Consider the following 57671-nt stretch of genomic DNA (forward strand, 5'->3'; position numbering starts at 1 on the left):
TTGGTCGACAAAGGTTTTACGATGATCAAAAGCTTCCAGTACGTACTGATCATGACGTTGGCCCAACTGCCAGGCTATTTCGCGGCAGCCTATCTCGTGGAAAAATGGGGACGGAAATGGACGCTGGCTACCTTCTTGTTCATGACCGGAGTCATGGCCTTTGCTTTTGGACAAAGCAGTGGCACGACAGAGCTGTTGGTGACGGGAGCTTTCTTGTCCTTCTTCAATCTGGGGGCCTGGGGTGCTTTGTACGCGTACACGCCGGAAAATTATCCGACACCGCTGCGCGCTACCGGTTCTGGGATGGCATCCGGTGTCGGAAGAATTGGCAGTATTATCGCACCGTATCTCGTCGGTTACTACTCGTCGCATCATTACAGCTACACGTTCATTTTTAGTGTTTTTACCGCGGTGCTGATCGTGGGAACAATCGTCCTGCTCATGTGCGGACGAGAAACGAAAGTCCTTGCTAATTCTGGACCTCGTACTGGCCAAGTATAGCACGCGCCTGCTCTATGACCTCCCGTTTCAGTTCTTGTGGCTCCAACACTTGGATGTGTGAGCCGAAGCTGAGCACTAGCGAGCATGCTGATGCAAGTGTATGAAATTCAACCTCTGCTTCCATCCAGTCGTCTGTTGCGGCTTGGGTGGAGGCTATTTTTATATAACGCTCCTGTTTTACAGCAGGCAACGTCTCTTTTTTGACTAGCAACCGCGCAGGATAACGTGGGAGGCTGGATTTGAAGTCTAAGGTGGATTGTTCCCAATAGGAAGCGAGATCGAAATCGCTTGGGCGGATGAAGCTATCATCTAGCGGCTGCGCATCCAATAGTCGTGAAATCCGGTACGTCCGCATGTCCTCGTCCACTTTGGCGACCAAATACCAGATGCTGCGCTTGGCGACGAGTCCGAGCGGGCAGACAATGCGCTCTACGGCCACATCCTCGCGCATGTAACGAATGAACAGCTTGCGGGAAAGCCATACGGCATCTTGAATCATCGATAAGAAAGGAAACGTCTCCGTTGATTCATGCCAGCCAGCCCCATCGATATGAAGGAGCTGGCGTACGTGGATGGCATCCTGCTGAACGGTTTTTGGCAGGGCAGACAACAGCTTGAGAAAAGCAGCTTCATAGTTTTCATGTAGTCCGAGATCATTCAACAAGGCAGCAGGGGAGGCTACGAGCAGGGATTGCAGCTCATCTATTTTCATTCCGGTCAAATTACTGCGATACCCTTCTGCCAACGTCCAGCCGCCATCTGCACCGCGCAGCGCATAGACGGGAACGCCTGACGCACTCAAAGCTTCCATATCACGATGAACGGTTCGCTCGGACACCTCCAGCCTTTCTGCTAATTGCTTGGAAGTCATGCGACCGTGGTTTTGCAAGAGCAACAAAATCGTAAGGAGTCGATCTGCCCGCATAAAAAGCCCTCCTAGAAGTAAAAACAACATTACTTTGATTGTATCGTAACGAATATGACAGCAGTTGTCATATTTCCTTCGTTATTCTTGATGTATGAATCGATAAAGGAGGCATTACGAATGAAACCATTACAAGTCAAAGTAGCGGTGGTAGCAGGCGGCACAAGAGGAGCAGGACGGGGGATTGCAGTCAGTCTGGGAGAAGCAGGGGCAACGGTATATGTGACGGGACGCACGGTACGTGGTCAGCACTCTGATATGGCACGACAGGAGACGATTGAAGAGACAGCAGAGCTCGTGACGGCAAGCGGCGGAATCGGGATCGCTGTGCGCGTCGATCATACGCAGGAAGAAGAAGTAAAAGCGTTCTTTGAGCGAGTAAAAGCGGAGCAAAATGGACAGCTCGATCTATTGGTCAATGACATCTGGGGTGGAGATCCATTGACTCACTGGGGGACGCCGTTCTGGGAGCAGCCATTGGCAGACGGTCTATTGATGCAAGAGCGCGCCATTCGTACGCATATGATCACCAGTCACTATGCGGTTCCGCTCATGGTGGCACAGAAAAAAGGGTTGATCATCGAAATTACGGACGGAGTCGACTATCGGTACCGCGGCAATCTGTACTACAGCTTGGCAAAAATCTCGACGATTCATCTAGCTGCTTCGATGGCAGAGGACTTGCGCCCACACGGGGTTACCGCGTTGGCTTTAACGCCGGGCTTCCTACGCTCGGAAGCGATGCTCGATCATTTTGGCGTGACAGAAGAGACGTGGAGAGAGGCAGTGAAGCAAGAAAAGCACTTTATCATGTCGGAAACGCCAGCGTACATCGGTCGAGCAGTAGTTGCGCTGGCTACAGACCCGGCTGTTGCAGAAAAAACGGGGAAAACGGTCAGTACATGGGGCTTATCGGACGAGTATCCTTTTACGGATAAAGACGGTAGCCGCCCGCATTGGGGAAATTACGCCGAGGAACAAGGGCTTTACCGCTAGTTGCAAGGAACATACAAAACGGCTCTCCGGATTCGTTCGAAGGAGCCGTTTTTTCTCTTTATACGCCTTTGGAATAGAGCCATTCTAAACAACCTTGGCTACGCCAACGGCTGCGTATTCTTCTTTTTCACAAACCAGCTTTTCACGTTGCCATTCAAAATCAGATGGGTGACCACTCCCGCAATCAAGCCCCAGAAAGCAGCGCCGATCCCGCCAATGGAAATACCGGAAATCGTGACGAGAAACGTAACCAAGGCGCATTCCCGTTCCTTTGCTTCGCTCATCGCCTGTGCGAGGCTGGAACTGAGCGAGGCAAACAGAGCCAAGCCCGCAATGACGGCAATCAATTCTTTGGGCAAGGCAGCGAATACCGAAGCCATCGTAGCGCCAAACATCCCGAAGATTAAGTAGAAGCCCCCACAGGCAATCCCGGCAATGTAGCGCTTAGTATGATCCTGATGTGCTTCTTTTCCCGTGCAAATCGCAGCTGTAATCGCCGCCAGATTGATTCCCGGTGAACCAAAAGGAGCGAGCAATAGCGAAGCGATGCCAGTAGTCGTTACGAGAGGTCCAGCAGGTGTATCGTACCCGTCTGCTTTTAAGACGCTAATTCCCGGGGCGTTCTGCGAGGCAAGTGCGACGATGCACAATGGAATCCCCAAGCCGATGATCGCATCGAGAGAAAACGTCGGCATCGTAAAGATGGGCTGGACGAGGGACATCTGGACATTGTCCATTTGCAAACGCCCCAAAAGAAAGGCGACAACCAAGCCAACCAAAAGCGTAAGCACGACAGCATACCGTGGAGACCAGCGTTTGGCGAACAGGTAGCAAAAGATCATCGGAAGAGCCAATGCAGGCAGGTGCTGCATGGAAACAAAGACGTCTACGCCAAAAGACAGGAGAATCCCCGCAAGCATGGCGGTCGTAATCGACTGCGGCACGTATTTCATCAAGACGGAAAACAAACCGGAAACACCGACGAGCGTAATGACCACGGCCGAAAAAATATACGCGCCAATCGCGTCGGGAAAGGAGTATACCGTCAAGCTGGTGACTAACAGAACTGCCCCTGGCGTCGACCATGCTGTAATGATCGGGGTGCGAAACCAGATGCTGAGCACAATGCACGTCAAGCCGCTCCCAATCGAGATGGCCCAAATCCAAGAGGCGAGGACAGCATCGCTGAGTCCTGCACCTTTGGCAGCTTGAAAGACGATCAGCAATGGTCCTGCATAGGAGACCATCGTGGCGATGAGTCCAACAATAACGGCAGATAGAGAGAAGTCAGCAGGGATTTCTTTTAGGTTCGAAAAAGGTTTTTCAGGTACCACGACGTGAATGCCTCCTAGATGCGCCAATGCAGACGTTATGCTTTTTCGTTCAAAATGTAGCGAATCGTCCGTTTGGTGATGTTTAATTTTTTGCTTAAAAGCTGTCTGTTTCCATTCGTTTCGGTCAAGCCCTTTTCGATAATCGTTCGCCCGATCTCGCCTTCGAGCTGTTTAATCCGCTTGATCAAATAATCGAAGTCGATCCCGTCTACAGAGGTGACAAGGCGGCTAATTGTATCGACAAAGCGCTCGCATTCGTGATCGATAACTTGTTCTATCCGTTTGGGGACAGTGGGCGGATGCACCTGTACCGTGCGGCTCCGCAAATTCGCTGGCAAATGCTCGGCACGCAGTCGTTCGCATTCGTGCAACGCGATGGTTTGATTCAGTACGTTGATCAGTTGGCGGACATTGCCCGGCCAATCATAGCGCTGCAAGAACTCGATGGCATCCTGATCGATTTGGCACGGGCCTCCACTGCGCTTTTGCAAGTAGTAGTGCGCGATTGTCGGGATATCCTGAATCCGTTCTCGGAGAGGAGGAATCGACAGCTTGATCCCTTCCAGACGATACAACAGGTCACTGCGGAAACGATTCATCCCGACTTCATGTTCCAGATCGCGGTTGGTAGCAGAAATAAAGCGAATATTGCTCTGACCGATCTGCTCGCCACCGACGCGCATGAACTCTCCCGTCTCTAGCGTACGCAAGAGCTTCACTTGGATGGAAGGAGGAGCCTCCCCGATCTCGTCAAGAAACAGCGTTCCGTTATGTGCCAGCTCGAACAAGCCTTTGCGGGATTTGAGCGCTCCAGTAAAAGCGCCCTTCTCATAGCCGAACAGTTCACTTTCCAGCAAGGATTCCGGCACTGCCCCGCAGTTAAAAGCGACAAAAGGCTGCTGGGCGCGATTGCTTGCTCCGTGGAGAAAACGGGCCATCAGCTCCTTGCCGGTACCCGTTTCGCCTTCAATAAGCACATGGATCGCCTTTTTTGCTAATTTTTTGGCAATTGCGATTACATTGGCCATCGGACTGTCAGATGAATACACGATACCATATTGGGCGGCTTCTTGGGATAGGTGATCGCTGTGTTTGCTGGAAGAAGAGAGGACCGCGTCGATGACCTGCTCCAGACTGTCCAGATCGTCGAACGGCTTCTCCAAGTAATCGCGCGCGCCCCATTGCATCGCTGTCACAGCCGATTTAATCGTACTGAAGCCCGTCATGATCAAGACTTCGCAGGCGGGAAATACTGCCTTGATCTGTTTGAGCAGCGTCAATCCGTCTGCATCGGGCAGCTTCAGGTCCACGAGTGCAGCGTGAAAGCCGGTAGAATCCGAATGAAGCAGTCGTTCCACATCCTTTCCAGAATTGGCGACGACGATATCGCAGTCTTTTTTCTTGAGGAAATAGGTGAAAAAGGTAGTCACCTCTGTTTCATCATCCACGATCAAAATCCGTTTTTTCTCCATCGTTGTCCTCCTCGTCAGCTAACAGTGGCAAAAGCATCGTGAACTTGCTGTACTCTCCCTCCACGCTTTCAGCAAACAGCTTCCCGCCGTGCGCTTCTGCAATTCCAAGACTGACGGAAAGCCCGAGACCAGTCCCTTTTGTCCGTTCCTTCGTCGAGAAGAAAGGCTGAAAAATCTGCGAAAGCTGTTCTGCACAAATGCCTGTGCCGTTATCGTAGACGGATAAGCCTACGTAAGAGCCGTCCTCCTCTTGTACGAGGAAGGAACGGATGACGATGTGTGGAGATTCCCTGCCTGCCACAGCGTCCCGTGCATTTAACAGGAGATTGATCACAATTTGCTCGATCTGATGACGACTTCCATGAAACAGCAGAGGAGGCTCAGACATTTCCCGGGTTATGGTCAAGCCGGAAACAGACAGCTGGTAGCCAATCAGTCCTAGAACGTCCTCTACGACCACGTCAATAGAGGTAGTAGAAAACAAGTACTCTTCCTGCCGCGAGAAGGTGAGCAGGTTTTGAATGATCTTTTTGCAGCGTACCCCGCATTGATAGATGTCTTTCATCAAGGGAGCCTCTGGTGCATCTGTCATCTCGCGCATGAGCAATTGAGAGTTTCCGAGGATGGCCGTGAGCGGACTGTTCAGCTCATGGGCAATGCCGGCAGCCATCTCTCCAATCGCAGCCATTTTTGCAGATTGAATCAGTTGGGCTTCGATTTTGATTTTTTCATTCACGTCTTGAAAAAGCAGGCTGTTTTCTACGACGACACCGACATGGCTGGCGACGAGCTGAATCAATTCGGCTTCGTCCCGATCGACTGGCTGCTTTGTTTGGCGTAAGAGTGTCAGAAAACCAAAAGTCTGATTCAACTGACTGCGCAATGGAACCGAGGTGGCGTGATGCTCAGGCAGTACTTCGGCAAGGGTAAGATGAACCTGCCCGGTGAGCACAGGGGCTTCCACTGGAACGGTCTGTGTCATCGTATGGCATTGCCAATCCCCGTCATTCCACTTGGCGAGATAGGAGGAGAGCGTGCCTCCCTTCACGATGGTTAGGGCGAAATGCTCGAATACGAGAATTTGCGAGAGCTGTGCGGCGATATAACTGGTTGTTTGTTGCCAGGTGGCGTTGATCTGAATTTGTGTCAGCTGGTTAATAACGGCGAGCTGCTTGTTTTTCTTTTTCATCTCCTCGATAAGATAGACGAGTTCACTGTAATAGCTTTTTCGCGAGGATTGAATCCCGGTCAATTTTTCCAAAATCTCTTGTTTGGTATGCATGACGAACCTCCTACAAGGCTTGGCGAAACAACGTCGCGACATCGTGGACGGTCATGTCGCGGGGATTGGTCGTCATACACACGTCCAGTACGGCGAGAGAGCTGAGCAGGTCGATTTGCTCTGGATGCAGGCCGATAGCCGACAACGATTGGGGCACTTCCAGATCGCTTACCAGCTCCTTAACCGCTTTGAGTGTGAGACGAGAGGCAGCATGTGTGCTCAAGCCCGCCGTGTTTTCACCGAGGCATTCTGCGATGTGTCTGTATTTTTCCGGTGCTGCGATGTAGTTGTACTCAAGCACGTGTGGGAGCAGGATGGCATTCACCTCGCCATGCGGAGCGTCGAGGAATCCCCCGAGCTGATGGGACATGGCATGCACAGCACCAAGGATGGCGTTGGAAAAAGCGATTCCGGCTTGAAGACTCGCCATGGCCATCGCTTGCTTGGCCTCTGTATTGTATTGACTGGCGACAGATGGGCGCAAATGCTTGGAGATGAGACGCATGGCTTGTAGCGAATGCACTTCGGTAAGCGGCGTTGCGGCGAGCGAAATATACGATTCAATGGCATGTGTCAGCACATCCATGCCTGTATTGGCTGTGAGCAGCTTGTCCTTGGTCATCAAGGTTTGCGGATCGATGATGGCGATATCGGGTATGAGCGATTTGGAGATGATCGCCATTTTCACCTTGCGGGCGCTATCTACAATAATGGAAAATTGCGAAACCTCCGATCCGGAGCCAGCAGTAGTCGGTACCATCACCATGGGAGGAAGGGGATGCTGGATATTGTCGACGCCTTCGTATTGGACGATGCTGCCCTCGTTGGTAGCCAACAGCGCGATTGCCTTGGCTGCATCGATGGCACTGCCTCCACCGACACCGAGAATGGCATTGCATTCCTTGGCTCGATATTCGGCAATCCCGGCATGAATCTCGTAGTCTTTCGGATTAGCTGTCACGTTGGTCCATAGATGGTAGTCGAGCTTTTGCTGCTGCAAATAAGAGATGATCCGCTCGACCCAGCCTGCGTTTGCGACACCAGGATCACTGACAAGAAAGACACGAGAAGCTCCCAATCGGCGCAAGCTTTCCCCTACCTGGCCGAGGGACTGGTTCCCGAAAATGATTTCCGGCGTCATGAACTTGGATATTTGCATGCGTTCTCCCCCTTTTTCCACTACGTAGTAATACCGCAGGCAAGGATGAATACCCTTTTTCGGCCAAAAGGTTGGCAGGCGGGCCGTTTTTTCGGCTCATGTGCCGTCATATCGGCTGCTTAGAAGAAAGGAAACGGCTAGATCATTGAATGATTAAGCGTTTTCATGTTGGCATACGGCTTGCAATTAGTAGGAGGCGGGAAGAACACCTGCCCTTTACGCACATGCCTGAAGGGGAAAAAAGAGGAGGAAGGTTAAGATGAAAGCAGCAGTAGTCAACGAGTTCCATCAAAAGCTGGAAGTAAAGGAAGTTGCTATTCCAGAAGTCGGACACGGTGAGGTTCTGGTAAAAGTCAAAACGTGTGGTGTCTGCCATACGGACCTGCATGCGGCACACGGGGATTGGCCTGTGAAGCCAAAGCTGCCTTTGATTCCTGGGCATGAGGGCGTAGGTGTTGTCGAAAAGCTGGGGGAAGGCGTTACCTCATTGAAAATTGGTGATCGTGTAGGAATTCCGTGGTTATTCTCCGCTTGCGGCGAATGCGACTACTGCCTGACAGGGTGGGAGACACTGTGCATGCAACAGTTAAACGGGGGCTATTCCGCTGACGGTGCCTATGCTGAATATTGCGTAGCACCTGCTGCTTACGTGGCACGCATTCCTGACGAGCTGGGGGATGTGGAAGCAGCGCCGATCCTGTGCGCAGGGGTAACCACGTATAAAGCATTGAAGGTAGCAAACGTGAAGCCAGGTGAATGGGTGGCGATCTACGGCATCGGCGGTTTGGGGCATGTGGCTCTCCAATATGCCAAGGCGATGGGCTACAACGTCGTAGCGGTCGATATTCACAAGGAAAAGCTGGACTTGGCAAAAGAACTAGGGGCAGATGTGACAGTAAACGGCAGTGAGGTTGATCCGGTCCAAGCCATTCAAGAGCAGGTGGGCGGTGTCCACGGGGCGATCAGCGTGGCAGTCACCAAGAAGGCGTTTGAACAAGCGTACAAATCTGTTCGACGCGGTGGGTCTCTCGTCGTTGTTGGCTTACCGAATGCAGAGTTGCCCATCCCGATTTTTGATACGGTGTTGAATGGGGTGACAGTGAAAGGCTCCATCGTGGGGACGCGTAAGGATATGCAAGAAGCACTTGATTTTGCAGCACGCGGCAAGGTTCGTGCAATCATCGAGACGCAGCCGCTAGATCGGATCAACGATGTATTGGAGCGTTTGGAAAAAGGTCAAATCAATGGTCGGGTTGTTTTGACGATGGAGTAGTTGCAGGATCGTGAAGCTGTTGTCGGGCTATGCTTTTCTTGAGCATGGTCTGGATGACAGCTTTTTATTTGTATGAAGTATAGACAACAATGGGTATTCACTAAAGAAGCAAAAAAATTAATTAATAAATGAATAAGTGAAGTGAAGCAATGTAGTACGGCTATCTCATAAGGCTTATTATGGCCAAGGGATAGCCTTTCATTTTTTCTTAGTACCCTGCAATAATTTGTAAAAAACCAGAAAAAAGACCTATGTAAAAACAAAGATATATAACCTAAAATTTATGTGTTATGTAAAAAACAGGGATAATGGAGGCGTTTTTTTGAAGAAGTACCTAAGAATATTTTTAGCTTTCGTTCTATTATTAACAGTTTCAGTCCCAACAAGCTATCTTCCAAACGCGGTGCAAAGAGTGTCTGCGTCCAGTTTACAAGAGGTGAATCTCCCAAGTTCTGAAGAAGAGAAGGTTGATCAAAAAGTAAAATCATTATTCGCATCTCATGAAAAAGTGGAATTACGAGTCGGGGAATCGACAAACGTTCGTATCTTTAGTGACTCCTATGGCAACAGTGGTGATGTTACTCAAGAGGTCTCTTGGAACCCCAAAAAGAAAGATATTGTATCTATTAAAAACGGAAAGTTTACTGCAACAGCTATTGGTTCAACTTTGGTAACTGTTCAGTATGGAGAACAAGAATTAAAAATTCCAGTTCAAGTATCACCTAACGCAGAGAATATAGAGATTAAGGCAAGTGAAAATGAAGGAAGCGCCATATTAAGTTGGGGAGATATGGATGCTTCTAGTTATACAGTGAAGCGAGGAGAAAATAACAGAAAGTACGAAGTTCTTGCGGCTGATCTGAAGAAGAACACTTTTTCTGATGATACAGTTAAACCTGGTACAACCTATTACTATAGGGTTGAAGCACACTTATCTAATGGAAATGCCGTTGTTTCAAAGCCAGTAAAAATCAAAATGAAAAAAGGACAGAATGACTTTACATTAGAAACTGATTCTACTAGCCTTGACCTTCAAGTCGGTGAATCCAAATCAGTAGAAATAATTGCGAAGTTTACAGATGGTACTACTAGAGATGTAAGCACCAAGATAAAATGGAAAGTCGAAGATGAGAGTATTGTTTCGATAACCAACGAAAAGATAGAAGCAATGAATGCAGGGAAAACGAGGATCATCGGCTTTTACAATCAAAAAGAAATCCAAATGGAAGTATCGGTTGGTACCGATGAATCTATTCACCTTAGTGCGCAACAAGAAAACGAAGAAATCCAGTTGACTTGGAGTGAATGGTCAGAAAACTCAAAGTATATCGTGCAACGTCGAGTTGGTAATGAAGACTTCGAACAAATAACGGATGAATTGTGGGCAACAAATTATAAGGATACCTTATTACAAAAGGGAACCACTTACGAGTATAGAATTATTGGGGTTGGCACCGACGGATCACCAACTTTATCAAATGTAACTGCTGTACAGATACACCAGGATGAACCTACATTAATTCCTTCTCTTCATAGCGTAGCTTTAGATGTAGGTGGTGAAAAACAAGTAACCGTTGAGCTTCAAAATCCAGATGGCACAATGAAAGACGTTACAAACGAGGCTCTTTGGAAGGTAAAAGACGAAGCGATAATTAGTGTTAGTAATGGCAAGATAACTGCACATGCTGAAGGAACAACACTGATCAGTGTTTATTATGAAGATAAGATGGTAGATATTGAAATTGATGTAACTGATCCTCAAGAACGTATTGATCTTGATGTAACTCCAACAATGACCGGGAATGTTCTTCGTTGGAATACGGAAGACAAAATTACGAGTTATAGCGTAAAAATGCGCAGTAGTAATTCTCAAAGTTATGAAGAGTTAATTTCAAAACTAACGGAAACCTCCTACGTAGATCATTCCGTTGATCAAAATTCTGATGAATCTAGATACTATGTAGTAACGGCTATGACTGAAACCGGTGAAATGCTTATCTCGAATGAGGTAGAAATTACCTCACAAAAGAATGCATTGAATTCCGTTCTTCCAGAGGAGATCAAACCATTAATTACACCTGGTCCTATCGAAGATACAATCGGAGCTTCAGGGTATAACTGGTATTCTATTACATTACAAGAGAATCATACGTTAAGCGTATTTACACCTGATCTTCAGGGGAGTGGGACCTCTAAAGACATTTACAGTGATCTAACTCAACCATCATTAGCTTACACTACACAGAATACCTTAACATATACACCCAAAACCCCCGGCACTTACTATATTAAAATAAAGGGAAACAGTGGACAAAAAATTACTATCTCTGCTGGTGACGGATCTAGCTTTGAGCAAGCATATGCAATCGTTTTTGATAAAGACGACAAAAAGAGTATTGGGAAAATCTCAGGTCATGGAAACGACAGTTTATACTTTACTGCGGAGTTGACAGAGGGATATAACTACCACATTTGGGGAGACCCATCAGCTAAAGGCTGGGTCTTGTACGATAGCGCACAAAGAGAGGTTTTATCTGGTACTACTTCACGTACTGATATCAAGGTTGATACAAGTGGAACATACTACATTAAATTGTTAACCGGTGAGAATGCTGGGGAGCACCAATACTATATTCTCAAATCTATCCCTCTATCCGTATCTTCGCCTCAAAGCTATACCATTGGGCCTGAAAAGAAAATATGGTATCAAGTGAAAGCAAAAGCGAATCATACCTTAAGGGTTTATACACCAGGTTTGAGTGGTTTTGGTACCGGTAAGTACTTATACGATGATCCGAACAAAGCTGCTCTAAAAACGGTTTCATTAGACACTCTTACTTTTATCCCTGCGGAAACAAGTACCTATTTTGTAGTAGTTTCGGGGAGTAGCGGAAAGACATTTTCTATCACAGCTGGTGATGGATCAGATCTCAACCAAGCATATTCAGTTTCTTTGGATGGGATAAAAGGTACGATTGCTGCTTTTTCCACTCCGAGTAATGATAGTATCTTCTTTCGGACGGAATTAAAAGCAGGATCCAATTATCATCTTTGGGGGAAAGGTTCCTCTCCGATTGAAGGCTGGGTCTTGTATGATAGTGCAAAAAAAGAAATCCTATCCGATACTACTTCACGTATGGATGTAAGGATCGAGACAAGTGGAACCTACTATATCAAGATGCTAACTGGAGGAAGCGGTGGAGAAAATAAGTATGAATGGCTAGTATCCACACCCGTATCGTTACCAGGCCCTCAGACAGATACTTTTGGCTCATCTAAAGACATTTGGTACATTGTAAAGGCACAAGCAAATCAAACTATCAAAATAGTGCAAAAAGGACTCAGTTGGACAGGATCAATAACTCTTTTAGATGACCCAAATGGTTCGAAAATTATATCTTCTTCGGGTGATACTCTTACTTATACTCCCTTGAGTTCAGGGATATATTTTATTCGGATAACCGATCAAAATAAAGCTTCTGGTGATGTGGTTACGATCAATATAGAAGGGGTAGAACCATGGCAGCCCCCCTCAACATTGCCATATCCTAACCCAGACCCTGAAAATATTGAAATCTTGAAAGAAAATGAGCCTATAGATGTAACAGCAAACTCTGGTAAGAGCTTGTATTACAAATTTACTCCTTCAGTTTCTGGAAACTATCGATTTTTTACCAGCCCATATAAGAATGAAGGACCCGAAAACGATACGTACCTTCAATTATATTCTGATGATACATTCACAACATTATTGGCAGAAAACGATAATGTTCCGGATGGTCCATATGGAAAGCTCTTCTCAAAGCTTGAATATCATCTGAGTGCAGGTACAACTCACTATTTAAAATTAGGTGCTACTAATGGCAGTCTAAATACTCGTATTACAGTTGAAGCTGTGGATGCCGATAGTGCAAGAGAAGGAGCAATTCCATCTGAGTGGGACGAGATATATAGTGATAGATTGTCCTCCAGGTTTGATGTGGATTACTATCGCTTGAATCTAAAAGAAGCCGCACAGATTCATTTGTTCGTCTCAGCAAATGCCATAACATTAGAAGATGAGTCTGGCAAGTCAATTCAAACGTTCTACCCTGATGAACCAGAGACAATCTTCTTTGCAAATCAACCTGGTACTTACTTTGCAAAAGTTCAGTATCATGAAAACGCATCAGAAAATGCTACTAAAGCATTGCTTACATTACCAGATAGCCGCGGCTATCAAACTACTCATAAAGAAATAAAGTTAAGCCCGTCCTATGCTGTTATTGATGCAACACCAGGATTTAAAAAAAGTGCTACATTCAGATGGACATTTAAAAGTCCACATGAAACAACATATATTCAAATATTTAACGATAAAAAAGAAAAAGTATACGAACAAATTAGAAAGAATGTGAAAGCCGAGGAGCAATTTTTCGAATGGGATGGGATTGTTTCTGCACAGTTTGGTAGCTTTGCACAATCAGGTCGTTATAAAGTAAAGATCGTAACAGCTGATTTCCCGCAGTGGCCAATCCATGCAGATGTAGTTGTCAAAAATACAGTCGATCTTGAACAATTTGAATTGGTGCAGTTACTAAATCAATTAAACGCTACAATTCCAAGTGAGAAGATCAGTAGGATGCAAGAATATTTGAGAAAAATCGGTTTTTACGATGGTGAAAATACAGGGGTTTACGACAGTGACTTACTGATGAGTGTAGTCGCATATCAAGTAACTCTTAACAAGTGGAGTACCCATGTTGCAAAAGATGTTTATGAACGAAACATGGGGTACTTACAGGAAGACGGAATAATCACTGATCGCTTGTTAGGGTATGCTTATGCAGATTCATCACTAGGTCATGATAGGTATGGTGAAACAGTCGAAATCTTCCTTATTGGAGATGCAGTTATTGTTGCCGAAGCAGCTGGATGGGTGATAGGTCCAGTAGTTAGTGGCACTATTGTCTATCTCAGAGGTGGTGTGTTTGTTAAGCGTGCATTCACTTACTTAAAAAGTGAACGTGGGAGCATCATTTTTGGTAATGTTGCGAAGTTAGGAACAGGACGTGTTGGAGATTTTGCTGGAATAAGAGGATCTACAGTAGATGATATTATTTCAAGAATTCCTACTTATGCAAAAAGACGTGAATTAACTCCAGTTAAAGGGAAGGTAGAAAAAGGATTTGAATACCACTGGGAAGAAAATGGGGATGGGGTAGGATGGCGAGTGAGAGTTCATGGCCCCGACGCATCAGCTCCAGAAGGAAGTAATGCAAGAAATAATTGGATAGTAAGAGTTGTAAGAGGAAACAAGTACTTGGATTCTAAAGGAAATTGGCATACAAGAGGAATTTACAATAAAAACAGCCCCAATTATAGTGAAGAGTTAGGTAATGATACTCATATACCAATTCAAACACCCATAGGAGGATAATATGATTGACGTCACTTATCTGAAAAGGTTATTCCTAAATAGAAGTGATGATCTATTTACCAGATTAGAAGAAATTGGTGATTTACTCGAGTATGGAACACTCAATCGGGATGACGTTATTAATATCACAGAGTATGCCCTAGACCTTGCGATTGTAGAAGAAAACTTTGCAATAAAAGAGAGTTTGTTTCGAATAATTGCGAATGCAGTAACATTTCAAGAAGTAGCCAAAACCATAGAATGGGATAAATTAGCAAACGTTATACCAACTCTAGACGCCCCTATTCTAGATTATGCATTAACCATAATTGGTTTTTCAAAAAATCAAAAATTTATCAATGTAATTGAACCTTACTTAAATTCTCCGACTGATTATATTAGGGAGACTGCGGCCGAAGCATTGGTGGAAATCAATTACGACCCCGAAAAATCGCAGTAAGGAATCTTGGGTACTTGTGTAAGGAATGGATTCCACAAGCTTATCATTCTCAAAGTAATGATGTCTGATAAGTCATCATTTCGACAGTACAACTTAATAGAATTCATATCACATTCAGTAAACCAATGGCTCGATTCGCATAAAGGCTTCATCCACTCAAATTTGGATTGAAGCCTTTTATGTTGCCAAGTATAGGTATGATCGATCCACTTTTTCTTCCTTCACTCTAGTAAAAAGTGTAATCTATTTAAAAATGATTCAAATCGATTATATCATTCGTGGATGATTGTGCTATCATATCCATAAAAAGGAATCATCAGGAGGGTGTATTTGCTGTGATTTCAGAGGGAAAAACCTTTGGGGGCATATTACGAGTATATCGAAATAGAGCAAACTTAACACTGACTGAGTTATCAGAAAGAACAGGTGTAGCTTCTGGAACCATTAGTAAGATAGAATCCGATGCATTTACTTTACCAAATATGCAACATGTAATGAAACTGGCAAAAGTACTGGATATTCCACTTTATACAGCGATCGTACCCTATTTACATAAAATGAAGCGCGAAGCGACACTGCGGTCTCTATTAGAGGCTGTGATGCAAGAGAAGAATGTGGTTCTTACCAACAAAGTAGCTTTGCAATTGTTAAATTGTCCCAAAAGCAATACATTTCTTTCTTTAGACTATTTGTATCAAACAGCAGGAACGGAAGCGGATGAAGAACTGCGCTTGGCTCTTTATGACGTGATCTGTGACTACTCACGTGAGCATGGAATTCCTTTGTATCTGGCAAGATCGCTTTTCCAACGATATATGATTCGACGTGAAAATCTAAGCCAGTTAGATCAAACCTATGTAGAGGGCAAGGAGCTATTACACTATACATCCTATCTGCATATCAATGAGCGAATTTTGACCTACTATAAATTTTCCTTCCATGCATTGCGTCTTGGATTCTATTCAGATTGTATTCATCTGTGTAAACAAGGTCTTGAAATCGACCATAGTCAGAGTGAGCAAAAAGCAGCAGCGATCCTTGCGATCATCATTTCCTATTTTGAGCTGGAAGACTACACATTGGGACATTTTTATCTGGAGAGATACGAAATGTTCGATTATCCCGAGGTACATAAACATGCCAGACATATTCGGGGGAAACTATACGGAAAGACAGGGAAATTTGATAAGGCCATTCCGGTATTACAAGAATGTCTTGCGCAGCAAGCACAAGATGACAAGATTGTGATCGCGAATGATTTGTTGGAGATTTATATTCAGGTAGGAGAAGAAGAGAAAATCCGTGATCTATTTTTGGCAGAAGCATCGATCTTGCCGAAGAGTCTCACTACTCCGAATCAATACAATCAAATGGGCCTGTATTTCCGAACGAAGGGCACCTTTTACATTCAAAAAAACGAAGTAAACTTAGGAATCGAGAGTCTTGTGGAGAGCGTGAATTACTATCGGGCAATCAATGAGATCAAACAAGCAGATAAGAGTCTTAGCGTTCTTTTTGAATTCTATGTGTCACAGAAAAAAAATCTTCCGTTTGATATACTCCATAAATTGGTAAACGTGTATAATGGAAGTAATCATAGATCCAAACAGGAGGTATAGGTCATGAAGAAATGGATATTGTCTTTGTGTATGTTAACTGCCTTCATTACATTACCAGTTTTAGTAGAACAACCACCAGCCAAGCAATCCAATCCGATTATCCAATATGGCTGGCCGGAGCCTTGGTAATCATCTGAACAATACGATCAATGCCCTCCAATTGGAGGGCATTTGTTATAGTTGCAAAACGGACCACAACAGTCGGAAGACAACATTTTTACTTGAGTAATTCGTTATGATTAATTATAACTAGTTATATATAGTTATAATTGGTGTGGAGGTAGCGGATGCAGATGGTGACGACGACGATGGTCAATTCGCAAAAATTATGGATGTTGGTTAAGCGGATGGAGCCTCATTTGATCCGCAATCAAACCAATATGGAGAAGCTTTTGAAAATGCTGATGATCCACGATGTCTCCTCCGTCTCAGGTTCCTCCTTTCGCGGGCTGCAAATAGACGATGTTTCGGACAGCGATATCAAAGAGCTTTGGAGCGAGTTCGAAAGCAATGAGACGTATGAAGCGAAAGTCGCCCATGCCATTATTCGTCTGATCGACCAAATCGAAATCGAAATCTAACTGACTACCATATGCTGTGTCCCGTGCGGACTGGCTATGGTAGTTTTTTTCTGCTTTCGCACACAATGGGCGCATGAGCCATAGGCTATAGTAGCTTTTTTGCTGAGGTGATACACATGAGACGCCCGGATAATCAGCCGGATTTTATCGCTGCCCTTCTAAGTATGATCCTTGGAGTCTTCATTTCGTTCGAGGCCTATCGTCTGGAGGCATTTTCGACGTCGTTGTACGTAGGGGATCACACGCTGCCAGCGATTCTCGGTTTATTGTTTTTCATGCTGGGAGGTGTGCTGCTTATCCAATCATTCCGTATGACGGAGGAAGCCTCTTCGCCAAATCCCGGACCGCTTCTTCCTGGAAAAAGGCTGCGCCTACTGCTTTGCTTTTTATTCCTGTTGCTGTATGTCTGGCTGCTCGGCGCGATCGGTTACACAATGGCTACGCTCTTTGTCTCTTTTGCATTTTTTATCCTGATCGGCAGTTATCGGTGGCGTACGTCCATCGTGTACTCCGTTCTTTTGACAGGGGGGCTGTATGTGGTGTTCATCTATTCGCTGCATATCACACTGCCTGGAGGAGATTTGTTTTAGAGCAAGTATGAGAAGGAGGTGCTGATCATCGAGACGTTCCAACTATTACTGGCTGGTTTTGCTTCAGCCCTCACCCCGGAGCATTTGCTCATGGCAGCACTCGGCGCTCTTATCGGCACCTTTGTAGGTGTATTGCCCGGTCTCGGTCCCACTTCTGCCATCGCGATTCTGCTTCCGGTGACAGCCGTACTGGAGCCGACACAAGGCATGATCATGTTGGCAGGGATTTATTACGGTGCCATGTACGGTGGCTCGACGACAGCGATTCTGCTGAATATCCCGGGGGAGCTATCATCAGTCCCCACGTGTTTGGATGGCTATCCGCTCGCGAAAAAAGGGAGAGGTGGGCCGGCATTGGGGATATCCGCACTCGCTTCGTTTGGTGCAGGGGTACTCGGGGTAATCGGACTCGTCTTTTTCGCGCCCATTTTGGCAGATCAAGCGTTAAAATTCGGACCGCCTGAATATTTTGCGCTGATGATTTTGGCTCTCACGCTGATGGTCAGTCTATCAGGAGGATCATTGGTCAAATCGTTTTTGATGGGGGCATTCGGTTATTCGCTCGCTCTAGTTGGGCTGGGACCATCCTCTGGCATGCCGCGCTTTGATTACGGCATCCCCGCATTGGTCGGAGGTTTTGACATGATTAGCATCATCATCGGGTTGTTTGCGATTACAGAAGTCCTTAAAGGGATTGATGAAAAACGCACAGCTACCCTCATTGGCAAACCGGGCAGTGTCTACCCGAAAAAGGAAGACTTGAGAGTAAGTGCCGGGCCTATGCTGAGGGGCGGGATTGTCGGCTTTTTTCTTGGATTGCTGCCGGGCTGTTCGGCTGCGATCACGTCGTTTTTGGCGTACGATATGGAGAAAAAGCTATCGAAGCATCCCGAGAAGTTCGGTCTGGGAACGATCGAAGGGGTGGCGGCACCAGAAGCAGCGAATAATGCGACGAGCAGTGCGGGCTTCATCCCGCTGTTTTCGCTCGGGATTCCTTCCTCACCACCACTGGCGATTTTGTTGGCAGGCTTGATGATCTACGGATTGACGCCAGGCCCAGTTTTGTTTGAACAAAATGCGAGCTTTGTCTGGACGGTCATCGCCTCGATGTTCGTGGGGAATGCGATGCTTCTCGTGCTGAACCTCCCGATGGTATGGGTGTGGGTGAAATTGACAAGGGTGCCATATGGCATCATGGCTCCGATCATCCTGATGTTCTGCACGATTGGGGCATACAGTGTGCGGAACAGCATGTTTGATGTGTGGGTCGCGTTTCTGTTTGGCGGACTTGGGTATGTCTTTTCCAAATATAAATGGCCAGTTGTTCCGCTGGTTTTGTGCTTCATTCTGGGACCTCTTCTGGAAGAATCATTCATTCAAACGATGGCGATGGGCTCGGGTGATCTCAGCATTGTTTTGTTCCGGCCTTCATCGTTGACCATCTTGCTGGCAGCAGGAACACTCTTGATCATCTCCATGATGCTGAACCGCCGGACACAGCAACGGTTGAAAGAAGAGAGAGACCGGGGAGTAGATGTCGCGTAGGGAGGAAGAGTCAGTGAGAGGGTATAAACAATGGGCGGCTGTCATCATGTCGTTGCTTTTGGCGGCAGTCGTTAGCGCATGTGGAAATCAAGGTACAGCCGAGTCGGCCTATCCATCGAAGCAGGTGGAGTATATCGTGCCGTATTCTGCTGGGGGCGGAGTCGACCTCGTGGCCAGAGCGGCAGCTGATTATTTGAGCAAGGAATGGGGGCAGCCTATCATCGTCGTCAACAAGGCGGGAGGTGGTGGGGCAGTAGGAGCGGAGTATGCCTTAAAGCAAGCCAAACATGATGGTTATACAGCGCTTGCTGTCAATGTATCTAATACGACGATGCTCGCTGCTGGGATGAAAACACCGCCGATTACAAACGAGGATCAAGTCTATTCGGCCAGGATTGGCAAAGGAACGCTTGCTTTTGCAGTAAAAGCCGACGCGCCTTGGAAAGATTTTGCTGAATTTTCCGAGTGGGTGCGCGCGAATCCGGAGCAGTTAACATGGACTTCTGTAGGGCCAGCAGGCTTTTCCGCATTTGGGGTAGCAGAGTGGTTGGATGTGATCGGAGCAGACTTCTCCAAGACGAGAATGATCGTGACAAAAGGCGCTTCCGATTCTGTCCCGAAAGTCGCTGGAGGGCACGCGATTTTGGCGGTGCATACAGTAGGGGAAATCATGCCGATGCTGCAAGCGGGCAAGGTCAAAATCCTCGCCGTATCCGGTGACACGCGAAGTCCATTCCTGCCTGACGTCCCTACTGCGGAGGAGCAAGGCATTCAAGGCTTGTCGGTTTTCTGGTGGACCGGAGTGTCTTTTGCCAAAGGAACGCCAGAGTCGGTTATTCGCAAATGGGAAGAAGCGATTGCCAAGATGGAAAAGGACCCAGCCTTTTTGCAAAAGCTGAGTGAAATTCAGGTGGAGCCGGCATACGCGGCCAGTGAAGCATTTACGAAGGAAACACAGGCAGAAACAACGTACTACTTGGAATTGGCGACCAAGAAGGGCATTCGAAAATAAGGGTGACGAACGAAAAAAGGGAGAATGGCTAAATAGCTGTTCTCCCTTTCCATCTATTTATTTAGGTATCCGTTTTTCGTACCTGAATTTATAAAAACCATTTGCTGCGTTCGGCGCTGTCTCGCCGACCTTTTTGTAACCGCATTTCTCATAAAAGTACTGGTTGCGTTCGGCTTCATAGCCGGTATCGAGCGTCCACTTCTTGATGTGTGGATACGCGGCCTCCATGAACTGCATGGTTTGGCTTCCGATACGCAAGTTTTGTTTATCAGGATCGACATAGATGATCCCCAACTCCAAATGCTCATGATCGACTGGAAGGAGGCAAAAACCGCCAACGATCTGGTCATCCAGCAAGATCGTATAGTAATGGGCCTTTTGCATGAACAAAACATGCTGGTCAGGCTGGTCATGTCCGACAGGGCCTTCTCCATACTTTTGGACGTCTTCAGCAAAGCAGCGAACAGCAATTTGGGTGAGTTGCTCCGCGTTCGCGGGGACAGCCTTTTTGAAAAAAACCATAGGACTCATGAGATCATCTCCAGTTCGTCTGACTACTTCGAAATTGGTGTATGTATGATTAGCAAAATTCTCCTATATAGCAGACGGATGAACCCACAGAATGGTTACCTACTTATTTTTCTCATGAAGCTCTCCAACGGTCCCCTCTCGAACCAACGTCTCCATACAAGCGTGAGCACAATGGAAAAAAGGAAGAATCCTACGGCGTAGAGCATCGCAAAAGCGAGCGTTTGATTTTCGAGTCTGCCAATCAAGGTGAGGAAACCGAGCCCGACAATGATATGGCTGACGTAGTGTGTCAGTGTCAGCTGTCCGGTTTTTACCCATGTCTGCGTAAACCAGCTGTTCGCGAATTTTTCCGCAAAGCTGACGCACAGAAGGATGATGATGACAGCGGTGCTTGAGCTGGACAGCACATAAAACAGGTTGGGTGGGACTGGTTTCGTTCCCCATAGAAATAGGGCCATCTCGCTTCCGACGACCGGAATAGAGAGCTTGATCAACCCATACGATAAAACCTCCAAGCTGACGAACAGAGCAGTTGCCCAGCCCAACATTTTTTTGCGTACAGATCGATCGAGCAGGTTGAGTCGACCCAGCCACAAGCCGAGAAGGAAAAAGCACATCCAGGGAAATACCGGGTGATAGCCGTTGTACAGCAAGTTGCGCAGGAATCCTTCGACTGTCCAAAAATCAAGATACTCGATAAATGGTTGCTTCGGGTTCCACCCTTGCATGTAGTTGAGCGACAATTGTAGCGTTTGAGCTGTGAGCAGGATACCGCTAAATGCGAGAAGAAGCGTTTTCTCCGATACGACGAGGAGGAAGGAGGCAATGAGCATATAGACACCGTAGTAATGCAGGATGTCGCCGCTCCAACTACCGAGATAGAGCAACATCCCGGTCACGAATAAAAATAAGGAGCGCTTCCAAAGGACGTGGCGGCTAGCCTGCAAGAGGGCCGGGTCACCTGAGGTCCTGACCTTTTTTGTCATATACGCAATGCCGATTCCCGCTAAAACAACGAATACGGTAGATGCTCTACCTTGAAACAAACTGGATAAAGCGATGAGCCAGTCAGGTCCGTTATGCTCTGCGTTCAAGATGACAACGTAGTTGACGATCATCATGCCGAGCATGGCCCACGCGCGCGCAAAATCGAGACCAATGACTCTGGTAGAAGACACTTTCATCCGGGTTCTTTCCTCTCCACTTTTATTTACTTACCGGTAAGTAAAATATAATGGGATTGATTGTAAATAGCAAGCCCTAAAATGGTGGGGATGGATAAGCACAACTGTCCTTTGCCCGGACACAGATGTCTCATACCTGTCTGGATTTGAGAAGGTCGAGACAGCTTGTTGCTTGTAAAAACCACGTGTGGCAAGGGGGGATTCGTTTGGTATCCAACTTGCATAGCTTTTTTCTGAATGCGGATGCAATTGTAGAGGAAGGGAGAGAATGGCTTGGATATGCGGGAAGTGGTTGCCATTGTAACGGGTGGTGCTTCCGGTTTGGGAGAAGCCGCTGTGAGGAATGTAGTTCAACACGGGGGAAGAGTAGCCATTCTTGATTTGACGGTGGAGAAGGGGCAAGCGCTGGCGAATGAGCTGGGGCGCGAAAATGCTTTGTTCGTGCATACGGATGTCGTGAGTGAGGCGAGTGTACGCGATGCAATCGATCAGGCTGCTGGCACATTCGGTACGATTCACGCCGTAGTCAACTGTGCAGGGATCGGTTTGGCACAAAAAACGCTGTCGCGAAGCGGTCCACATCCACTGGAATCCTTCAGCAAAGTTATTTCAGTCAATCTGATCGGTACTTTTAATGTCATTCGGTTGGCAGTGGAGCAAATGGCAGGAAACGAGCCGAACCAACAGGGGGAGCGGGGTGTCATCATCAATACCGCATCGGTGGCAGCTTTTGAAGGGCAGGTGGGGCAGGTTGCCTATAGCGCCTCCAAAGGCGGAATCGTAAGCATGACCCTGCCGCTAGCAAGAGACCTGGCTTCGTATGGCGTACGCGTGATGGCAATTGCTCCGGGTCTATTTGACACGCCGATGTACGACCAACTGCCTCGTTCTGTAAAAGATGCGTTGGGTGCGACTGTTCCTTTTCCCGCACGCATGGGTGATCCGCAAGAATACGCGATGCTCGTGAACAGCATCATCACCAATTCGATGTTGAATGGTGAAACGATCCGGCTGGATGGGGCAATCAGGATGGCACCGAAATAGAGAAGACGTGTTGACAGGAAAATAGTTAGGTGCCATACTATATCCATGACAAACCATTCAAACGGAAGAAAACAAGAAGAAGCGATCCCATCGCTTGTTCAATCGCAGCGCCAGATTGATCAGTATGGACTCGATGTTGATGCGCAAGCTGTACTCGTCGCTGCTAGGCTGATGGAGGCAGGAGCCAAGCTTGGGCATGCGGCCGAAATACATTTTGCCAGATTCGGCTTATCAACAGGACGATATCGCTTATTGGCAGACCTCGAAGATAACGGTGGGGAAGTGCTGCCTTCACAATTGGCAGAGCATCTGGGGGTAACACGGGCTACTGTTACTGGTCTGATCGACATCCTGGAGCGCGATGGCCTTGTTTCCCGACGAGCGAGTGCAAAAGATGGCAGGCAAAAATCGGTCATTTTAACAGAGCTCGGTGCTAGCAAGCTGCGTGAAATGGCGCCTGAGCACTTTGCGAGATTGGAAGCGATGGTCGGATTGCTCAATACCGAGGAGCGCAGTGTGTTTCTCGACCTGCTGGGCCGCGTGACACAAGGCATCTCGGCACTGACAGACGAATAGTAAGAGCAGGCAAGTAGTAAAGCGGGCTAGGTAGCTAGCCCATTTTCATCTTTATATAGTTAGGTTCCTAATTATATTTTCGAAAAGGGGAAAGGAGGTGAAACACATGCATGACCCTGCAAAAGCGGGAGGTGTTTATCCGATCAAAGGCGCACGTTCAGAACGAAAATCGTTTGTTTTATGGCGAGAAGTAATCATGGCTTATTTGTCTCCTGCGATCATGGCGAGCATAGGGGGATGGATCACCGCTGACAAAGGGCTGCAAATAGGGGCATTGACCACGATTGGCGGAACATCCGCATTGATTGCCGCACTGTTTGGGCGATGGTTACAGAGCCGTGGTATACATAAACGCTGGGTCACCCGCATGCCTCATTTGGCGCTGGTAGCGGTTATGGGAATGACAATGGCAGTGATCGGTCTCTTGGCAGCATGGCTAACAACGGAGTTACTTGTCATCTTTGCGCCCGGTGAATCGTTGGCTTGGCTAAGTCGTGTCTGGATCGACTTCCCGCTGTCAGCAATAATCGCCAGCACGTTAATCACATGGCGGTGGCGTAGTGCCATCAACCATGACCATCAAAACAGGAATCAGATACGGAGGCGATAGAAAATGATCGTAGTGATGGGAGCAACAGGAACCATAGGTAGTGCACTTTTGAAACGATTGATAGAGCTTGGTGTCCCAACCCGGGCATTGAGCAGAACGCCGGAAAAAATTCAGATGCTAATGGGAGAGCAGGCAGCATCTACGGTGGAAGTCGCAGCAGTGGAAGCTTCTGACCCTGAATCATTGCGCCGAGCGTTTGCGGGTGCGAATCAGCTCTTCCTTTCCCTTTCAAACAGTCCCAATCAGGTCGAGCTGGAAACATCGATGATTCGCATAGCAGCTGAGGCTGGGATCCAGCATATCGTGAAAATATCCAGTCCAGCCTACGACGAAAAGGCGCCAGTCGCCGTAGCGGGATGGCACCAGGAAATCGAGAGCGCTTTATCAGAATCGGGTATGAAAAGTACCGTGCTGCGACCGTACGCCTTTATGCAAAATCTGCTCCGCTTCGCACCGACGATCCAGTCGCAACATGGTTTCTTCGGTACGATGGGTGAAACAGCATGCAACTTTATCGATTGCCGGGATATCGCCGATGTTGCCGCAAAGGTATTGACCTACCCTGAAAAGGCAGGTCGTGTATACACCCTGACTGGTTCTGAGGTTTTCAGCTATCCGCAAATTGCGAGCAAGCTGTCCGATCTGCTCGACCGCCCGATTACGTACATCAACAAGGATAGCGAAGCACTCCGACGTGATCTGATGGAGTACGGAAACATGCCAGAGTGGCTCGCCAGTCATGTCGTTGAAATTCAAGCTATGTCAGTAGCGATTCCGGAAAAGCCGACAGACGATGTAGGGCGTGTCCTTGGCAGAGAACCTCGCCAGCTGGACGCTTTTCTGCAAGAGCATATTGAAAAGTTCCGTTAATCAACAGGGCTATTTTCTAGCAGCGAAATTTCTTGCGCTTTCAGAAGAGCTTGTGTGCGATTAGTGACACCGAGCTTGCCATATATCCGATGCAAATACACCTTGACCGTCCCGAGCGTGTTCCCTAGCTCATCGGCGATTAGCTTGTTGGATGCTCCTTGCGCCAGCATGGAAAGGATGATCATTTCCTTCCCGGTTAGCGGCTCGATCAAAGGAGCTTTTCTTTTCTCCATTTTCTTAGGGAAAAGAGATAGTAGTTGATTGACGTACGCAGCAGATACAGACGGACCTGGGTGTTGGGATCGTTTTTTCAAGCGTAATTGGTAATCGTGCAAGAGGTGAGACATCGCCGTTCCTTCGTCTAGAAAGCTACGGACGTAGCAGTTGTTTTCGCCAATTAAGAGCGCTTCGTGGAGGAAAGCCAGCGCTTCCTTTTTGTTGCCGCACTGTTGGTGAGCGAGTGCTTGTAGAACGGCGATGTCTACCTGACTGATCAATAGCTCCTCGCGTATACTGGATGGCTTTAGGAGCGCTAAAATACGCAAGGCTTCCTGTTCCTGCTGCTGGGCGAGCAACAAACGGACATAGGTCAAAACCTCTAATTCTCTCTGAATGCTAGGCTGATTGAAAATGGAGGGGGGAAGCTTGGACAACTCCGCTTTCGCCAAAGCGATATCCCCTTCCTGAATCGCGATGTGTGCGAGAAATGCTTGTAACGGGTTGAACCAATACGTAGCACCCCAGCTCGCGACCGTCTCAACTGCCTCCGAAACGATTTTGCGGGCCGCAGAAAAATTCCCCTCTACCAGCTTGAGTTTGGCGGATGTCAGGACATAGGGGATGAGTAGGCCAGGAATTTGCTTGTGTAGGGCAACGAAACGAACGCGCTGCAGATACGCAAGGCTCTCTTCCAGCCTGTTTTCCTCATAAAACCCCTCTGCTAATGCCTGAACGACGTACAAATTAATCAAGGAGTCCTTCCAGCCATGGGCTTCAAGTATGTCGGAGAACTGATTGCCTACAAGCTCTGTCTGATCGGATAGGATTCCTTTTAACCCGAATCTCGTTCGCCGAATAAATGGTTCTGTCGTGTTGTAATTAAAGTGGTAAAACAACGGACTCTCAGGAAGTCCACCACTTAACTGTGAAGAACTGGCGATCCAGCGATCAAAATCCATAGTGGCGAACACCAAATTGGCTCGAACAAAAAACAGACCGCTCAAAAACTGCCGGTGTTCTGTTGAATCTTCTATGTCAGCAATGCTTTGCTCCAATTCGGTGAGGGCCAGCTCCGCCCGATCCGTTTGAACGCAGGTAACCAAGAGGAACACATAGATCAGGCGAAAAAGTGGTGAGAAATAGTTCGCGTGATCAGGGATGCTGTCCAGCGTTCTGAGAAAGCTGGAAAACTCGCCGCGTTGAAGCAGTACCGGAATATGTTGCGCAAGGAAGCTTACAGCCAACGTGTAATCGGCAGCGGCAATCGCATGATCGATCGCTTCGTCCATCATTCCACGCTCCGCATAGCTCTCACTGGCTAGCCGGTGCAGCACACGTGCTTCTCCGGGAGATGTCTGCTCCAATTGACTGCGCAAAAAATCGGCAAATAAGTGATGGTACCGATACCACGTCCCGTAATCATCCAACGGGATTAAGAAAATGTTTTGGCGGTGCAAGTGGGTCAGCATTTGTTGGCACTGGGGCAGGCCGGTCAGAGCGCGACACACGTGAGCGTCCATTCTCGCCAGCACAGAGGTTTTGAGCAAGAAGCTGCGCTCCTCTTCCGGGAGTCGCATGATCACTTCATGAAACAAATACTCCGAAATATTGCGATGAGAGCCAGTAAATCCGGCAAAAAATTGATCGTGGTTTTCCATATTCACGAGTGAAATGGCAGCGAGCTGCAAGCCGGCGACCCAACCCTCCGTACTTTTCACCAGCTGCTCGATTTGCATTTCGGTCAGAGGTAAATCGTGAACCTGCCGGTAAAAGCTGTCCGTCTCTTGATGACTGAAAAGAAATTGTCCTGACTCAATGTGACATACTTCATGACGTACGTTCCATTTGACTGTAGAAAAAGGCAATGTGTTGCGACTGGCGATGTACAGATGGACGTGGCTCGGGACATATTCCAGAAAATAAGCGAGACTGTTGTGAATCGTCTCATCCGAGATCACGTGGTAGTCATCGAGAATGATAGCAAGGGGCTGCGTCGTAGAAGCGAGTTCATTGAGCAGGGAATCGATGAAGGTCAAGATCGAGGTATGACTGGTTGCCTTCATGGCTGGTTCCATTCGTTCGGAGAGTTCTGCGAAGTCAGATTCAGACAGTGTAAATACGATGTATCTCCAAAAGCGAATCAAGTCATTATCCATCTCATCGAGTGAGAGCCATACAGTGGTACCGCCGTACTGATGCGCCCATTGACTGAGCAAGGTCGTTTTTCCATACCCGGCTGGGGCGTATAACGTGGTCAGTCGGCATTGCAGACCAGCGTCCATTTTTTGCAGCAGTCGGCTCCTGTGAACGCTATTCGATCGAACGGCGGGCATTGCTGTTTTGGTTTTCAGCATAATGGAATGATGGAGCATGTTTGTACCGTCCTATGTATTAGAATCGTATGTGTCCATTATACTTGTTATCGGCAAAAATCGACATTTGAAAAAAGAAAGAGTCTTTTGTCCCGAGAAGCAGGTCCTAAACCGCCATCTTTTGCATGCTAGTCACTTTAAGGCGAGAAATTTCCATGGAAGCTAGACATGCTTCAACAGGCTTCACATCCCACGCCTTCTAGAATGAAAGCAAAAAGAGAGATGGGTTGAGGGGCATGAAGATTGGACGATGGAAACAAGCGGTAATCGTGGTAGCTGCTGTGATGCTCTGTGCTGCAATGGGAACGGAATCTGTTGCGGTCCAGGCGAGCAGCGGAGGGGATGTGCAGGAGCAGGATTCTATTCAGGTAGCGTTTGTCGGGGATATGATTTTGGATAAGAGCGTCGGGAATCAGATCGGGCGGTACGGCGTAGATTATCCGTTTCAAAAAACAGGTGATTTTCTCAAGCAGGCAGACTTGACGATTGGCAATCTGGAGACACCAGTCAGTACACGGGGACGTCCGGAGAAAAAGGAATATACCTATCGTGCGAAGCCAGAGTCTTTGCAGGGGCTCGTGAACGCGGGTTTCGACGTGGTCAATCTGGCGAATAATCATTCGCTCGATTACGGAATGGACGCGCTCTATGACACAATGGAGCATCTGAAAAAGGCAAAGATCGGTTACGTCGGGGCGGGGAAAAACGAGGAAGAAGCATTCGCACCCTACATCCAAACGATCAAGGGGAAACGCGTGGCAGTCATCGGGATCAGCCGTGTCCTTCCAAATGAGCGCTGGTATGCGCGAAAAAACAAGCCAGGTCTCGCCCATGCCTACTCTTATGAGCCGATGCTATCCCATGTAAAAAAGGCAGTGGCGGAGTCAGACATTACGATTGCGGTCATGCACTGGAATCTGGAATATAAGGATTACCCAGAACCATATGCGCGCGAGATGGCGAAAAAGCTGATCGACAGCGGTGTGGATGCCGTTGTTGGGTCGCACAGCCATTCGATTATGGGTGTTGAGTTTTATAAAAAGGCGCCGATCTACTACAGTGTAGGGAATTTTGTGTTTACCACCTCGCGCAATCCGAAAGGTCGCGAAGCCATGATGGTCCAACTGACATTTTCAAAAGACGGGAGCAAGAGCCACGTGATCCCGGTGAAGCTCACGAACGGTCAGCCTGCTCCGATGGACGAGAAAAACAAAAAGCGGATCATCGACAAGCTCAACCGCATTTCCTATGGGGCGAGCGTTAACGCAAAAGGCGAGGTTAGCGAGTCTAAGCCTCAATAGCTGGTCTGCGCATCATTTCTCTTCGTGTGAAGCCATACTGCTCGTATAAACCATGAGCATCCCGAGTAGCGAGTATCATGCTCGTATGACGGATGTCTGGATGTTCCACCATCACTTCCATGAGCCATTTGCTCAATCCCTTACCTCGATGCTTTGGGTCGACGAAGACATCACACACCCAGGAAATCGTCGCGTAATCACTCACGACCCGGACGAATCCAGCCTGTCCATCCTCACCGTACAATCCAAAACAGAGTGAATTTTCGATACTTTTTACGATCATTTCCTTGGAGCGTTCTGACGCCCAATACGTTGTCGACAGCCAATCGCTGATGCGCTCGATATCGAGTAAAGCTTTCTCATCACTGATTTTGTAAGGCAGTGTCGCGTGTCTTGCTTCCATCCGTATCCCTCCGTATATGTATTTACTCCTTTGCTTACGATTCACTATACTCAAGGGACTAGGGCGCATAAAGGAGAGAAAAGTAAATCTGTACCCACACAGATAACGGGGGAGTGAACGGGATGAAGAATAAATACGAAGTCGTGAAAGACAGCATCAAAGAACAGCTTCGTACCCATACAATCAGGCCAGGGGAGAAGCTGCCGTCGATTCGTACTGCATCCGAGCGTTGGTCGTGCAGTTTGAATACGGCGATACGGGCGTATCAAGAGCTGGAGAAGGAGCACTTGATTTATTCCATTCCCAAAAGTGGCTATTACGCGGTCCTTCGCCCTCTTCAAAGTACGCGTTTTCCAGAGGAGCGAATTGACTTTACGGCAGCCAGCCCTGACTCAGAAGTTATGCCATTCAAAGATTTCCAGCATTGTTTAAACCGTGCGATTGAATTATATGAAGATCAGTTGTTTTCCTATTCGGAGCCCCAGGGCTTTTTCTCCTTGCGTCGGGCATTGGAGAGCCATCTCGCCCAATCACAAGTGTTTGCATCCCCTTCGCAAATTTGCGTCGTTTCGGGAGCTCAGCAAGCGCTGCATCTGCTCGCCTCCATGCCGTTTCCAAATGGAAAGAATGCAGTGCTAGTCGAACAGCCTACCTTTCACGGCATGCTGCGTTCACTCGAGCTGCTGGGAGTTACCGTTCTGGGCATCCAGCGGACCGCGGCAGGCATCGACATGGATGAGCTGGAGCGGCATTTCCGCAACAATCAAATCAAGTTTTTCTACACGGTTCCCCGGTTTCACAATCCGTTGGGGACAAGCTATTCAACGGAACAAAAGAAACAAATCGCCAAGCTGGCTCAGCGCTACGATGTATACATCGTCGAGGATGACTATCTGGCGGACATGGAAACCAATCTAAAGACAGACCCGATCTACAGCTACGATCAATCAGGGCGTGTCCTGTACGTCAAAAGCTTTTCTAAGATCATGCTGCCCGGACTTCGATTGGCGACAGTCGTCCTGCCCCCTTCCGTAATGGAAACGTTCCGGTTGTTTAAAGCATCGTGTGATTCCAGTACGGCCGTCTTGTCTCAGGCGGCTTTGGAGCTGTATTTGAATTGCGGGATGTACGACCATCATGCTGCTCTTGTCCGGGAACGTTATCGCCTGCGGATGGAAACATTGGCCGAGTGCTGCCGGCGCTATCTTCCCCCACAGCTTCACACACAAATCGGAACAGGCGGGATTTTTTCGAGAGTGCTGCTTCCCGATGAGCTAGACGCTCAGGATATCATTGCCGCGTTACACCAGCAAAACGTGCGGGTCATGTCCACGAACCAGAGCTATTTGCCTACCTTCCCGCGTGAAAACGGGTTACGAATTAGTATTATCCAAACAGATGCTGATAAGATAGAGAGAGGGATCGCCCTGTTAGCAGAGACGGCTACTACACTCTTGCAAAAGCAAAGAAAAGAAGGTCAGTGGCGGATCATCGATTGGATCTAGTGGTTATGCATATTTGAGGAATGGGCAGAATGGAGACGTATATTATCACGAAAAGGAGTGATTGTCAGTGCAAGCTATCACTACGTTTCTCATGTTCCATGGACAAGCGGAAGAAGCGATGAAGTTTTACACGTCTATTTTTGATCGCTCAGAAATCAAGCAGGTTATGCATCACGAGAATGGACAAGTCCTGCACGCTACCTTCACGCTAAAAGGCCAGACTTTCATGTGTATTGACAATACGAACGGTGATTATCATGCTTTTACCCCGGCGATTTCGTTATTTGTGGACTGCGATACAGAGGAAGAGGTTGACCGTGTTTTTGGACAGCTTTCCTCGGATGGACAAGTCCTTATGCCGCTTGGACAATATCCGTTCAGTGAAAAGTTCGGATGGGTCCAAGATCGTTACGGAATATCGTGGCAGATTCATTTAACGAAAAGATGATAGTTAAAAAGCTGGTATACCTCTTGGTACCGGCTTTTTCGTTTTTATGAAGTAGCTGTAGTGGAGGGAAGAAGCGAATTTCCAGTCTACGCTTCGGCCTACGCCCCGCAAGGGGTATCACTGTCCGCTTATGAATAAATGGCGGGAGCGCTTCAAACGTAGAAGTTTCGAGGAGGTCATTCATAAGTGAAGCTGAAATTCCCCGCCATTTTTTCCTACGCTGAGAAGGGCTCCAGAGGCGCTTGGACTGGAAATTCGCTTCTTCCTACGTAGCTGTTCATTAATTTGAATGTGGTTCTAAGGTGTTTCGGGCCAAATGAATTAGTCGTTCAGAAGCTTTTCCTGTGTTAACTTGCAAAACGTTTAAACGCACGAAAAAATCCACAGCTGTACGAAAGTCCTGTCACATGTTTGGAAGGAGACCGCCCGAACGAAGAGAGGATACAGGCGACTGGAAAACATGTGGCAGGGCTTCCCCCAACCACAACCGATGGAATATAGTCTTTTTGTCTACATCGTCATCAACTGACGAAAACTCCGCCGATAGCTCCACAGCAAATACGCTTCCAAAATCGCGACAATCAGTCCCATAGCGAGCATGTCGGGATCGACAAACAGGTGGAACGTCAAGATGTTGACAGCAAGAGGCGCAGTGGCGGTTAGAGCCAGTGGGACGAAGCGGTTGGTTAGGAATAGCAATCCACAGATGATTTCGACGGTTTTGACCAGAACCAGCAAATATCCTTGCAAAAGCTCCATGGCAGCAGGACTGGTTGGAAAGATAGGCTCGAATCCAAACAAGACAATGTAACCATTCACACCTGCTCCAAGCAAAATCAATCCAAGGATGATACGGGCGAATACGGGCAATGTCCGTGCCATCAGGCATCACTTCCTTGTAGTGAAATAGGGCTGATGAAGTCTTCGAGGAAAGTATAACCCCGCTTTGACCACCTGGTCAATATGCGTTATGATTAGGAAAAAGAAGAACGGAGAGCAGGTGACGGACATAAAAGGAATTTGGCAGGACGAAACACTGGAGCCGAACAAGCGAAAACTGTTGGAAGCGGCTCTTGTTGAATTTTCCGCGAAAGGCTATGAACGAGGCTCGACCAATCAAATCGTTCAGAACGCAGGCGTATCAAAGGGGATGCTGTTCCACTTTTTCGGGAATAAAAAGGGACTGTTTCTCGCGATCGTCGATGCTTGTATCGAACGTTTTTTTGCCTGTATACAGGCGCGAATGGAAGCGGCGCCGCAAGACTTTTTTGCACGATTTCTTCATGTCAATCAAGCAAAAATGGCGCTCTTTGCTGAGGCACCAGTTATTTATCAAATGGCAGTGGCGACCTTTTTCGATTATCCCGAGGAATGCCGGGCTGAGATCGAAGACAGAGAAATACAGTTCAATGCGCGATATATTCCCTTGTTTCTGGATCAAGTCGATACGTCATTGATCAAAGCGCAGTTCGATCCACAGAAGGCGCTGCATTTTTTGCTGTCGACTGTAGAGGCATTGACGCAAAAGTACGTCCGCGAAAACTACGATGCCAGCGATAAAGGCTTCGCACATGTCCAATCCTTTTTTGCGGAATTAGAATCGTATATGGAAATGATGAAGGTAGGACTGTATAGACAATCAGACAGTGGAGCATAAAGGGGAAAAATATATGGATGAGAAATGGACACGCCTGGTACATAACATGAACCCGTCAGCCAAGCTCCTTCGTGCATGGGAACTAAAAGGCGGGATTTCTGCACAGGTCACCGCGCTAGAAATGGAGAGCCCTGACGGTACGAAGAAAAAAGTAGTCGTCCGCGAGCATGGTCAGGCTGACCTCAAGCGAAATCCACAGATCGCATCAGATGAATTCAGGCTGTTGCAAATACTGAAGTCAGCTGATTTGCCGACTCCAACGCCTTATCATCTCGAAGCAGCCAGCGATATGTTTCCGACACCGTGTCTTGTCATCGAATTCATAGAAGGAGAGACAGTCAACGCACCAGCCGACTTGTCCAGCTTTCTACAACAAGCAGCTGAGGTGCTAACTCGCATCCATTCGGTAGACGCTACTAGACTGGTGGGCACTTCTTTGCCGAAACAAGAAGAAGCGATAACGGAGAAGCTCCACAAAAGACCCGCGAGCCTGGACAAATCATTGGATGAGGGACTCAATCGCGAAGTGCTGGAGTCTGTTTGGCCGCTGCCGCAGTCGAATGCAGCATCTCTGTTGCATGGAGATTTCTGGCCGGGAAATACGATGTGGAAGGAAGAAAAACTCGCTGCTGTTATCGACTGGGAGGACGCTGCGATCGGCGACCCCTTATCTGATCTCGGCAATGCCAGACTAGAGATTTTGTGGGCATTTGGAGTGGAGGCCATGCATGAGTTTACGCTTCATTATCAATCTTCTGCCAGCAAGACACTCGATTATACCCAGCTTCCGTACTGGGATTTGTGTGCGGCACTGCGGCCAGCTTCGAACCTATCTGATTGGGGATTGGAAAAAAGGATAGAGGACACCATGCGTGAGCGACATTCTCTATTCGTGATGCAGGCGTGTGAAAAACTAGGCATTCCGTATAAAAGGCATACGACTAATGAGAGCCTCGAATAATCGGGGCTTTTTTTGTTTGGAAAAAACTGTTGACCGATCCGGTATCGATACCTATAATCTAATTCATAGTAAACGGGTAAGAATTATAAGTTATCGTTTTTTGATCCGACCGGACCACCGGAGGAGCTGGTTTCACTGAGTGAGTGGATATGAAGGAGGATCAACATGAAAAAAAGGTTTTCGCAAATCATTTCAAGCTTGCTATTAGGGACTCTGTTGGTCACAGGGTGCAGCTCCGAAGGCAGTACGCCGGCTACCTCGACACAAACGGCGACTCCGTCGACAGAAGCATCAGCACCTGCTGCCAGCAAGGTGCAAGACATAAAAGACGGCATCAATTTGGCTACGGATTTATCCAAGCTGCCGGAAGCAGCAGCCAAAAGGACCGATACATTCATTGCGGGACTGACAGAGCCGGGTGGTGTATTTAACCCGTTCTTTTACCACAACGGCTACGATGGCAATGTCTCCTCAGCGATCTTCGAATCCCTGGTGGATGTCGATGCGACAGGAAAGCCAGTCCCCAAGCTCGCGGAAAAATGGGACGTATCTCCTGACCAGCTCACGTATACGTTCCACCTGAGACCGAATCTGAAATTCAGCGATGGTTCACCGCTGACGGCAGAGGATGTGGCCTTTACACTGACGATTTTGCACGACAAAACGTACGATGGCGAAACGGACATTTTCGTAGCAAGTATCAAGGGTGGCCGTGAATACAAGGAAGGCAAAGCGAACACGATCGAAGGGATCAAGGTGATTGATCCACAGACGATCCAGATCACGACGGAGAAAGTGAACGCCAAATCTCTCGTCCTGTTAGGCGGGCAGGTGCTCTCCAAAGCGTACTACGGCAAGGAGTACAAACCAGGCAATCTGGAGTATCTCCGCACCTTGCACGGCAAGCCATTGGGAGCTGGACCTTACAAATTTGAGGCGTACATTCCTGGTCAAGAAGTCCGCTATCTCGCAAACGAGCACTATTTCGCGGGCAAGCCGCAAGTCGAGCACTTTATCTACAAGACGACCGAGGGCGACGCTCTACAGTTTATCCAGACAGGGGAGATGGACTACAACTCCTTTACCGTCAACTCGGATAACATTGAGCAGTTGCAAGAGCTAGGATACGTGAATATCAATCTGTACACATCCAGTGCCTATTCGTACATCAAGTTCAATCATTCCAAGCCATTTTTCAAAGACAAGCGCGTCCGCCAAGCCTTCATCTACGGACTGGATCGCCAAAAGATTTTAGACCTGACTTACCAAGGATACGCGCAAGTCGCCAATGTACCAATCAGCCCTGTTTCGTGGGCCTATACGGATGATGTCAATCCATACGCCTACAATCCGGAAAAGGCGAAGCAGCTCCTGGACGAAGCGGGCTGGAAGCCGGGCGCGGACGGTATCCGTGAAAAAGACGGACAAAAGCTGGTCGTGCATTACTACACGACAAAAGGAAAGTTGGGAGAGGTACTGATCCCGATTGCCAAAGAAAACTACAAAGAGCTGGGCATCCAGTTTGAAGCGGAAATGATGGACTACAACGCCGTTTTGGCACGGACGGAAAAAGGAGATCACGACCTCGCTTCGTTCTCGACCACGATGCTGATTGATCCAGATGACGGTGTAGACGCCTTCTCGACGAAAAAGGGCAAGAGCGGATTTACCGGAACGAATGGCTACTCCAATGCCAAAGTAGACGAATTGCTGGAAGCAGGTCTATCTACGCTGGACATCGAGAAGCGCAAAGCGATCTACAAAGACCTGTACAAAGAGCTGAGCGATGACCCGCCGTACATCTTCCTCGGCTACCGTAAAATTTTGTCTGCGCACAACGGCAAGATCAAAGGCTTGGAGCCGAATCCGTTCACAGGTATTTCGACCAGCCTGCCTGGTATCAAGTTTGAGTAACAAGTTCGAGTAACTGACTCACGAATGTTGTGCCCGGCCCTGGGGCTGGGCTTTCTTTTTTCCTCAAGCATGAAAGGAGGCAAACGATGACGTCCTACTTCTTGAAAAGGGTCTTTTACATGGCGTTGACGCTCTTCGGCGCATCCATTTTGATTTTTTTCCTGTATGCCCTGACGCCCGGTGATTTCGTCGATACGAGTCCCAAGCTGACAGCGGAACGAAAGCTGGAGCTAAAAGCGATGTACGGTCTGGATAAACCTGTCGTCGAACGGTATTTCATCTGGATGAAAAACGCCTTCCAAGGCGATTTTGGTTATTCTCTGCAATACCAGCAGCCAGTGATGTCGCTGTTGAACGATTACATCTGGAATTCGTTTTTGCTCGCGATTACCTCCACCTTTTTTACGTGGCTGATCGCGATCTCTATCGGAGTTCTGTCTGCTGCCAGGCAGCATTCCTGGTTCGATGCAATCGTGACGATCGGCGTTTTTGCAGCGATGTCATTGCCTGTTTTTTTCGTCGGGCTGCTGTTTATCAAGTTGTTTGCTGTCGATGCCAAGCTGTTTCCCGCAGGAGGCATGATGACGATTGGCAGCAAGGAAACGGGGTTCGCCTATGCGTGGGACGTGGTCCAGCATATGTTTTTGCCTGTGACGGTGCTGACTTTGCTGAGCGTGGGGACGCTGACTCGTTATTTCCGCACGAACATGCTGGAGGTCATTCAACAAGACTTCGTGCGCACGGCCCGGGCAAAAGGACTGAAGGAAAAAGTCGTCCTGCACAAGCACGCGCTGCGCAATGCACTCCTGCCCGCCATTACACTACTAGGCTTTGAACTTCCAGCATTGTTCGGTGGGGCGATTATCACGGAAAAAATCTTTAACTGGCCCGGTGTTGGACAGTTGTACATGCAGGCGTTTTCTGTACGGGACTACCCGCTCTTGATGGGCTTTACGATGTTCCTGGCGATTCTTACCGTCATCGGAAACTTATCTGCTGATTTGCTGTACAGAGTGGCTGACCCGCGGGTTCGGTTGAAATAGGAGGGAAAACGATGGCATCAACGGTAAGTGAAGTAGCCGAGGTGACGAGACCGGAGCAGGTAGCGTTGCGTTCCTCCTTGTGGCACGAGGCGTTTTTGCGACTGAAAAAGAAGCGACTGGCCATGGTTGGACTTGTGTTTTTACTCGTCATGGCGGTGGTATGTTTCATCGGTCCGTTTTTTTCTCCGTACGCATCCGGCAAGATTAATACGGCCATGATCAACAAGCCGCCAAGCTTCTCCCATTGGCTCGGGACGGACAGCTTGGGCAGAGACATTTTGACGCGGTTGATGCAGGCGGGCCGAATCTCATTGACAGTCGGCATCGCTTCTATGGCGCTCTCCGTTTCTATTGGCGCTCTTCTTGGGGCACTGGCTGGCTTTTACCGCGGGTGGGTTGATCAAGTGATCATGCGCGTAGCAGACGTGCTCATGACCATTCCTGGTCTGCCGCTCTTGTTTATTATGGGCGCAGTCCTCTCCGAGTGGAAAATCCCGACCGACTACCGCATTTACATCGTCATGGTCATGCTGAGCCTGATCGGCTGGCCTGGCTTGGCGCGAATGGTCCGCAGCCAGATGCTCACCTTGCGTGAAAGTGAATTCATGCAAGCAGCAGAAGTACTCGGTCTGCGCGACAGACGCAAGCTATTCTTCCATTTGCTGCCCAATCTGACACCACTCTTGATTGTAGTTGCCACCTTGAATGTCGGCGGTGCGATCCTGAGCGAATCCGTATTATCGTACTTCGGCCTCGGTGTCGTCCCACCAACACCCACATGGGGCAACATGATGGATGCGGCGAATACCTTGATCGATTTTCAGAAAAGACCGTGGCTGTGGGTTCCTCCGGGTATTGCTATTTTCGCTACCGTTATCTCGATTAATTTGTTAGGGGATGGATTACGAGATGCTTTGGACCCAAAGCAGAAGCGTTGAGGGGTGCTTTTGAATTGTTTTTATCTTCTTGAACTTACTTTCAAGAGAATACTTCTCCCCCTCTACAGCTCCTTCTATACACGAAAAGGCAGGTGAGCCAAGCATGAATGCTTTAGTCGAAATCCAAAATTTAAGCACCTACTTCAAGTCCGAACAAGGCGTGGTCAAAGCAGTCGATGCCCTCGAGCTGCGCGTCCATGAAGGAGAGACCGTATGCATCGTAGGCGAGTCGGGCTGCGGCAAAAGCGCGGCAGCCATGTCATTGATGAGACTAATCCCAGAGGCGGTAGGCAGTATCGTTTCGGGTGAGATATGGTTTGCAGGCCGTGATCTGCGAAAAGTCAGCAAAGAAGAGATGCGAAAGCTCCGCGGTAACGAGCTGGCCATGATTTTTCAGGAGCCGATGTCGTCACTCAATCCCGTACTGACCATCGGTGAGCAGATCATGGAGCCGATCATGGAACATCAGGGACTAAGTAAAAAAGCAGCCCAAGCGCGAGCCATCGAGCTGATCGAGCTAGTCGGAATCCCGCGGGCAAAAGAAATCGCCAAATCGTACCCCCATGAATTGAGCGGGGGCATGCTGCAACGCATTATGATTGCCATCGCAATATCCTGCAATCCTCGCCTGCTGATCGCTGATGAGCCGACGACTGCTTTGGATGTGACTATTCAGGCGCAAATTCTCGATCTGCTTCGCAAAATCAAGGACGAAGCCCAAACTGCGATTCTTTTTATCACGCATGATCTGGGGGTCGTTGCGGAGATGGCCGATCATGTGGTCGTGATGTACGCAGGGAAAGTGGTAGAGGTGTCTCCTGTCGTCGAGCTGTTCGAGGAGCCGAAGCACCCGTATACACAAGGCTTGCTTCGTTCCAAGCCTGTACTGAATCAGCGCAGAGCCAAGTTGTATTCCATCCCTGGTCAAGTACCGAATCCGACGACACTCGGTGAATCGTGCTATTTTCATGACCGATGCGATCAGTGCTTGGACATTTGCCGGGTGAAGCAGCCGCCTTTGCGTGATGGGGGAGACGGTAGAAAGGTCGCGTGCTGGCTGTATGAGGAGGAGATCGTCCGTGGACAGTAATTTACTGGAAGTGCGCCGAATGAAAAAATATTACCCGATTACCGGAGGGCTTTTCGGCAGGACGATCGGCCATGTAAAAGCGGTGGATGACGTCAGCTTTTCCATCCAAAAAGGGGAGACGTTTGGGCTGGTCGGTGAATCCGGCAGCGGGAAAAGCACGACAGGTCGCACCATCCTGCGCCTTTTGGAAAAGACAGAGGGAGAAGTCCGCTTCCAGGGTATCGATGTGCACGCGTTGAATCGCCAAGAGCTCCGAGCATTGCGCCCACGGATGCAATATATTTTTCAAGACCCGTACAGCTCGCTGAATCCACGCGTTCGAATCGGAGAAGCACTGGGGGAAGCGCTGCTTGATCACGGGCTGCTCCCACAAGCGGAGGTCAGAGAAAGAGTTTTAGAGGTCATGGCTTTATGTGGATTGGCGCCGTATCATGTCGATCGGTATCCGCATGAGTTCTCGGGCGGTCAGCGTCAACGGATTGGCATCGCACGGGCGATTATGATGAACCCTGATTTTATCGTCGCGGATGAGCCAGTATCTGCTCTGGATGTGTCGATCCAAGCCCAAATCATCAATTTGTTTGCAGAGTTGCAGGAGCAGAGGAAGCTGACGTACTTATTTATTTCACATGATTTGAGTGTCGTGGAGCATCTGTGCACGAGGATCGGCGTCATGTATTTGGGGTCATTGCTGGAGCTGGCACCTCGGGATGAGTTATTTTTGGAACCGCTCCATCCGTACACCAAAGCATTGCTCTCCTCTGTGCCGCTCCCGATCCCAAAGAAAAAGCGCGAACGCATCGTCCTGCAGGGAGACATGCCAAGTCCGGCAAATCCTCCAGCAGGGTGCAAATTCCATACGCGCTGCCCGTACGTGAAAGACATTTGCCGACAGGAAGTGCCTGCTTTTCGGGAGGTTAGCACCGACAGATTTGTCGCCTGTCATTTGGTGTAAAGGGAATCAATGGGGGAACGAAGAACTGCACGGGGCATTGACCGATAGCAGAATCGTATGGTAATATTTTCATATCATAGTAAACGTATCGGTTTTTAAATGATTAGCTGATCGGTCGACCGAAAGCTCCCGCGAGGACAAAGACAACCAAGCTGTCTAGTTTCGCAGGGAGCTTTCGGCAATCGAAGGAAAATGAGGTGAGAAAAGCCTCTTGCTGCCCAAACGGTTTGACATTGACAGTTATGGGCAGCAAGAGGTATTATCAGATCACAAAACAAAGTAAATAGGTAGGAATAATATACATTGATTTATCGAAACAGGAGGGTGGTCCCCATGGCAAAAGATGAGATTTCCCTAGACGTTCCCTTATTAGAGAAAATCGCGCGCGCACTGGATGGTTTGGAATACGGTTCCATACATATTGTGGTTCACGATTCACAGGTCGTTCAGATTGAGCGAACGGAAAAATACAGACTCCCGGCGGAAAAGCCTGAGGCAAAGATTTCGCAAGCGCGCACCGGAAAATAGAAGAATAAGCGTGGAAAAAAGAGAGGAGGAAGGACTATGGCAGGCGTTCTTGTGGTAGGAGGAGATCGGGTAGCAGAAATCGAGAGCTTGTTACAGAACAAAGGGTTCCAGAATGTCTATCACGTATCAGGTCGCAAAAAATCCGATGTGAAGGCGACGATTCCTTCTGATACGGAGCTTGTTCTTGTCTTTATTAACTTCGTGAGTCACAGTTTGAGTAAAAATATAAAGAAGCTGGCGAAGCAAAAGCACGTCCCGATCGTTTTTTGTCGAAGGTCATGTGATGCGGTAGCCATGTATGAACCAGCGATAAGCTAGAGAGGACAGCCCCATATGCGCGAATGAATAGAAGTATTCAAGGATGAATACTTCTTTTTTGCGTGTCAGAGACTACTGGTAGAAACTTGTCGGACCGACTCGGGTAAAAGTATTCAGCACTGAATAAAACCAACAAAAGAACAACCGAAAACACGAATGGCATAAAATTTGCAGAATATTTATTCAATAATCGGTTATCCGACTCAAACAAGGGGGTACAGCATGAACAGACCAGTTGTCCTAACAAGTCTCTTCGTTTTGCTTACGGGGTTATTTGCAGGCTGTAGCAGTGGCAATACGCCGACTCAAACCGCACCAGACAACCAGCAGCAACCAGCGTCAGCACAGCAGGCAACTGCGCAGCCTGCGGCAGAGCAGATCTTGCACATGAATGCAGCAGAGCCAGAGACACTTGATTCAGGCATGTCCAACGATGTCATTTCCGGTGCCTTCATCCGTTCGCTGTACGACGGGCTCGTTCGTTTGGACAAGGATGGCAAGCCAGTCCATTCCGTTGCATCCGACATTCAAGTATCTGAGGACAAAAAGGTGTACACTTTTACTTTGCGCGACAGCAAGTGGAGCAATGGCGACTCGGTTACGGCTCAAGACTTCGCCTTCGGCTGGATGCGCGTGCTCAATCCGAAGACAGCCAGCGGCTCCGCCTACAAGTATTATCCGATCAAAAATGCCCGCGCCTTTTACGAAGGAAAGGCGAAAGCGGAGGATGTCGGCATCAAGGTCGTCGATGACAAGAAACTGCAAGTCACCTTGGAAAATCCTACTCCTTACTTCCTGACACTTGCGACCTTCTACTATCCGGTCAATCAAAAAGTGGTAGAAGCCAATCCGAATTGGGCGAAAAAGCCCGAGTCCATCGTGACCAATGGGCCGTTCAAACTGGTGAATTGGGAGCATAAAAACAAGATTGAGCTGGCCAAAAACGAGCACTATTGGGACAAAGATGTCGTGAAGTTCAACGAAGTCGAGTTTTCCATGATAGAGGATACGAATACCGAGCTGGAGCTGTTCAATAGCGGCGAGCTGGATTGGGCTGGCGGCCCGATTAGTGGTCTGCCTGCGGATGCCATTGGTCCGTTGCGCGACGAAGGCAAGCTGCAAACCATGCAACGTGCCACCAACTACTATCTCCTGTTCCAGACAGAGAAGCCGCCATTTACGAATCGCAAAATCCGCAAAGCGTTTGCCTATGCGATTAACCGTAGTGACATCGCAGAAAACATCGGCCAGGCCGGACAGACTCCCTTGATGGGCTTTGTCCCACTTTCCGCCTCCTTGAAGCCGGATGGGTATTTCAAGGATAACGACGTGGAGACGGCGAAACAGTTATTGGCAGAAGGAATGAAGGAGATGGGCATCGCCAAGCTGCCCGAAATCACCTATCTGTACAATACCTCCGACCTCAACAAGAAGATTGCTGAAGCATTGCAGGCTCAATGGAAACAAGCCCTTGGTGTGGACGTAAAGCTGATCAATAAAGAGTTGAAGGTCATGTTTGACGATCAGGAGCAAGGGAAGTACATGATTTCCCGAACAGGCTGGACGGGAGATTACAACGACTCCGTCAACTTCCTGGAGCTGATGATGGAGAAGTACAGCTCCAATAACTCGACCTTCTGGTTTAGCGAGAAATACGTAGAGCTGGTGAAAAAGGCGTACGCCGAACCAGATGAGGCCAAGCGCAATCAGTATCTGGTCGAAGCGGAGAGCATCTTGATGGAAGAAATGCCGGTCACGGGTGTGTACTCCAGCGTCAATTCATGGGTACAAAATGAAAAGGTAAAAGGCATCACAGTAGATCCGTTGGGCTACATCGACTTCAAGTGGGGATACAAAGAACAATAGCGCTGAAAAGAAGTGGCCGACATAAAAATCCATGTGTGGGCCGCTTCGCGAGCGATGGGGGAGGAATTTTCATGACATGGCAGCAAGCAGTAGAAAACGTGCTGAAGGAAGCGCCCGGTATTTTTGGAATCGCAGCTGTTCATCTGGAAACAGGAGAGTCAGCAGGGCATCTGGATGAAGAGTTGTTTCAACTGGCGAGTGCATTCAAAATTCCGATCATGGTCACCTTGATGCGCGAGGTGGAAGCAGGACGAATCCGCCTCGACCAGCGTGTGACACTGAAATGGGAGGACCGCGTACCGGGGTCAGGCATTTTGCAAGAGCTGGATGCCGGAGCGGCCTTAACGGTAAAAGACTTAGCGACACTGATGACGATTGTCAGTGATAACTATGCGACGGACCAAATCATCGAGTTGATCGGCGGGATCGACAAGGTGAATGAGCACATGCATGAGCTGGGTCTTTCGCAGATTCATTTGACGCATAATTGCTGGGAGCTCCTCAACCACTGCGTGGGTATGAACGAACCTACACCTTCGCAGGCAGGGTTCGATGAGTTCATGCGCCGGGAAGAGTCAGGCAATTACGAATTAATCCACGATGTATCCCTGCCTACCCTTGATAATAACGTAGCGACACCAGCGGAGCTAAACCGCCTGCTTATCATGATTGCGCGAAAAGAAATTCTCACGGAGGCCTCCTGCGAGCAGATGCTAGACATCATGCGACGTCAGCATTACAACAGCCGTCTGCCGTACTTGCTGCCAGAAGGAACAAAGGTCGCGCATAAGACAGGAACCGTCAATGCAGTCGTCAATGATGCAGGCATCATCTATTTGCCCGAAGGAAAAGGGATGATTGCGATCACGGCACTATCACGCGGTGTGACTGACAAAGAAGCGGCAGAGCTTACTATCGCTCGTGTTGCAAAAGCGATTTATGAGCAAACGATGGGGAGTTGATGAAAATGACGGCATGGAAAGAACAGTTCCACACGTATGCACAGCAGCTGCTGGACGAGGCAAAGGCTCCGGGCGCAGCTATTGCTGTTGCACGTGATGGTGAGCTTTTGTACGAAGGGACATTCGGTTTTCGTGACAGAGAACAGCAACTGCCACTTTCCCTCGACACCGTTTTTGGCATCGCATCCATCACTAAATCGTTTACCTGCGTTGCGATCATGCAGTTGCAGGAGGGAGGCAAGCTGTCTGTCCACGATCCGGTCGTAAAATATTTGCCTGAGTTTCGGGCGGGCGACCACGAGCTGACAGCACGAATGACGATTCATCACTTCATGACACATACGCCTGGAATAGCGCCCATGCCTTACTTAGACGGCGCAATGAGGCGGAGCATGGAGAATGATCCTGCTGTCATTGGAACCAAAGCAGAGGAAGAACTGAAGACCGTGCCTTACTTGGATACGTACGAAGAAGTCACGAAAGCCATTGCTGGGTTCGAAGCGAAGCCGCTCTCAGAGCCAGGAGGTGCCTTTAGCTACAACAACGATGCGTATGGGCTTTTGGGGGCGATCATTGAACGGGTTAGCAACCAGACGTATGAAAACTACGTTGCGACGCATATTTTGCAGCCATTGGGTATGAACAGAACCGTTTTCTCCGTGGATGAATTGGCTGACAAGGACGACGTCACGATTTTGTATACCAACAAAAAAATCGATGACGAAAACCAAATCATTGCAGCACCCATCTGGCACGATGCCCCAGCAATGCGAGCGGCAGGGTTCCTCAAATCCACGGTGAACGATCTGCTCGCCTATTTGGAAGTCTTTCGTCAGGGAGGAGCGGGAAAACCGACACCGATTCTGTCTGCCGATAGCGTCCGGCAGATGCTCACTCCCTTTGCTCGTGTGGACGGGCACCGCTCATACGGCTATGGACTGATGGTCTCGCCTGCCTTTCCAGATGGCTTGCTGGTAGAGCATGGCGGATCGCTGAAGGGAATCAGCTCGCACATTTTCTCGGTTCCGGATCAAGGGATTACGGGCGTGATTCTGGTCAATCTCGATGGAGTGAGCGTCCGAGAGTTGGTTCTCGGCTTTTTGAACAGTTATTTTGCAAGGCCGGCTGGCGCTCCGGTCTATGCCTATGATCCATACGAGGTCGCTGATGAGCAATTGTCACTGTACGAAGGTCGCTACTCTTCGCAGGAATGGGTAAGCGTATCGATAGCCAAAAGCGAAGGCAAGCTATTCTTGGAAGTGGATGGTCTCTCGTATTCACTGATACCCGTACAAAAAGACAGCTTCGTTTTCCAAAAAAGAGATTCCATCCCTTGGATTGAGTTTTTCCGGGATGAAGACGGGCAAATAGTTAGGATGAGCTACGGATTGCGTCAGTTGACGAAGGAATCCACAAAATAAGCCAAGTGACAAGGGGAAACAAAAGAATTTTTAAAAAAGTGGTTGCCACTCAGGCAGCCGCTTTTGTCTTTGTTTTGCTTTCTATGCCCGATCCAAGCCATAATAGAGACAATACATACAGGATGTGATTAGGCTTGCAGATCATTGTTTTTGACCTTGAAACGACACTAACGTATCAGAGAGACAAGATCCCGGAAATTATTGAGATCGGAGCGGCAAAAGTCGTGCCCGGAAAAAATGGCGTGGAGGTCGACACATTTCAGCGCTACACCTTTCCAGCCATTGAGCGCCGAATCACAGAGAGGACGCGTAAGTTCATCGGTCTCGATAAAGAGAATATGCCAACCTTTATCCCGTTTCGCCGGGCATTCGCAGAATTTATGGAGTGGATTGGCAACGATTCTGAATACTACCTGTGCACTTGGGGGCAAGACGACAAGCGTTTGATGATCGAGCATTGTGCGCGATTTGGTTTGGACTTCAACTGGATGCGCAATTACAATGACATCCAGCCGCCGATTAGCATGCTTTTGGCTGATCGCAAACAGATGAGCCTGAAAGAAGCAATCGACACGGCAGGAATCATCCAGGAGGGCAGACTGCACTCGGCCTTGGTCGATGCCATCCACACAGCTCATTTGCTCATCAAATACAACAAGACGGTGCACCTGAAAGAAAACACGCCAGAAGAGAACTACAATTTGTCGAGCTCGTTGTACATTACGTGCCGATCTTGCAAAAAAAGCAAATACTACACGGCTTTCGGGCGAAAAAGCAGAAGATGCGAGGCTTGCTTGCAACATCGCAAGAAGTTGGAAAAAGCCGCAGAAGCAGCAACCGTCCAGCAGAGTTAACGGGAGAGAACGGAGGAGTGCGTAGATGATACGACAAGCACAATCCAATGACAAAGAGACAATCGTCACGATGATTGGCGAAGGCATGCTTTGGAGGACCGAAGAGATTGGCGATATCGTGGAAAAGGCTACGGTTTACATCTGGGAGGAAAACGATCAAATCATGGGCTGCGGCACATATGATTTGAGCTCCTCTGGCGAAGTCGGAACAGCAGAAATATACGTCTATACACGACCAGCTCATCGAAAGCGAGGAATCGGCTCTCGGCTGTTCGATAAGCTGTGGCTGGAACTGCAACAGCACGAGGAGAAGCCGATGGCCGTCATGGCTACCTACCGCGTAGAACACGGGCAGGGTGCTGATTTTTTTGCCAAGAGAGGTTTTGCTTCTATCTGGGGCCACCATCTGATGAAATACACAGGAGAGATCGGGCCGGAACCGACACTCGACGTACGAAAGTTCATCGAATCCGATATGGAGATGTACATCCAATCGCAGAGTGACGCTTACTACGAGGTGCGCAAAGGCATTGATCTTCAGCCATACCGTCTGGCGGATTATCCTGAGAAAACGATGAACGCATGGAAAAACTGGCTGCTAGGTGAGATGAGAGAGGACATTTATTTGTTCGAGCATGAAGGAGTATTCGTTGGGTCCTTGATCATCACAGGGCATGGCGAGGTCTACGATGTGTTCGTAGATCCCGTGCATCAAGGCAAAGGCTACGGCAAAGAGCTTGTCCGTTTTTTTGTGAATCGGACGCTGGAAAAGGGTTTGAAGCCGCATCTCGTCACAGGTACCCACAATGAACCTGCGATTGCATTGTACGAACGGACAGGCTTTCAAACGTTTCAGACGACCACGACAGCGAAGAGAGACTTCGCGTAATCCGCCCATAAAAAATGCCGCAGGGATTAGACCCAAGCGGCATTTTTCATTGTGACCGATAACCTATACTCCGAGCAGGAGCAGGATAATGGACGTCAGACTAAAGCAAACACTGATCAAGCAAAGGAAGGTGACGACCTGTTTTGGATTGAGTCCAGAACGCAGCAGGCGATAATGAACTTGACTGGCATCTGCTTGGTAGATCGGCTTTCCTTGTAGGAAGCGTTTGGTCACTACAAACAGATTATCAAAAATCGGCACACCGAGTGCTAAAATCGGAATGAACAAGGAGAGAACCGTTGCCTGCTTAAAGGCACCATCCAACGCGATAACCGCCAAGATAAAGCCGAGGAAGGTCGCGCCTGCATCTCCCATGAAAATTTTGGCCGGCGGCTTGTTGTACCGCAGATAAGCCAAGGCAACACCGATCAGACTGATCGCCATGATCGCAGATGTGCTTTGTCCTTTTACCAAGGCAACCACGAAGAGCGTGCCTGCGGAAATCGCAGAAAGCCCTCCAGCCAAGCCATCCATGCCATCCGAAAAATTGATAACCGTCGTTACTCCGAAAATCCACAGAATGGTCAGGATGAACTGCAACCATTCCGGGAGCAATATGTATTCGCCACTCAATGGATTGTAAAAGCCGGAAAAAGTAATACCCGACAAGTAGACAATCACGGCGGCTGATACTTGGACGATCAGCTTTGGTAAGGCGGAAAAATCCTTGCCTTGCGTCTTGTACCAGTCATCAATGGTACCGATAATAAGCAGCAGTAGTGAGCCTGTTAGAACAGCAATCGTTTGCCCAGTCGATTCTTTCGAGAAGAGCAAAAACGATGCAGCAAAGCCGACAAAAATAGCGTAGCTTGCTGTCAATGGGATAGGCTCCCGGTGAATCTTTCTTTCCACGTCTTTACGTGGCTTGTCCACAAAATCAAGGCGAAATGCCAATTTAGCCAGAGGCGGAATCAGCACCATAACGATACAAAACGACAGGAAAAACGAAAGAGCGTACGTTATCGTAACCATCTCCTACAGGTAGTGAGCTTTCTATTGCAAAGATACTCGCATACTGTGTTGTTTGACAAGTCTATTATAGGAAGGATTCCAAATTTTGTCGACTCTTGTAATCACGTGAGATGAGGTACCAAAAAAAGTTGGTACTTATCTCCAGTAGATCCGATCCCTATAATCCTTCGTAGGAGGGATCCACATGGAATACATGGCATTATGGTTTATCCTAGGAATCATTTTTTCCATAACACTCGCCGCGAAGCAGATCAGGCCCTGGCTAAAATTCGTTATATTCGGTTACTACCTCGTGCTATCTTACTTATTTGTCTCACGTAAAGAACAGATATATAGTGAATATCATCGGGTGCCCGTGCCGGAGCAGTTCTGGGAAACCAACTCGGATTGGGTGGGATTCATACTCGGTTTTTATTTTGTTCCATTTCTCCTCATCCTGCTGTTCATATACTTTTGGTTGTTTCGAAATGCCAACAGTGTGAAGAAACGGTTTTTCATTGCCCTTACCATTGTACCCGCAGCGATTATCTATCTATGCTTGCTGTTTGTTTTCAGTATGTACGGATATCGACCTTGATAAAGTGATGTTAGATACGGAGGGGCTCTTATGAAGTCAGCGCTTTGTTATCGGGAAGGAATCGGGTTTTCAGAGGAAGAACTGCGTCAACTGTCCCAATTGCTGATCGATGTCGTGGAGGATGGGGCTTCCCTTGGGTTTTTACCGCCTATGCAACTGGAAGAAGCACGTGCCTATTGGAATTCGGTGTCCCATGAACACATGAAAATTTGGGTAGCTGTACAAGAAGATGTCATCGTCGGAACCATCCAGTTGCATCTGGTGAGCCGTGCAAATGGATTGCATCGAGCAGAAATCGCCAAGCTGATGGTTCATCCTACTGCGCAGCGTCAAGGGATTGGGCGTGGACTGATGCTGCTGGCAGAGGCAAGGGCCCTTGCTGAAAACCGCAGCCTCCTCGTTTTGGATACACGAGCGGGCGACCCTTCCAACCAGTTGTATCAGTCGATGGGCTATCAAGAAGCAGGACGGATTCCAGGGTTTGCCCGAGCGGCTGATGGTAGCTTGCATGATACCCTCCTTTACTCTAAAACATTGGAATAGTCGTACAAGCTACAAGCGGACGGTTAACAGGCGTCCGTTTTTTTGTTTTAATAGTATGAAAAAAGCTGGGGAGGTTCTCATGAAGGTATCCAAGCTTAGGTCTGGCCAAGAGGTTATCATCCGTTTAGGAAAAATCACTGACGCAGAAGCCTTTATTGCATTCGTACATCGCGTATCAGGAGAGTCGGATCATTTGTCATTTGGACAGCAAGAATGGACAGTCACCCCTGATGAGCAAAAAGAAAACATCAAAAGATGTCTAGAAACTCATAATCAACTGTTTTTAATGGCAGAGGTGGACGGGAGAATTGTCGGGAACCTGACTTTTCGAGGGGGGATCCGATCGCGGACGAAGCATGTAGGTGAATTTGGGATAGGCTTCAAGGAATTTGGTACGTTGACGAGAGATTTTATGATTGAGGATACATTCTACGATTGTCTCTACATGGGCATCGAAATAGACTGAGGAATAGACCGTCAGGATTTTACCTGGCGGATTTTTTGATGAATAAAATACTGATTATTCAAACAAACAGAAAGGGGCCATCATGAAAAGGAAAGTCTCGACGCTTTTTTTGCAAGGAACACTGCGGGCAAAGATTCTCACGCTTTTTCTCTGCTTGATCGCAATCCCACTAAGTTTGCAAGGAATCATTACGTACAACAAGTTTTCGGCTTCAACGGAATGGAGGACGGCTGAATACACAGGGCAGATTGTGGGTCAGATTAATCGCAACCTGGAGCGCAATATACGGGAGATGAAGCGTTTATCACTCATGCCGCTCTATGATCCAGAAGTCCTGTCGATTTTAAAAGAAATTCAGACGAATACGTCGGCTACTTCTTTTCTCTCCATGGAAAAAAGGGAGAAGATGACGCTGTATATATCCAGTCTTTCTTATAGCCGACCAGAAGTAAAGGGCATTCAAATCATCGCAGGGAATGGCATGATTTTTTCCAATCTGGACCCTTCCGTCATGAAGAGCAAGGGAGATTTGGCAGAAGAGGGATGGTATTCGCGCGTAATCAAGGAACAGGGGGCAGCCGTCATTATTCCACAGCATGGGCCCGGCTATTATTTGGATGCCTCTGGTGAGCGCTATGTGTCAGTGGCTCGGTTATTGCGGGAGCCGTATACGAAAGTACCGCTCGGAATCATTAAAATCGATATGAAAATGGCCATGTTTGATCAAATCTTGTCCGATATGCCTTTTACCAAGGATGGGAGCTTGATCATCGTCAATGAGGGAAACGAGCTGTTTTATGAAAAGAGAGATAGCGAAGGCTCGCCGGGTTATCGTACTTTGTTGCAAGAAACTGACGGGATCAATCGCGGGGATGCGAATCAGATAATGATTCAGGGACAGCAATATCTCTTTGTGGATCATCAATCGAGAGAGACGGGGCTTGTAGTGATTAGTCTGATTCCGCTCGACGTCCTGCTCGCAGAATCCAATAGCTTGCGCAGTTTTACGATGCTGATTGCGGCGATGTTTTTACTCGTCGCTGGCGGACTCGCGATTTATTTTTCCTATTCGCTCAGCAAGCCGCTCGTTCAATTGAAAGAAAAAATGCTGCAAGTAAAGCGAGGGAACTTCCATGAACGAGTTCCTGTCGATTCCCAAGACGAGATTGGGAAGCTGAGCGAGCAATTTAATCAGATGGTCGAGGAAATCAACCGCCTTGTCAATGAGGTCTATCTCAGCAGCTTGCGTGAGCGGGAGGCGGAGCTGGCGGCCTTGCAGAGCCAGATCAATCCGCATTTTATTTACAACACACTCGAATCGATCAATATGATGGCGATCCGCTCAGGTAATTACGATGTGTCCGACATGGTTTCTTCGCTCGGAAAACTCATGCGCTATACGGTCGCTCGAGAGGATGGTCACGTTACACTGACGCAAGAACTCGTATCGTTACAATCCTACGTCCGTATCCAAAAGATTCGTCTGGGAGATCGCCTTCGGGTGTATATGGACGTGGAAGAGAGCCTGTCGGATCAGCGTATCCCGAAGCTGCTACTACAGCCATTGCTTGAAAATGCAATTGCACACGGGATTGAGCATCAAGAACAGGGAGGGACGATATGGCTCACGGCGCTTTGTCAGGAGGGTGTGATGCAAATCAGCGTGAGGGACAATGGCAAGGGAATGTCTGAGCAATCATTACGTCGTCTGCTCGCAAGTCTGCGTACGCCTATGCAGCAGCATGAGTTGACAGGGAACGGACACAATGGGACAGCATTGCGAAACATTTCCCAGCGGCTGACCTTATTGTTCGGGGATGAGTACGGGCTGACGATTGTGAGCAGACCAGATCAAGGCACGGAAATTACGATGAAGATTCCGCTCGATTTTCAGAAGGGAGAATCACGCCATGTACAAAGTATTGCTGGTGGAAGATGAACGAATGATTCGGGAAGGCTTGAAATTGTTAATTGAAAAAGGAACGTCCGGTTTTGCCGTCATGGCAGAAGCGGAAAGTGGAAAGGATGCCCTGCATTATTTGCGTACGGAAATGCCTGATTTGATTGTGACGGATATCCGCATGCGGGAAGTCGACGGCTTGGCGCTGATCGGGAAAATTCGGGAGATGTACGAGGAGCTGCCCATTGTGATTATTAGTGGCTATGGTGATTTTCACTACGCACAGAAAGCGTTGAAGTACAAAGTCTCCGACTATCTCTTGAAGCCCATTGATCGATTAGAGTTGGTGAGCACGCTCGCAAAAATCAGGCAAGTGTTGGATCGCAAAAAGAAAGTCAGGGAAGAAGAAAACAGCGTCGACGGCAGCCATCGAGAAGAAAGACAAATCATTCGTAAGGTAAAAGCATTTATTCACGATCATTTGGACGGTGATCTGAGACTCCAGACGCTGGCGGAGTCTGTTCATTTGAATCCGATCTATTTGAGTCAATTGTTCAAGATCGAGACGGGGGAAAATGTCTCTGACTACATCACGCAGGTGAGGATGAACCGCGCCAAGCAGCTGTTACACGAGACGAGCCTGAAGGTGTATGATATCGCCCGCTTAGTAGGGTATCAGAGCGCGAAGCATTTCATGCTGGTATTTAAAAAGGAAGTCGGGATGACACCCGGGAGCTATCGAGATCTCGTAGGGAGTAAAGATCTTTAAATCTGATACCAAATCTGAATTCCGCGTGATTTATCTTACTATTCACTCAATTTTATACTGGTGACAGGGAAAACAGATAAGGAGGTACGCCATGAAAAAGGCAATCCTGTTGGCATTGTCTACTGCTTTGACAGCGTTTACATTTGGGTGCAGCAACACCGCGACGACTCCCGGTGACTCCGCAACAGGCAAGAAAGAAGCAGTCGAGCTTACGTTTTTGACATGGGGCAACCAAGCCCACCTGGACCTGTATACGAAGCTCTCTGAAAAATTTACGCAACAAAACCCGACCATCAAAGTGAAGCTGGAATCTGTGCCATTCCCCGATTACCAGCAAAAGGTGACGGTGCTGGCTGCTGGTCAGGAGCTGCCTGACATCGGTTGGGTGTCTGAGCGAATGGTGCCGCAGTTTATGGAGAATGGGATATTGGAAGATATCTCGGATGTAAAGAACGACGCTGCTTTTAAGCTGGACGACTTTATTCCGTCGACGCTTGAGCTGTTCCAAAAAGACGACAAATTGTACGGACTGCCGTTTTCTACCCCGCCTACCGTCATGTTCTACAACAAGGACTTGTTTGACAAGGCAGGCTTGAAATCGCCGAACGACCTAGCGAAAGAAGGAAAATGGACGTGGGAGGAATTCGAAAAGTCGGCGCAGGCGATCTCGAGCGGAACCGGGGCGAGCAAAATCTATGGGGCCAACTTCTTCCGCGATTGGAAAACTTGGATCATCCTGTCTTCCTATTCATGGTCAAATGGCAGCGGCCCGTTCAACAAAGAAATGAATCAGTTTACATGGAATGACCAATACGGGGTGGAGACACTCAGCATGCTCCAACGGATGATGTTTACAGATGGGTCGCATCCGAAGGCGGGTGAGCAGGTCAGCTTTGAATCAGGGAAAATTGGCATGTTCTTTGATGTGTACAGCTACGTTTCGAAGGCGCGAATGATCAAGGACTTCAAGTGGGACATTGCTCCTATGCCAGCGGGTTCAAAAGGCTCGGCACCGATGCTCGGTCAGGCAGGGTATTCGATTTTCAAAGGAACAAAGCATTTGGAGGAGACCAAGCTATTCCTCAAGTTCCTCGCGAGTGAGCAGGGTGTCCAAGAGACCTCGACTTACTTTGTACCGCCGCGCTTGTCTGTGCTGAATTCCGATCCGTTTTTGAATGTTCCAGGTAACCCAGACCCTGCACACATCAAGCAGGCGGTTATCGATGAAATGCCTAAGGCACACCTGCAACCAGGTCATGTGGACTGGCAAAAAATCGACACGACGATACTGACTGGTTTTGATCAATTATTCGGTCAAACGGCACAGCCTGCGGATATCGTGAAGTCGCTGGAAGAGAAAGTCAATCCCATCATGAAAAAGTAAGCTCATCACAACGGTCTGGGATACAGGCCGTTGTGACTTGAGAAGGAGGTTACGATGAATCGTTTTCGACAGGCACTGGAAGAGAAGCCGTTTCTGCTCATGGTCAGTCTCCCGCAAAACGACGAGACCTTAGCCAGAGCTGCGATGGAAGAAGGCGCAGATGGTTTGAAGATGCACATCAATGTGTACCATCGTGCCAGTGGCAACCGGTTTGGTCCTCTGGCTGAATATACGGACTTTCTCCAAACGATACGCAGCCAGTTCGCAGGGCCGATTGGCATTGTTCCGGGCGGGTCAATGGAGGAGCTCAATCCCGAGGAAATCAAACAGTTCGATTCGCTGGGAATCGATTTCCTTTCCATCTATGGTCATCATTTGCCAGCGTCCCTTTTGAAAAACGAAGGGGTGGCGAGTACGTTTGCCATCGATGATCAGTTTGATTTGTCCAGATTGGAAGCCGTGAAGCATTTTCCCATGACCGCATTGGAGGCATCGATTATTCCGGGGAGTGAGTATGGCACGAGGCTTACATTTGCCGACCTGCTCACCTATCGGTACATCGTAGAGAAGGCGGGCATCCCCATCATCGTTCCGACACAGCGAAAAATTGTGGCGGAAGATATGGAAGCTCTGCGAGAAACGGGAGTTCGTGTCTTGTTAGCTGGAGCGATGTCGATCGGGAGGACCGAGGATGAAATGCGCCGTTCCATCCATGCATTGCGGAATGCGATTGACAACTGAGGAGGGATCGTATGGAGAGCAATTTGAATGTCCCGCTCTCTCCTGACAAGAGAACAAGTGGCACAAGGAAAAGATCCTTCAGCCGGGAAGCGAATCTGACAGGATGGCTGTTTATAAGCCCGATGGTCATCGGGTTTGTGGTGCTGTTGCTAGGCCCGCTTTTGCTCGCGCTGTACATGAGCTTTACGGATTGGCCGTTACTGGGGGAAGCCGAATTTATTGGTTTGGAAAATTACCAAGCGATCTTTCAGGATACCGAATTTTGGACAGTCGTGGGCAATACATTTGCGTTCTCGGCCGGTCTCGTCCCCCTGAACATCGTGTTGGCGTTGGGGTTGGCCTTACTGCTCGTGCGCAAGCTGCCGGGGATCGGGATTTTCCGCACGGCCATTTTTGTGCCGGTCATGACATCGCTGATTGTCTGGGCGATTGTGTGGAAGTATTTGTTTGCGACAGACACGGGGTTCATCAATCAAATCTTGCAGATGTTCGGGATTACAGGCCCCTCATGGCTTTACAATCCAAAGCTGGCGATGCCGGTGGTGATCGTGACGAGTGTCCTGAAAAATGTGGGCCTGAACATGGTTCTGTTTATCGCTGCCTTACAGCAGGTGCCTGTTCACTTATACGAGGCGGCGCGCATTGATGGAGCTAGTCGGACGCGTCAATTGTTTCAGATTACGATCCCGATGATTAGTCCGACGGTTTTTTTAACCACGTTGTTGACGATTATCGGCTCGCTCAAGGTGTTTGGGCAGATTTACGTCATGACCCAGGGTGGGCCGGATAACAGTACAAAGGTGCTCGTCTATTACATATGGGAGCGTGCCTTCAAAAACTTTGAATTCGGCTATGCGTCTGCACTTGCCTTTGTGCTGTTCTTTATCATTTTAGTCTTTACGCTCTTGCAGTGGCAGTTTAGAAAAAGGTGGGTGTTCCATGAAGAGTAATCGCCACGGATTACAAGCGGGCAAGTTATTGGGGATTGGCGGTCACTATGTGGCGTTAGGAGCGATCTCCCTACTGATGCTGGTGCCTTTTTTGTGGATGCTTTCTACATCGTTAAAAGAGCCGGCCAAAATATTCGTCTTTCCGCCAGAGTTTATCCCTTCATCAATCCGCTTGGAGAACTACACGGAGGTTTTGGCGAATACGCCGTTTCATCTGTTCTATTGGAACAGCCTGTACATTGCGATTCTGGTCACGGTTGGAACGGTATTATTTGCCTCGATTGCGGGCTATGCGTTTGCCCGAATTCCGTTTCGCGGACGCAATATCGTCTTTCTGGTGCTATTGTCGACGATGATGATCCCGCATGAAGTGACGTCGATTCCGATGTTTTTGTTCATGCGCATGCTTGGGCTTATCAACACGCATGTGCCGCTGATTGTGCTTCCTATTTTTGGAGCAGGCGGAATTTTTGGTGTGTTCGTCATGCGCCAGTTTTTCCTTGGGATTCCGAAAGAACTGGAGGAGGCGGCGATGATTGATGGCTGCTCGCGTTGGCGGATTTACTGGAGCATCATGCTGCCACTAGCGAAGCCAGCTATCGCGACGCTGACGATTTTTACGTTTTTAACGAGCTGGAACGAGTTTTACGATCCGCTCATTTTCATCAACGACAGAGAGCTGATGACGCTACCGCTCGCTTTGTCCTTGTTTACTGACGAAGTAGGGACAGCTTGGCATCATCTGATGAGTGCGTCCGTCATGGCGACCTTGCCGCTTTTGATCGTGTTCTTTTTCGCCCAAAAGCAGTTTATCGAGGGTGTATCGATGACGGGCCTAAAAGATTAAAAGATTAAAGGATGAAAAGAAGTTCAACAAGGAGTGAGTGCAGATGGATCGAGTAGTGGAAGCAGATGTAGTCGTGGTAGGCGGGGGGCCAGCAGGAATCAGTGCCGCTCTCGCCAGCGGACGATTGGGAGCCAAGACGATCCTGATCGAGCGTTACGGCTTTCTCGGAGGGATGTCGACGATTGCGCTCGTTTATCCGTGGATGACGTTTCATACGGAGAAAGGCGAGCAAGTCATCAAAGGAATTGCACAGGAAATCGTCGACCGCTTGCAAGAAAAGGGGGGATCGCCTGGACATTTGCAGGATACGGTGGGATTCGTGAGCACAGTCACGCCGTATCATCCGGAAATTTACAAGCTGGTCGCGGTGGAAATGCTCAAGGAAGCGGGCGTCAAGCTGTTTGTCCACAGCTTTGTCGATCAGGTGAAGGTAGAGGGGACAGAGATTACTTCTGTTACACTCACTAGCAAATCGGGCCAGTATGAGATCAAGGCCAAGGTGTTCGTCGATGCGACAGGCGATGCAGATATCGCTCATTTATCGGGGGCGTCGACGAGCAAAGGGCGAGATGCAGATGGACTGACACAACCGATGACCATGAAGTTTCGCATGCGCGGCGTCGATTTGGAGCAGGTGAAGCAGTACATGCTTGATCATCCGGAGGAGTTTTATCACAAGACGCCCTTTGCACAGCTACCGTCCATTCCACTAACGGGTGTCCAAGGCTTTTATACGCATTGGAAGATGTCAGGTGTTCCGATTAATCGGGATCAAGTTCTGTTTTTCACAGGACCCGAGAGTGATGAAGTTCTGATCAATTGCACGCGTGTGCAGGGATTGGATGGAACAGATGTCGAGGACTTGACGGAAGCGGAGGAAGAGGGAAGACGTCAAGTGTTGTTGATGTCTGAATTTTTAAAAAGCAGAGTCCCGGGCTTCGCGAAAGCATCCATCTCCGCAGTCGGAACGCAAATTGGAATCCGCGAGACACGCAGAATCGTCGGAGAGTACAGCTTGACGATCGAAGACGTGGTAACGGGTAGACGTTTTCCGGATGTCATCGCACGAAGCGGCTATCCGGTTGACATTCACGATCCTTCTGGCAAAGGCGTAGTGGCAGCAGATATTGAAGGAGAGGGCGCTTATGACATTCCGTATCGATGCTTGATCCCTCAATCCATTGACAACCTGCTTGCGGCGGGGCGTTGTATCTCCACGACACATGAGGCGCTGGCTACGACCAGGCTTACCCCGAGCTGTATGGCTACAGGGCAAGCAGCAGGTACAGCAGCAGCCATTGCATTTCACGACCAGACCATTCCGCGTTTGATTCACGTGGCGAAATTACAGGAACAATTGCGTCTAGCGAATGCCGTCCTCGATTAAACCTTTTCATTTTGAAAGGAGATTGGATCTATGAAAAAGTTGCGCATTGTCATTTCAACAGTGGCTATGGCAGCACTAGTAACAGGCATGGTTCCATTTACGCAGACGAGTACAGTTGCAGCGAAAAAAGCGTCACCAAAGCCAATTGCCAAAGTCGCTCTTGTTCCCCTTGATGATCGTCCGGTCAATACGTATTTTCCGCAAATGTCAGCACGAGCAGGCGGGGTGGAGACGATTATGCCGGATGAAGACATGCTCGGTCACTTTATGACTCCGGGCGATGGGGAAGAAATTGGCGATTGGCTGATTAAACAAGCAAGCAAAGTAGACGGCTCAGTCATCTCAGTCAGCATGCTGGCATATGGCGGGCTAGTTGCGTCCCGTACCGATCAACAGTCCTATGAAGATGCCCTATCGAATATCGAAGCCATTAAAAGACTGAGAGACAAAAATTCCAAAAAGCCGATCT

General features: G+C 48.4%; 54 protein-coding genes (2 of these 54 cut by a window edge). 43 read left to right on the forward strand and 11 right to left on the reverse strand.

What is annotated here, in order from left to right; translation table 11 throughout:
* On the forward strand, positions 1-501 hold the 3' portion of the coding sequence (locus HPY28_RS24440; RefSeq protein ID WP_173623009.1) for an MFS transporter. The gene continues 693 nt to the left of window position 1, outside the view; only the last 501 of its 1194 coding nucleotides appear in the window; its start codon lies beyond the left edge, outside the window; the stop codon is at positions 499-501.
* On the opposite strand, the gene HPY28_RS24445 is transcribed toward HPY28_RS24440, so the two are convergent.
* Entirely contained in the window at positions 470-1426 is a 957-nt protein-coding gene (locus HPY28_RS24445) for a helix-turn-helix transcriptional regulator (RefSeq protein WP_174225517.1), read from the reverse strand. The genes HPY28_RS24440 and HPY28_RS24445 overlap by 32 nt on opposite strands.
* 120 nt (positions 1427-1546) lie before the next feature.
* On the opposite strand from HPY28_RS24445, the gene HPY28_RS24450 reads away from it, so the two are divergent.
* Positions 1547-2422, forward strand: a complete 876-nt coding sequence (locus HPY28_RS24450) for an SDR family oxidoreductase (protein WP_174231595.1) — start codon at positions 1547-1549, stop codon at positions 2420-2422.
* A gap of 98 nt (positions 2423-2520) precedes the next feature.
* Here the strand turns inward: HPY28_RS24450 and HPY28_RS24455 are convergent, their stop codons facing one another.
* The 4 genes from HPY28_RS24455 to HPY28_RS24470 are packed head-to-tail and all read right to left on the reverse strand — an operon-like array spanning position 2521 to position 7669.
* Positions 2521-3756 (reverse strand): benzoate/H(+) symporter BenE family transporter, encoded by a 1236-nt coding sequence (locus HPY28_RS24455; protein WP_174231596.1) that lies wholly within the window; start codon positions 3754-3756, stop codon positions 2521-2523.
* Between the two features lie 35 nt (positions 3757-3791).
* On the reverse strand, positions 3792-5228 hold the full coding sequence (locus tag HPY28_RS24460) for a sigma-54-dependent transcriptional regulator (protein ID WP_174231597.1): 1437 nt from the start codon (positions 5226-5228) through the stop codon (positions 3792-3794).
* The gene (locus tag HPY28_RS24465) at positions 5197-6510 is read right to left on the reverse strand and encodes an ATP-binding protein (protein WP_017251234.1); all 1314 of its coding nucleotides are present in this window, start codon (positions 6508-6510) and stop codon (positions 5197-5199) included. Before HPY28_RS24465 ends, HPY28_RS24460 begins: the two co-directional genes overlap by 32 nt.
* Before the next feature lie 10 nt (positions 6511-6520).
* The gene (locus tag HPY28_RS24470) at positions 6521-7669 is read right to left on the reverse strand and encodes an iron-containing alcohol dehydrogenase (RefSeq protein ID WP_174231598.1); all 1149 of its coding nucleotides are present in this window, start codon (positions 7667-7669) and stop codon (positions 6521-6523) included.
* 259 nt (positions 7670-7928) lie between these two features.
* Between HPY28_RS24470 and adhP the strand changes: the two genes are divergently transcribed.
* The 9 genes from adhP to HPY28_RS24510 all read left to right on the forward strand — a co-directional run bounded on the left by adhP (position 7929) and on the right by HPY28_RS24510 (position 20147).
* Positions 7929-8942: an alcohol dehydrogenase AdhP gene (adhP, locus tag HPY28_RS24475; RefSeq protein ID WP_173623016.1), complete on the forward strand. Its 1014-nt coding sequence runs from the start codon at positions 7929-7931 to the stop codon at positions 8940-8942.
* 322 nt (positions 8943-9264) lie between these two features.
* Positions 9265-14361 carry a polymorphic toxin type 30 domain-containing protein gene (locus HPY28_RS24480; protein WP_174225512.1) on the forward strand — a complete coding sequence of 1699 codons (5097 nt, stop codon included), beginning with the start codon at positions 9265-9267 and terminating at the stop codon, positions 14359-14361.
* A gap of 1 nt (position 14362) precedes the next feature.
* Positions 14363-14800 carry a hypothetical protein gene (locus HPY28_RS24485; protein WP_174225511.1) on the forward strand — a complete coding sequence of 146 codons (438 nt, stop codon included), beginning with the start codon at positions 14363-14365 and terminating at the stop codon, positions 14798-14800.
* A 335-nt stretch (positions 14801-15135) separates the two neighbouring features.
* Positions 15136-16419, forward strand: coding sequence for a helix-turn-helix domain-containing protein (locus tag HPY28_RS24490; RefSeq protein WP_017251228.1), 1284 nt, complete (start codon positions 15136-15138; stop codon positions 16417-16419).
* Positions 16420-16422: 3 nt separating this feature from the next.
* Complete coding sequence (locus HPY28_RS30795; protein WP_017251227.1) at positions 16423-16548, forward strand: hypothetical protein; 126 nt, start codon at positions 16423-16425, stop codon at positions 16546-16548.
* Positions 16549-16706: 158 nt separating this feature from the next.
* A complete protein-coding gene (locus HPY28_RS24495; RefSeq protein ID WP_174231599.1) occupies positions 16707-17000 on the forward strand; it encodes an HD domain-containing protein in 294 nt (97 codons plus the stop codon).
* Between the two features lie 116 nt (positions 17001-17116).
* Entirely contained in the window at positions 17117-17590 is a 474-nt protein-coding gene (locus tag HPY28_RS24500; protein ID WP_174231600.1) for a tripartite tricarboxylate transporter TctB family protein, read from the forward strand.
* Between the two features lie 18 nt (positions 17591-17608).
* Positions 17609-19135, forward strand: coding sequence for a tripartite tricarboxylate transporter permease (locus HPY28_RS24505; protein WP_174231601.1), 1527 nt, complete (start codon positions 17609-17611; stop codon positions 19133-19135).
* Complete coding sequence (locus HPY28_RS24510) at positions 19125-20147, forward strand: tripartite tricarboxylate transporter substrate binding protein (protein WP_174231602.1); 1023 nt, start codon at positions 19125-19127, stop codon at positions 20145-20147. Before HPY28_RS24505 ends, HPY28_RS24510 begins: the two co-directional genes overlap by 11 nt.
* Before the next feature lie 57 nt (positions 20148-20204).
* On the opposite strand, the gene HPY28_RS24515 is transcribed toward HPY28_RS24510, so the two are convergent.
* Positions 20205-20678 (reverse strand): GNAT family N-acetyltransferase, encoded by a 474-nt coding sequence (locus HPY28_RS24515; RefSeq protein ID WP_174231603.1) that lies wholly within the window; start codon positions 20676-20678, stop codon positions 20205-20207.
* Positions 20679-20773: 95 nt separating this feature from the next.
* Positions 20774-21862, reverse strand: coding sequence for a DUF418 domain-containing protein (locus tag HPY28_RS24520; protein WP_174231604.1), 1089 nt, complete (start codon positions 21860-21862; stop codon positions 20774-20776).
* Between the two features lie 273 nt (positions 21863-22135).
* Between HPY28_RS24520 and HPY28_RS24525 the strand changes: the two genes are divergently transcribed.
* From HPY28_RS24525 to HPY28_RS24540, 4 genes are all read left to right on the forward strand, one after another.
* A complete protein-coding gene (locus HPY28_RS24525) occupies positions 22136-22906 on the forward strand; it encodes a 3-hydroxyacyl-CoA dehydrogenase (RefSeq protein ID WP_017251220.1) in 771 nt (256 codons plus the stop codon).
* Positions 22907-22951: 45 nt separating this feature from the next.
* Positions 22952-23482 (forward strand): MarR family winged helix-turn-helix transcriptional regulator, encoded by a 531-nt coding sequence (locus tag HPY28_RS24530; protein ID WP_017251219.1) that lies wholly within the window; start codon positions 22952-22954, stop codon positions 23480-23482.
* Between the two features lie 106 nt (positions 23483-23588).
* Entirely contained in the window at positions 23589-24092 is a 504-nt protein-coding gene (locus HPY28_RS24535; RefSeq protein WP_017251218.1) for a hypothetical protein, read from the forward strand.
* Between the two features lie 3 nt (positions 24093-24095).
* The gene (locus tag HPY28_RS24540; RefSeq protein WP_174231605.1) at positions 24096-24962 is read left to right on the forward strand and encodes an SDR family oxidoreductase; all 867 of its coding nucleotides are present in this window, start codon (positions 24096-24098) and stop codon (positions 24960-24962) included.
* Here HPY28_RS24540 and HPY28_RS24545 read toward each other — a convergent pair.
* A complete protein-coding gene (locus HPY28_RS24545; protein ID WP_174231606.1) occupies positions 24959-27553 on the reverse strand; it encodes a winged helix-turn-helix domain-containing protein in 2595 nt (864 codons plus the stop codon). The genes HPY28_RS24540 and HPY28_RS24545 overlap by 4 nt on opposite strands.
* Before the next feature lie 236 nt (positions 27554-27789).
* On the opposite strand from HPY28_RS24545, the gene HPY28_RS24550 reads away from it, so the two are divergent.
* Positions 27790-28854 (forward strand): CapA family protein, encoded by a 1065-nt coding sequence (locus HPY28_RS24550; RefSeq protein ID WP_174231607.1) that lies wholly within the window; start codon positions 27790-27792, stop codon positions 28852-28854.
* Here the strand turns inward: HPY28_RS24550 and HPY28_RS24555 are convergent.
* Complete coding sequence (locus HPY28_RS24555; protein WP_174231608.1) at positions 28841-29257, reverse strand: GNAT family N-acetyltransferase; 417 nt, start codon at positions 29255-29257, stop codon at positions 28841-28843. The genes HPY28_RS24550 and HPY28_RS24555 overlap by 14 nt on opposite strands.
* Positions 29258-29379: 122 nt before the next feature.
* On the opposite strand from HPY28_RS24555, the gene HPY28_RS24560 reads away from it, so the two are divergent.
* Positions 29380-30762: an aminotransferase-like domain-containing protein gene (locus tag HPY28_RS24560; RefSeq protein WP_174231609.1), complete on the forward strand. Its 1383-nt coding sequence runs from the start codon at positions 29380-29382 to the stop codon at positions 30760-30762.
* Positions 30763-30823: 61 nt separating this feature from the next.
* The gene (locus HPY28_RS24565; RefSeq protein WP_174231610.1) at positions 30824-31210 is read left to right on the forward strand and encodes a VOC family protein; all 387 of its coding nucleotides are present in this window, start codon (positions 30824-30826) and stop codon (positions 31208-31210) included.
* Between the two features lie 510 nt (positions 31211-31720).
* On the opposite strand, the gene HPY28_RS24570 is transcribed toward HPY28_RS24565, so the two are convergent.
* Complete coding sequence (locus HPY28_RS24570) at positions 31721-32092, reverse strand: hypothetical protein (protein WP_173623028.1); 372 nt, start codon at positions 32090-32092, stop codon at positions 31721-31723.
* A gap of 118 nt (positions 32093-32210) precedes the next feature.
* Between HPY28_RS24570 and HPY28_RS24575 the strand changes: the two genes are divergently transcribed.
* The 14 genes from HPY28_RS24575 (at position 32211) to HPY28_RS24640 (ending at position 46606) form a co-directional block, all read left to right on the forward strand.
* On the forward strand, positions 32211-32867 hold the full coding sequence (locus HPY28_RS24575; protein ID WP_174231611.1) for a TetR/AcrR family transcriptional regulator: 657 nt from the start codon (positions 32211-32213) through the stop codon (positions 32865-32867).
* A gap of 13 nt (positions 32868-32880) precedes the next feature.
* The gene (locus HPY28_RS24580; RefSeq protein WP_174231612.1) at positions 32881-33828 is read left to right on the forward strand and encodes a phosphotransferase family protein; all 948 of its coding nucleotides are present in this window, start codon (positions 32881-32883) and stop codon (positions 33826-33828) included.
* A 165-nt stretch (positions 33829-33993) separates the two neighbouring features.
* On the forward strand, positions 33994-35742 hold the full coding sequence (locus HPY28_RS24585) for an ABC transporter substrate-binding protein (RefSeq protein ID WP_173623031.1): 1749 nt from the start codon (positions 33994-33996) through the stop codon (positions 35740-35742).
* Positions 35743-35828: 86 nt separating this feature from the next.
* Positions 35829-36785: an ABC transporter permease gene (locus HPY28_RS24590; protein WP_017251207.1), complete on the forward strand. Its 957-nt coding sequence runs from the start codon at positions 35829-35831 to the stop codon at positions 36783-36785.
* Between the two features lie 11 nt (positions 36786-36796).
* A complete protein-coding gene (gene opp4C, locus HPY28_RS24595) occupies positions 36797-37723 on the forward strand; it encodes an oligopeptide ABC transporter permease (protein ID WP_100169705.1) in 927 nt (308 codons plus the stop codon).
* Between the two features lie 103 nt (positions 37724-37826).
* The gene (locus tag HPY28_RS24600; protein ID WP_174225495.1) at positions 37827-38813 is read left to right on the forward strand and encodes an ABC transporter ATP-binding protein; all 987 of its coding nucleotides are present in this window, start codon (positions 37827-37829) and stop codon (positions 38811-38813) included.
* Positions 38803-39768 carry an ABC transporter ATP-binding protein gene (locus HPY28_RS24605; protein WP_371813542.1) on the forward strand — a complete coding sequence of 322 codons (966 nt, stop codon included), beginning with the start codon at positions 38803-38805 and terminating at the stop codon, positions 39766-39768. Before HPY28_RS24600 ends, HPY28_RS24605 begins: the two co-directional genes overlap by 11 nt.
* A 333-nt stretch (positions 39769-40101) precedes the next feature.
* Positions 40102-40296, forward strand: coding sequence for a YezD family protein (locus HPY28_RS24610; protein WP_173623034.1), 195 nt, complete (start codon positions 40102-40104; stop codon positions 40294-40296).
* Between the two features lie 36 nt (positions 40297-40332).
* A complete protein-coding gene (locus HPY28_RS24615; protein ID WP_007729617.1) occupies positions 40333-40614 on the forward strand; it encodes a DUF2325 domain-containing protein in 282 nt (93 codons plus the stop codon).
* 222 nt (positions 40615-40836) lie between these two features.
* The gene (locus tag HPY28_RS24620; protein ID WP_174231614.1) at positions 40837-42480 is read left to right on the forward strand and encodes a peptide ABC transporter substrate-binding protein; all 1644 of its coding nucleotides are present in this window, start codon (positions 40837-40839) and stop codon (positions 42478-42480) included.
* A 71-nt stretch (positions 42481-42551) separates the two neighbouring features.
* A complete protein-coding gene (locus tag HPY28_RS24625) occupies positions 42552-43442 on the forward strand; it encodes a serine hydrolase (RefSeq protein WP_174231615.1) in 891 nt (296 codons plus the stop codon).
* 5 nt (positions 43443-43447) lie between these two features.
* Entirely contained in the window at positions 43448-44863 is a 1416-nt protein-coding gene (locus tag HPY28_RS24630; RefSeq protein WP_173623037.1) for a serine hydrolase, read from the forward strand.
* A 134-nt stretch (positions 44864-44997) separates the two neighbouring features.
* A complete protein-coding gene (locus HPY28_RS24635; protein WP_017251200.1) occupies positions 44998-45717 on the forward strand; it encodes a 3'-5' exonuclease in 720 nt (239 codons plus the stop codon).
* Between the two features lie 25 nt (positions 45718-45742).
* Complete coding sequence (locus HPY28_RS24640) at positions 45743-46606, forward strand: GNAT family N-acetyltransferase (RefSeq protein ID WP_174231616.1); 864 nt, start codon at positions 45743-45745, stop codon at positions 46604-46606.
* A 63-nt stretch (positions 46607-46669) separates the two neighbouring features.
* Here HPY28_RS24640 and HPY28_RS24645 read toward each other — a convergent pair whose 3' ends face one another.
* Complete coding sequence (locus HPY28_RS24645) at positions 46670-47638, reverse strand: MraY family glycosyltransferase (RefSeq protein WP_017251198.1); 969 nt, start codon at positions 47636-47638, stop codon at positions 46670-46672.
* A 184-nt stretch (positions 47639-47822) separates the two neighbouring features.
* Here HPY28_RS24645 and HPY28_RS24650 point away from each other — a divergent pair, with 184 nt between their 5' ends.
* The 11 genes from HPY28_RS24650 to HPY28_RS24700 form a co-directional block, all read left to right on the forward strand.
* Positions 47823-48215: a hypothetical protein gene (locus HPY28_RS24650; RefSeq protein WP_017251197.1), complete on the forward strand. Its 393-nt coding sequence runs from the start codon at positions 47823-47825 to the stop codon at positions 48213-48215.
* 30 nt (positions 48216-48245) lie between these two features.
* Positions 48246-48758: a GNAT family N-acetyltransferase gene (locus tag HPY28_RS24655; RefSeq protein WP_174231617.1), complete on the forward strand. Its 513-nt coding sequence runs from the start codon at positions 48246-48248 to the stop codon at positions 48756-48758.
* A 79-nt stretch (positions 48759-48837) separates the two neighbouring features.
* On the forward strand, positions 48838-49224 hold the full coding sequence (locus tag HPY28_RS24660) for a GNAT family N-acetyltransferase (protein WP_174225488.1): 387 nt from the start codon (positions 48838-48840) through the stop codon (positions 49222-49224).
* Positions 49225-49306: 82 nt separating this feature from the next.
* Positions 49307-51163 (forward strand): cache domain-containing sensor histidine kinase, encoded by a 1857-nt coding sequence (locus HPY28_RS24665; protein ID WP_174231618.1) that lies wholly within the window; start codon positions 49307-49309, stop codon positions 51161-51163.
* The gene (locus tag HPY28_RS24670) at positions 51135-51893 is read left to right on the forward strand and encodes a response regulator transcription factor (RefSeq protein WP_174231619.1); all 759 of its coding nucleotides are present in this window, start codon (positions 51135-51137) and stop codon (positions 51891-51893) included. Before HPY28_RS24665 ends, HPY28_RS24670 begins: the two co-directional genes overlap by 29 nt.
* A gap of 91 nt (positions 51894-51984) precedes the next feature.
* Positions 51985-53277, forward strand: a complete 1293-nt coding sequence (locus HPY28_RS24675) for an ABC transporter substrate-binding protein (RefSeq protein ID WP_174231620.1) — start codon at positions 51985-51987, stop codon at positions 53275-53277.
* Between the two features lie 54 nt (positions 53278-53331).
* On the forward strand, positions 53332-54018 hold the full coding sequence (locus HPY28_RS24680; protein ID WP_174231621.1) for a hypothetical protein: 687 nt from the start codon (positions 53332-53334) through the stop codon (positions 54016-54018).
* An 11-nt stretch (positions 54019-54029) separates the two neighbouring features.
* Positions 54030-54968, forward strand: coding sequence for a carbohydrate ABC transporter permease (locus tag HPY28_RS24685; RefSeq protein ID WP_017251190.1), 939 nt, complete (start codon positions 54030-54032; stop codon positions 54966-54968).
* Entirely contained in the window at positions 54958-55815 is an 858-nt protein-coding gene (locus HPY28_RS24690) for a carbohydrate ABC transporter permease (protein ID WP_173630484.1), read from the forward strand. The genes HPY28_RS24685 and HPY28_RS24690 overlap by 11 nt, the downstream gene beginning before the upstream one ends.
* A gap of 43 nt (positions 55816-55858) precedes the next feature.
* Entirely contained in the window at positions 55859-57202 is a 1344-nt protein-coding gene (locus HPY28_RS24695; RefSeq protein WP_174231622.1) for an FAD-dependent oxidoreductase, read from the forward strand.
* 30 nt (positions 57203-57232) lie between these two features.
* Positions 57233-57671, forward strand: the 5' portion of a protein-coding gene (locus HPY28_RS24700) for a DUF4127 family protein (protein ID WP_174231623.1). 1250 nt of this gene lie beyond the right edge of the window; the window shows 439 of its 1689 coding nt (coding positions 1-439); it begins with the start codon at positions 57233-57235; its stop codon lies off the right edge, out of view.

Source organism: Brevibacillus sp. HB1.2 (genome assembly GCF_013332495.1).
Classification (GTDB): Bacteria; Bacillota; Bacilli; order Brevibacillales; family Brevibacillaceae; genus Brevibacillus; species Brevibacillus porteri.

Coding starts and splice junctions, on each gene's coding strand:
- HPY28_RS24445 (WP_174225517.1), bottom strand. CDS start 1,426: ATGCGGGCAGATCGACTCCTTACGATTTTGTTGCTCTTGCAAAACCAC.
- HPY28_RS24450 (WP_174231595.1), top strand. CDS start 1,547: ATGAAACCATTACAAGTCAAAGTAGCGGTGGTAGCAGGCGGCACAAGA.
- HPY28_RS24460 (WP_174231597.1), bottom strand. CDS start 5,228: ATGGAGAAAAAACGGATTTTGATCGTGGATGATGAAACAGAGGTGACT.
- HPY28_RS24465 (WP_017251234.1), bottom strand. CDS start 6,510: ATGCATACCAAACAAGAGATTTTGGAAAAATTGACCGGGATTCAATCC.
- HPY28_RS24470 (WP_174231598.1), bottom strand. CDS start 7,669: ATGCAAATATCCAAGTTCATGACGCCGGAAATCATTTTCGGGAACCAG.
- adhP (WP_173623016.1), top strand. CDS start 7,929: ATGAAAGCAGCAGTAGTCAACGAGTTCCATCAAAAGCTGGAAGTAAAG.
- HPY28_RS24485 (WP_174225511.1), top strand. CDS start 14,363: ATGATTGACGTCACTTATCTGAAAAGGTTATTCCTAAATAGAAGTGAT.
- HPY28_RS30795 (WP_017251227.1), top strand. CDS start 16,423: ATGAAGAAATGGATATTGTCTTTGTGTATGTTAACTGCCTTCATTACA.
- HPY28_RS24495 (WP_174231599.1), top strand. CDS start 16,707: ATGCAGATGGTGACGACGACGATGGTCAATTCGCAAAAATTATGGATG.
- HPY28_RS24500 (WP_174231600.1), top strand. CDS start 17,117: ATGAGACGCCCGGATAATCAGCCGGATTTTATCGCTGCCCTTCTAAGT.
- HPY28_RS24510 (WP_174231602.1), top strand. CDS start 19,125: ATGTCGCGTAGGGAGGAAGAGTCAGTGAGAGGGTATAAACAATGGGCG.
- HPY28_RS24515 (WP_174231603.1), bottom strand. CDS start 20,678: ATGAGTCCTATGGTTTTTTTCAAAAAGGCTGTCCCCGCGAACGCGGAG.
- HPY28_RS24520 (WP_174231604.1), bottom strand. CDS start 21,862: ATGAAAGTGTCTTCTACCAGAGTCATTGGTCTCGATTTTGCGCGCGCG.
- HPY28_RS24530 (WP_017251219.1), top strand. CDS start 22,952: ATGACAAACCATTCAAACGGAAGAAAACAAGAAGAAGCGATCCCATCG.
- HPY28_RS24535 (WP_017251218.1), top strand. CDS start 23,589: ATGCATGACCCTGCAAAAGCGGGAGGTGTTTATCCGATCAAAGGCGCA.
- HPY28_RS24540 (WP_174231605.1), top strand. CDS start 24,096: ATGATCGTAGTGATGGGAGCAACAGGAACCATAGGTAGTGCACTTTTG.
- HPY28_RS24545 (WP_174231606.1), bottom strand. CDS start 27,553: ATGCTCCATCATTCCATTATGCTGAAAACCAAAACAGCAATGCCCGCC.
- HPY28_RS24550 (WP_174231607.1), top strand. CDS start 27,790: ATGAAGATTGGACGATGGAAACAAGCGGTAATCGTGGTAGCTGCTGTG.
- HPY28_RS24555 (WP_174231608.1), bottom strand. CDS start 29,257: ATGGAAGCAAGACACGCGACACTGCCTTACAAAATCAGTGATGAGAAA.
- HPY28_RS24560 (WP_174231609.1), top strand. CDS start 29,380: ATGAAGAATAAATACGAAGTCGTGAAAGACAGCATCAAAGAACAGCTT.
- HPY28_RS24570 (WP_173623028.1), bottom strand. CDS start 32,092: ATGGCACGGACATTGCCCGTATTCGCCCGTATCATCCTTGGATTGATT.
- HPY28_RS24580 (WP_174231612.1), top strand. CDS start 32,881: ATGGATGAGAAATGGACACGCCTGGTACATAACATGAACCCGTCAGCC.
- HPY28_RS24585 (WP_173623031.1), top strand. CDS start 33,994: ATGAAAAAAAGGTTTTCGCAAATCATTTCAAGCTTGCTATTAGGGACT.
- HPY28_RS24590 (WP_017251207.1), top strand. CDS start 35,829: ATGACGTCCTACTTCTTGAAAAGGGTCTTTTACATGGCGTTGACGCTC.
- opp4C (WP_100169705.1), top strand. CDS start 36,797: ATGGCATCAACGGTAAGTGAAGTAGCCGAGGTGACGAGACCGGAGCAG.
- HPY28_RS24600 (WP_174225495.1), top strand. CDS start 37,827: ATGAATGCTTTAGTCGAAATCCAAAATTTAAGCACCTACTTCAAGTCC.
- HPY28_RS24610 (WP_173623034.1), top strand. CDS start 40,102: ATGGCAAAAGATGAGATTTCCCTAGACGTTCCCTTATTAGAGAAAATC.
- HPY28_RS24615 (WP_007729617.1), top strand. CDS start 40,333: ATGGCAGGCGTTCTTGTGGTAGGAGGAGATCGGGTAGCAGAAATCGAG.
- HPY28_RS24620 (WP_174231614.1), top strand. CDS start 40,837: ATGAACAGACCAGTTGTCCTAACAAGTCTCTTCGTTTTGCTTACGGGG.
- HPY28_RS24625 (WP_174231615.1), top strand. CDS start 42,552: ATGACATGGCAGCAAGCAGTAGAAAACGTGCTGAAGGAAGCGCCCGGT.
- HPY28_RS24630 (WP_173623037.1), top strand. CDS start 43,448: ATGACGGCATGGAAAGAACAGTTCCACACGTATGCACAGCAGCTGCTG.
- HPY28_RS24640 (WP_174231616.1), top strand. CDS start 45,743: ATGATACGACAAGCACAATCCAATGACAAAGAGACAATCGTCACGATG.
- HPY28_RS24645 (WP_017251198.1), bottom strand. CDS start 47,638: ATGGTTACGATAACGTACGCTCTTTCGTTTTTCCTGTCGTTTTGTATC.
- HPY28_RS24650 (WP_017251197.1), top strand. CDS start 47,823: ATGGAATACATGGCATTATGGTTTATCCTAGGAATCATTTTTTCCATA.
- HPY28_RS24655 (WP_174231617.1), top strand. CDS start 48,246: ATGAAGTCAGCGCTTTGTTATCGGGAAGGAATCGGGTTTTCAGAGGAA.
- HPY28_RS24660 (WP_174225488.1), top strand. CDS start 48,838: ATGAAGGTATCCAAGCTTAGGTCTGGCCAAGAGGTTATCATCCGTTTA.
- HPY28_RS24665 (WP_174231618.1), top strand. CDS start 49,307: ATGAAAAGGAAAGTCTCGACGCTTTTTTTGCAAGGAACACTGCGGGCA.
- HPY28_RS24670 (WP_174231619.1), top strand. CDS start 51,135: ATGTACAAAGTATTGCTGGTGGAAGATGAACGAATGATTCGGGAAGGC.
- HPY28_RS24675 (WP_174231620.1), top strand. CDS start 51,985: ATGAAAAAGGCAATCCTGTTGGCATTGTCTACTGCTTTGACAGCGTTT.
- HPY28_RS24680 (WP_174231621.1), top strand. CDS start 53,332: ATGAATCGTTTTCGACAGGCACTGGAAGAGAAGCCGTTTCTGCTCATG.
- HPY28_RS24685 (WP_017251190.1), top strand. CDS start 54,030: ATGGAGAGCAATTTGAATGTCCCGCTCTCTCCTGACAAGAGAACAAGT.
- HPY28_RS24690 (WP_173630484.1), top strand. CDS start 54,958: ATGAAGAGTAATCGCCACGGATTACAAGCGGGCAAGTTATTGGGGATT.
- HPY28_RS24695 (WP_174231622.1), top strand. CDS start 55,859: ATGGATCGAGTAGTGGAAGCAGATGTAGTCGTGGTAGGCGGGGGGCCA.